This window comes from Micromonospora sp. KC606 (assembly GCF_004348675.1).
Taxonomy (GTDB): Bacteria; Actinomycetota; Actinomycetes; order Mycobacteriales; family Micromonosporaceae; genus Micromonospora.
In genome coordinates, this window is record NZ_SMKN01000013.1 from 1 (window position 1) to 57,060 (window position 57,060).

The following is a 57,060-nucleotide window of genomic DNA, read 5'->3' on the forward strand; positions in this document are numbered from 1 at the left end:
CCTCGCCCCTCGCCCCCGCCCTGTTGATCATGAGCTGGCGGGGGATCTGCCCGTCTCCTGGACCACCAACTCTCTGGTCAGGGAATCGGGCGGACGGGATCGTCCTGGGGGCGTCGGTCAGAGCCAGGGCTGGACGAGGGCGGGCAACATGGCGAGGGCGACGAACCGGGTCGACCGGCCCACCAGGCAGGCCGCGGCGAACGCGGCCACCGGCGTCTTCGCCGCGGCGACACAGAACGTGATCAGCAGTAGCGGTGGCAGTCCGACGCAGGCACTGAGCAGCACCACCGGTACGGTGAGGGCCGGCCGCTGCGCGGTGACCGCGATTCTCCGAGTCCACTGGCCCAGCCGTCGCGACAGTCCGCCCCGCGCCAGGCGCTCCTCCCCCGTCGCCACGTCGCCGCCCCGGCGGCGGTCCAGCCACCGTCGCAGCGCCGGGTTGTGCAGCGAGCCCCGGGCGGCCAGCAGAATCAGCACCTTGCCGATGGTCTGCCCGACGGCGGCGGTGAGGGCGACCGGCAGCGCCGCGCTGCCGAGGGCGCCCGCCCCGACCACGTACGGCTCGATCGGCAGCGCCGGCACGAACGCCGAGGCCAGCGAAAGCCCCAGCGTGGCGAGAAGCTGGCCGGTCACGGGCTAACGAGCGACGGGTCACGGAGCTGCGGCTCGACGAACGGTGGGCCCAACGGCCGGCGGGTGAGACGGTGGACCACGACGACTGAGTACACCTTGACCACCAGGATCAGCGTGACGACGGCCACGGCGTACCAGTAGGCGCCGGGGATCAGCGCGGTCAGGGCGAGGGCCGCGGTGTTGACCACCTTCGCCGGCGGCCACCAGTTCCACCGGTAGACGCCCCGGTGCACCAGGTGGAAGTAGTTGGGGCTGAGGATCGGCCAGCGCAGGAACGCCAGGCTCAGGTGGCAGTCGAGGACGAGGAACTGCACGAGGAAGACCACGCAGGGCAGGGCAAGTTCGGGACGCAGCACCAGCAGCGCGGCGATGCAGAGACTGCACGACGCGCGGTCGGCGACGATGTCGAGCACCGCGCCGAAACGGGTCTCCTGGCGTAGCAGCCGGGCGACCAGCCCGTCGAGCACGTCACCCAGCCAGTAGGCGGCGTACGCGGCGATCAGCAGCGCGGCGCTGGCCTGGGTCAACGCCAGCACGGCGAGGACGACCGCGGCGACGGCCCGGACGAGCGTGATGGCGTTCGGCGCGTTCAGCGCGTCACCGTCGAGGGTGCCCGACATGCCGGCGCGACGGTCGTCCGCCGGTCTTCCCGTGGACAAGGCCGGCTTACCCGGTCGTCGGCGGCGGGGACCGGTCGTCGCCGGCCGGTCGGCGGCGATATACGGATCTGTGCCCGTTGCTCATGTCGCGCCCCGCTAACTGGCCGCGCCGAGGGGAACGTGACCCACCGTAGCCACGGCCGTCCCCATTATAGAGCGACCGCGCGACACGGAACATCACCCGCGCTGGGACGGGTCGCCATCATGCGCACCGGCCGCGCCACCCGCCCGTTCCGGCGTCGGGCCGCCATCCGGGTACGGGTTCCGGCGACGCCGGCGCCTGCCGGTCTTTCGGTGTGGGGTCAGGCGTGCGGCGCACTGACGTTCAGTAGGGCACGGCGGCGGTCCGGCAGCCCCCGCACGGCGGTGATCCTGGACGCCCAGCAAGGGCTCCGCAGTAGGTACTTGTCGAATCATCGGGGTGCGGCGGGCCGCCGGGCAGCGGCCCGCCGCATCAGGCGACGAAGACGCAGAACGGATGGCCGGCCGGGTCGGCGTACACCCGGAGCGGCTCATCGGGATCGTCGATACGGTCGCGCAGCAGCCGACCGCCGAGGCGCAGGACGCGTTCGTGCTGCACCCGGAGCTCCTCGACCGACGCGACGGTCAGGTCCAGGTGCAGTTGCTGCGGCACCTGGCCCTGCGGCCACGTCACCTCCGGGAGTCGGTCGACCTGCTGGAAGGCCAACTGGCGGACGCCGTCCGGAGTCCTCAGCACCAGCCAGTCGCGGCCACGCTCGTCCACGGCACCCGCCTGCGGCGGCTCGTCACCGGGACGGTAGACCAGGCTCAGCAGCGACCGGTAGAACTCCGCCAGGGATCGGGCGTCGGCACAGTCCAGCACCACCTGACACAACCTGGGCACGCTCTCGGCGCCGTCCACATCGATCACCTCCGCGGGCCATTCTGCCGGGGCGGCTCGCCGCGCGCAGGGGAGCGGTTCCACCATCATCGCTTCCTAGCGCCATCATCGCTTCCTAGCGCTATCATCCTCGCATGGCGATTGATTGTCATCCGGGCCTGACTCCGGCCGTGGCACTGTTCCGGTCCCTCGGTGACCCGGCCCGGCTGGCGATTCTGCGGCGACTGGCGTCCGGCGAGGCACGGGTGGTGGACCTGACCGGTGAGTTGGGGCTGGCGCAGTCGACGGTGTCGAAGCACCTGGCGTGCCTGCGTGACTGCGGGCTAATCGACTTCCGGGTCGAGGGTCGTCAGTCGTTCTACGCCCTCACCCGGCCGGAGTTGCTGGACCTGCTGCGCTCGGCGGAGCAGGTCCTCGCCGCCACGGGCGAGGCGGTCGCCCTCTGCCCGGTCTACGGGCACCCGGCCGGGTCCACGATGGAGGTGGGCGGATGAGCCCGACCCCGCAGCGCCGCGCGTTGCTGTCTCGGCGCAGCCTGTGGCTGGCGTACGCCACCGCCGGCTACAACCTGCTGGAGGGCCTGGTCGCGATCGCCGCCGGCGCGGCGGCCTCCTCCACGGCCCTGATCGGCTTCGGGCTGGACTCCTTCGTCGAGGTGTCCAGCGCCGCCGTGCTGATCTGGCAGTTCCGCGCCCGGGTGCCCGAGGATCGGGAGCGGCTGGCACTGCGCCTGATCGGCGCCTCCTTCTTCGCCCTGGCCGCCTGGGTGACCGTCGACGCCGGGCGCTCGCTGCTGGCGGGCGGGGACGCCGAGTCCAGCCGGGTCGGCATCGGCCTGGCTGTCGCGTCGTTGATCGTGATGCCGCTGCTCGTCTGGGCCAAGCGGCGCACCGGCCGGGAACTCGGCTCGGCGACCGTCATGGCCGACTCGACCCAGACCATGCTGTGCACCTACCTGTCCGCGGTGCTCCTCGTCGGCCTGGTCCTCAACGCCACCTGGGGATGGTCGTGGGCGGACCCGGTCGCCGCGCTCGTCATCGCCGGGGTCGCGGTCCGGGAGGGCCTGGCAGCCTGGCGCGGCGAGCACTGCGACGACTGCGCGCCCGTCCCGGCGGGCGACGCCACCGCCGACGCGATCTCGGGCTGCGCGGACGGCTGCTGCGCCGACCGGAGCGCGTGACCGGGGGTGCAGGTGCACCGGTTGATCGCCGAGGGCACCGTCGAGGACCGCATCGCCGCGCTGCTCGCCGGCGAGCGGGAACTCGCCAAGGGGGCGGGTCCCGACGTCCTCCCGGCGGTCTGACTTGCGAGAACAACGGGCCGCCGTGCCTTGTCAGCGATACGTCGACCGGCGGGAGGGCGTCGCCGACCCCGCCGATCGGCGGGGTCGCTGTGGCCTGATGGGAACCCGAAGGCGGATCAGGTGGCCCAGGGTCCACGTATCTCGCCGGACCCGCGCGCGATCAGCCGGGTCGGCACCACGTGGGTGGTGGGCTCCCACACCTCGCCGTCGAGCCGACGGAAGATCAGAGACGCGGCGACGCGGCCCATGGCCGACGGGTCCTGGGCGATCACGGTCACCGCCGGTTCGAGCAGGTCGGCCAGGGGGAAGTCGTCGAACCCGACGAGTGCGACGTCGTGGTGCCGGCCGAGTCGTTGCAGCGCCCGCAGCACGCCGATGGTGACCAGGTTCTGGGCGACGAACAGGGCGGTGGGGGGTGCCGCACCAGCCAGCAGCCGCTCCACGGCATGCTCCGCCTCGGCCATGGTGTGCAGGTCGTGCACGGCGCTGGACGGCCGGATGCCGTGGTCGCTGAGCGCCTCCTTGAAGCCCTGGAACCGTAGCCGGGCGGTGGCGATCGTCCGCAGGTCGCCGAGGTACGCGATGTCGCGGTGCCCGTGTGCGACGAGATGGTGCACGGCCGCCGCGGCGCCCTCGACATTGTCGGCCAGGACGGCGTCGACGTGCAGGCCGACCGGTGGCCGGTCGACGAACACGACCGGGGTGCCGGCGTTGACCTCGTCGCTGAGGTGGCCGTGGCGGTCACTCGCGGGCACCACCACGAGCGCGTCCGCCTGCCGGATCGTGAACGCGCGCAGCAGCGCCCTCTCCCGTTCCGCGTCCTCGTCCACGCTGCCGGCGAAGATCAGCACATCGCGGTCCCGTGCCGCGTCCTCCAGCGACCTGAGCAGCGCGGCGGAGAACGGGTTGCCGACGTCCTCCAGCACGGCCCCGATGGCCGCGGTCCGCCCGCTGGAGCGACGCAGGCTGCTGGCGGTGAAGTTGGGCCGGTAGTTGAGCTGTGCGACGGCCCGCTCCACCGCGCTCACCTTGGCGGAGGACACCCCCGGCTCGCCGTTGATGACCCGGGACGCGGTCTTCGGGCTCACCCCCGCGAGGAGCGCGACATCGCGCAGTGTCGGTCGGCTCCGGGCCTGCCGTGGCGCGACCGGTGAAACGGCGCCCTGCATGCTGCTCCTCTGCGGATTCAGGGTTCACGGACCCGCCGGGCGCACCGCGTACGGGCCCCCGGCCAGGTCCCCGGGGCTGTCAGATTACCGCCGGCCGGCGCGGCGATCGTTCGGTGAGCGGGCCGGCCCTCACCACGGCGCCCGTGGCCCGACGTCGGCGGTTCATCGACAGGTTCATCCGCGAGGCCCCCGTACGACCGGGGCAGCGCGCCCCCGGCGCATCGCCGGATACTGCCGCTTTTCTGATATCGATGTCAAGATTGCAAGCTCGTTACGCCACCGTTATGTAGCTCGTCAGCAGACCTCTTGACACCCCTCGGGAGCGCGGACGAGACTCCTCAGACAACGTTGTCAAACACGTCCCGCACCAGCGGCGGTCGATAGAGGAGTGAGCATGTTTCCACGCGTAGGCCGTACCCGCGCCGCGGCGCTGTTGGCGATCGCGGTCGTCGGCAGCACAGTCATCAGCGCCTGCGGCGGCGACACCGGCGAAGCGGGCGCGTCCGGCGACAAGGCCGTGTCCGTCTCCCTGATCACCAAGAACTCCACCAACCCCTTCTTCGTCAGCATGCAGGAGGGCGCGAAGAAGGCCGCCCAGGCGGAGAACGTCAAGCTGACCGTGTCCGCGGGCAAGGAGGACGGCGACGAGGCGAGCCAGGTCCAGGCGATCGAGGACGCCATCGCCCGGGGCGACAAGGGCATCCTCATCACCCCGAACGGCCCCGGCGTCAACGCCGCGATCAAGAAGGCCCGCGACGCCGGGCTCTACGTGATCGCGCTGGACACCCCGCCGGACCCGGCCGACACGGTGGACATCACCTTCGCCACCGACAACTTCAAGGCCGGTGAGCTGATCGGCAAGTGGACCGCCGCCCAACTCGGCGGCAAGCCCGCCACCATCGCCCTGCTGGACCTGTTCAACGACAAGGTCGTGTCCGTCGACTACAACCGGGACCAGGGCTTCCTGACCGGGATGGGCATCGACACGGCGGACAAGAAGAAGAACGGCGACGAGGCGAAGACCGGCAACTACTCCGGCGGCAGCTACGCCATCGCCTGCAACGAACCCACCAACGGCGCCGAGGACGGCGGCCGGACCGCGATGGAGAACTGCCTCAGCAAGAACCCGAACATCAACGTCGTCTACACCATCAACGAACCCGCCGCGGTCGGCGCGCACAAGGCCCTGCAGGCGGCGGGCAAGGCCCAGGGCGTCCTGGTGGTCTCCGTCGACGGCGGCTGCGACGGCGTACGCCAGGTCAAGGACGGCGTGATCGGTGCCACCTCCCAGCAGTACCCGCTGAAGATGGCCGAGCTCGGCGTCCAGAGCATCGCCAAGATCGCCAGGGGTGGCGAGAAGCCGCAGGTCACCAGCGGTCTCGACTTCTTCGACACCGGCGTCAACCTGGTCACCGACAAGCCCGCCCCCGGGGTCGACAGCATCGACAGCGCCGCCGGCGCGCAGAGCTGCTGGGGCTGATCCCCGCGATCGGCTCGGGCCTTCCGCGGACACTCTCCGGTAGGCCCGAGCCGGTCGACCCCCTTCCCTTTACACCCCCGACCTCCGGCAGGGAGCCGCCGTGACCGCCACCGTGCATCCGCCCACCACCGCCGCGGAGCAGTTCGCGCACCGTCCCCGCTCACCGCTGCAACGCGTCCAGCACCTGCTGCACGCCCACCCCGCGATCAGCCCGTTCCTCGTCCTCGTCCTGGCCTTCGCCGTCTTCTCGGTGGTCAATCCCCGCTTCGCCTCGCCCAACTCCCTCTCGCTCGTCCTGCAGCAGGTCGCGGTGGTGGGCGCGCTCGCGATCGGACAGACGCTGATCATCCTCACCGCCGGCATCGACCTGTCGGTCGGCGCGGTGGCCATCCTGGCGATGATGGTGTCCGCCCAGACCGCCCACCAGCAGGGCGTACCCGGGCTCCTGGCGGTCGCGTTGGGCATCGCCGTGGGCACGGCCGCCGGCGCGCTCAACGGGCTGCTCGTGACGAGGCTCAAACTGCCGCCGTTCATCGTCACGCTGGGCACCCTGAGCGTGTTCACCGCCCTCGGGCTGCTCTACTCGGCCGGGCGCAGCGTTCAGGCCGGCGACCTGCCGGCCCTGTTGAGCTGGACCGGCGAGTCCTTCCCGGTGGGCCCGTTCCGCATCACCCGGGGTGTCGTCCTCGTGGTGATCCTCTACCTCGTCGTCGGATTCGCGCTGGCCAAGACCGCCTGGGGGCGGCACGTGTACGCCGTCGGCGACGACCCGGAGGCCTCCCGCCTCGCCGGGATCCGGGTCACCCGGGTGCTGCTCAGCGTCTACACCGTCGCCGGACTGATCTACGGCATCACCGCGTGGATCATCATCGGGCGGGCCGGCGCCGCCAGCCCCAACGCCATCACCGACGCCAACCTGGAGAGCATCACCGCCGTCGTCATCGGCGGCACGAGCCTGTTCGGCGGTCGTGGCGCCGTCCTCGGCACCGCCCTCGGCGCGCTCATCGTCGGATTCTTCCGCAGCGGGTTGTCGCTGGCGGGCGTCGACGACCAGTACCGGGTGCTGGCGATCGGGCTCCTGGTCATCCTCGCCGTGGCCATGGACCAGTGGATCAGGAAGGTGAAGCCGTGACCGCCACGACAGCGCAGTCCGCAACATCGTCGACGCCGGGCCGCGACAGCCGCACCCCGGTGCTGTCCGCCCGCGGCCTGGTCAAGAGCTTCGGCAGGGTGATCGGGCTCGACGGCGTGGATCTGGACCTGTACCCCGGCGAGGTGCTCGCCATCATCGGCGACAACGGCGCCGGCAAGTCCACTCTGATCAAGTGCCTCACCGGGGCGCTGGCCCCCGACTCCGGGCAGATCCTCCTCGACGGCCGCCCGGTGCAGTTCAAGCGGCCCCAGGACGCCCGCGACGTCGGTATCGAGACCGTCTACCAGAGCCTGGCCGTCGCGCCGGCGCTGGACATCGCCGGCAACCTCTTCCTCGGCCGGGAACGCCGCCGGCCCGGCCTGCTGGGCTCGGTCTTCCGGATGCTGGACCACAAGGGCATGCGACGCTCGGCGGCCGAGGCCCTCACCAGTCTCGGCATCGGCACCCTGCAGAACATGTCCCAGGCCGTCGAGACGCTCTCCGGTGGTCAACGGCAGGCGGTCGCGGTGGCCCGCGCCGCCGCCTTCGGCAGCAAGGTCATCGTCCTGGACGAACCGACGGCGGCCCTCGGCGTGAAGGAGTCCAACCAGGTCCTCCGCATGATCGAGGAGGTCCGGTCACGCGGCCTGCCCGTCATCCTCATCAGCCACAACATGCCACACGTCTTCGAGGTCGCCGACCGCATCCACATCCAGCGGCTGGGCCGGGGCGCGGGCGTCATCACCCCGAGATCCCACACCATGCCCGAGGCGGTCGCCATCATGACCGGCGCCACCACCCTGGCCGAGACACCGGGGTCCGTCGGCGCGCGGACCGAGCAGAACCCGTCGGGCGACGCCGGACCCCCGACGCCACCGCACCCCGAAGGGCACCCTTCGTGATCATCGTGGTGGGCGAGACCCTCGTTGACCTGATCGAGGATGGTGCGGGCCGGCCCGTCGCCCATCCGGGGGGCAGCCCGGCGAACGTCGCCGTGGCGCTGGCCCGGCTCGGCCTGTCGACCGGCCTGCTCACCCAGCTCGGCGACGACCCGCACGGAGAGCTGTTGCGGGCGCACCTGAGGGACAACGGCGTACGGCTGGCGCCGGGCTCGCTGCTCGACGGGGCACCCACCAGCGTGGCCCGGACGACGTTCGACGGCGACGGCCAGCCACGCTACGCGTTCGAGGTCACGTGGCGCGCGTTTGACGCCGCGCACCTCGCGATGCCGACGGCTGCGCCGGACTGCCTGCACACCGGCTCCCTGGCCAGCGTCCTCGCCCCGGGCGCGGACGACGTGCTGGCGCTGGTGCGCGCCGCCCGGTCGGCGACGATGGTCAGTTACGACCCGAACTGCCGGCCCGCCCTGATGGGTGACCCACGGCTGACCGCGCGTCGGATCGAGACGCTCGTCCGGCAGAGCGACATCGTCAAGGTCAGCGTCGAGGATCTCGCCTGGCTGTACCCGGAGGACTCGTACGAGCAGGTGGCCCGCCGGTGGACGGACGCCGGCGCCCGCCTGGTCGCGGTCACGTTGGGCGGCCAGGGGGCGTGGGCCCGGTCGCACGTCGCCGAGGCCCGGGTCGACGGCGTCGCGGTCGATGTGGTCGACACCGTCGGCGCCGGAGACGCGTTCATGGCCGGCCTGCTCACCGGCCTGGGTGACCGGGGCCTGCTCGGCGCCGGCCACCGCGGGGCGCTCGGCGCCGCAGACGCCGACGTCCTGCGACCGGTACTGGCCCATGCCGCCCGGATCGCGGCACTGACCTGCGCTCGCCGGGGCGCGGACCCACCGACGCGGGCCGAGGTGGCGGCGATGGGCTGGTCGGCCCCCGCGTCGGCGTAGCCGGCGAAGCGACCAGCCCATACGGGGCGCACCGCGCGAGCGGTCAGGGGCGCAGCCGGACGGCGGCGAGCGCGGCGGTCAGCGGGATCGCGGCGAGGACCAGCCAGGGCACCGTCCCGCCGAGCTGTTCGTCGGCGCGGTCGAGGAGCAGGCCGGTCAGGGCGCTGCCGACCAGGACCAGCGTGCCGGAGATGGTGGACAGGGCGCCGGTGTGGAGGCCGAGGTGGCGTGCTCCGGCGAGATCCGGCAGGAGGGCTCGGGCCGCCGGCACGACGAGCATCTGGCCCACGGTGAGCAGCACGACCAGCCCGGTGGCGGGCAGCAGGCCGCCCGGTCCGGGTAGCTCGACGGGGCGGGCGGCGGCGACCACGGCGAACCCGGCGGCGATGATCGCCAAACCGGCGACGAGGCTGGTACGCAGGTCGAGGTGGCGGGTGACCCACCCGGTGACCGGCAGTTGGGCCGTGATCACCAGGAGGGAGGAGAGGGCGAACATCCAGGCCAGTGCGGTGGCCGAACCGCTGGCGCGGACGATCTCCTCGGGCAGGGCCAGGTAGAGCTGGTTGTAGGAGACCAGGTAGCCGCTGTAGGCCAGGGCGAGCAACAGGAAACTCCGGTTGCGGCAGAGTGCTCGTATCCCTGACCGGGTTCCCCCGCCGGCCCGCCGGCCCGCCGCGACCCGCCCGGTGCCGGCCGGCGCGGCGACGATGTCCGCGGCGGTAGACGACACCGCGGCGGCGGGTCGGCTCGGCATGAGCCGGGCGTGTCCGGCGAGGATGGCGACGAACACGGCGGCACCGCCGAGACAGGCGACGCGGAAGTCGACCAGGAGCAGCAGTGCGCCGAGCAACGGCCCGGTGAACGCGCCGATCTGCCCGGCGACGGAGAAGATCGCCAGCACCCGGGTCCGGGGAGCGTGCCCGGCGCTCTCGTGGACGACGGCCTGGCGAGCCACCTCGGATTCCACCGCGGGCGAGAACAGCGCGGCGGCGAAGCCGATGAGCAGCACCGAGGCGAGCACCGACCAGATCCCGCCGGCAGCGGCGAGGCCGACGAATCCGGCGATGCGCAGGGTGCAGCCGGCGAGCACGACCGGTCTTGGTCCGAGCCGGTCGGTGAGCGCGCCGCCGATCACGAACAGCCCTTGCTGACTGAAGGTGCGCAACCCGAGGACGAGCCCGACCAGCCAGCCGGCGAGGCCGATCTGGTCGGCGAGGTGGCTGCTCAGATACGGCAGGACGGCGAAGAACCCGACGTTGAAGGCGAGCTGCGTGCCGATGAGCAGCCGCAGCAGCGGCGGCATGTCGCGCAGTTCGGCCAGCAGCCGCGGCCGGCCGGGTCGAGCGGGGACGCCACGGGTGACCCGCTGCTCCGGTGGACAGGATCGGTCTTGGCGCAGCACGGGTGGGCTGGTCATCGCTGCCCTGCCGGCATCGCCGGGGTGAAGGTGGCCAGGTGGCTCGCCGGGTCGACGGCCGGGCGAGGGGGCGCCGCGCGTACTCGCCGCTGGCCTGCGGCTACGTCCTCGGCGGTCGCCGCGCGGATCAGGTAGCCGGCGATCGCGGGGCGCGCCTTCTGGATCAACGTCACGCCGTCGATCTAATCGCCAGGATGGCGTTATTGCAAATCGCAGGCAATAAGGCCGACGAGCCAGGCCCGGTAGCCACACCACGAGACGGCTGACCCAGGCTGACCTGTGAGAGCCAAAAAAATCGGCCAGCGATGTCGAGAACCGGTGCCTGGCTCCGTCCCCGCGGTGGAACGTGACCACAATGGGTCACACCAGCACGGAGGAGAAACATCATGGCGAAGTACCTGCTGCTGAAGCACTACCGAGGGGCTCCGGCTGCGGTCAATGACGTGCCGATGGAGCGGTGGACGCCGGAGGAGATCTCGGCGCACGTGCGGTACATGGGTGACTTCGCGGCCCGACTCGAGGCCACCGGCGAGTTCGTCGACGGTCAGGCGCTCGCCCCGGAGGGGACGTTCGTCCGGTACGACGGCGAGGGGCGTCCGCCGGTCACCGACGGCCCGTTCGCCGAAACCAAGGACCTCATCGCCGGCTGGATGGTGATCGACGTGGACAGCTACGAGCGCGCCGTCGAGCTGGCCGGGGAGCTGTCGGCCGCTCCTGGGGCGGGCGGGAAGCCGATCCACGAGTGGCTCGAGCTGCGCCCGTTCCTGACCGCGCCGCCCACCATCACGGAGTGACCTGATGTACGAGGCCCTGCTCCGGAGCCTCACGCCGAGGGTGCTCGGCATCCTCGTCCGCCGCGGAGCCGACTTCGCGGCGGCCGAGGACGCCGTACAGGACGCGCTGGTCGAGGCGGTCCGCGTCTGGCCGGCCGACCCGCCCCGGAACCCGAAGGGCTGGCTGGTCACCGTGGCCTGGCGCAAGTTTCTCGACGCGACCCGCGCGGACGCCGCCCGCCGCCGCCGTGAGGACCTCGTCGACGAGGAGCCGCCGCCCGGGCCCGTGCCCGCGGTCGACGACACGCTCCAGCTCTACTTCCTGTGCGCCCACCCGTTGTTGACACCGTCGTCCGCGGTCGCGCTCACGCTGCGCGCCGTCGGCGGTCTGACCACCCGTCAGATCGCCCAGGCATACCTGGTGCCCGAGGCGACCATGGCGCAGCGCGTCAGCCGGGCCAAGCGCACCGTCTCCGGCGTGCGCTTCGACCAGCCCGGCGATGTCGCCACCGTGCTGCGCGTGCTCTACCTGGTCTTCAACGAGGGGTACTCCGGCGATGTCGACCTCGCCGCCGAGGCCATCCGGCTCACCCGGCAGCTCGCCGCCGCGATCGACCACCCCGAGGTGGCGGGGCTGCTCGCCCTCATGCTGCTGCACCACGCCCGGCGCGTCACCCGGACCGGGCCCGACGGCAGCCTGGTGCCGCTCGCCGAACAGGACCGCCGCCGATGGGACACCACGTCGATCACCGAGGCCGTCGAGATCCTCCAGGCAGCCCTCACCCAAGACCGGCTGGGCGAGTTCCAGGCCCAGGCCGCCATCGCGGCACTGCACGCCGACGCGCCCACCACCGAGGAGACCGACTGGGTGCAGATCGTCGAGTGGTACGACGAACTCACGCGCCTGACCGACAGCCCGGTCGTCCGACTCAACCGCGCGGTGGCCGTCGGCGAGGCCGACGGACCACGCGCCGGCCTGGCCGCGCTCGCGGCGCTGGACGACTCACTGCCCCGCCACGCCGCCGTGGCGGCATACCTCCACGAACGCGACGGCGACCTGCCGAAAGCGGCCCGCCTGTACGCCGAAGCAGCCCGAAAGGCCCCCAACCTCGCCGAACGTGACCACCTCACGCGCCAGGCCGCCCGACTCAACGCCCGCCCGTGTCGCTGACGGGCCGCGTCAGCCTCTTCTGCCAGGCTCGACAACGAGGCGGCACTGGCTGAATGGGGCCGCGGCCTGGCCGCCGACATCCACCGTGGGCGGTGGTTGTCGGCGCCTAGCAGGTGCCGGCAACGCTGCGTGACGGCGACTCGCCCAGGAATGCGTACGCTCCCAACGCGGCAGCGAGAACGGCGTCCACCGCGATGACGAAGTTCCGGTCCATGCCGGTCGGCGCGAGCACGAGCCCGACCATCAGGGCGACCACGGCGGCCAGCAGCATCACGCCCCGCGCCGACCGTCGTACGGCCCAGGGGGTCTGCGGCGACAGCAGACCTGTGACGGCCAACAGCGCCCGGATCGCCCCGACGGCCCCGATGATCAGCCAGGGCACGGCCAAAGCGGCCACTCCCCGGCCCAGTCCGGCCACACCGGACCAGGTGAGCAATCCGAAGATCACCACCGCGAGGACGTGCAGGTAAAGGTCACGAGGGCCAGGAATCCTTGCTTGGCTCACCAGTCTTCTCAACCCCTATGCCATGCGGACCTTCAAGGGCTTGGCAGGTTCAGTCGGTGGAAGCATTCGCCTCGACGAGTTCGGTGTACATCGGAGACCTTCTTCCAGCCGTGGATCTTACGCGGTCGGTCGTTGACACGGAAGCCACCATCGCGAGGTATCTCGGGTTCCGAGGTGATCGAGACACCTTCGGGAGACTGCCCGCCGCTCGACCTCGACGGCGCCGCCGTCACCCTCGTCGCCGCCTCCGCTCTCGGCGCTAGCTACGGTCGTCTTCCCCTCCGGTGCGGGTTGTACTGGCACATGAGACAGGACAGCCCTGCAACTCGGCGGCTCGACGAGACGGCAGCGCGAGTAGTTGGGTAGTCCTCGGCGCGACCGAGACTCCGACACCGACCCTGTCGGCAGTAGCGTGGACACTCGACGGCGTCGCGCCGGTGCCCGGCACAGCGAGGAGGTCCGATGCGGCAACCGCCCGGGACGCCCGACGTTGGCGAGGTCGCCGCCGACCCGGGGTTCGAGCACGGCGACTGCCGGGACACCGCCCTCGGCACGCTGCTCAGACTCGCCGGCGTCGCGCACCCCGAAGACCTGCTCCTCGGCGAGCTGGCCTTCGAGGTTCCGGTGGACTGCAGCGTCGCCGACGGGCTCGCGCCGTCGTTCCGGAGCGGGGATCCGCTGCCCTCGGCCACCGGTCCGGCGGGCACCGGGATCGGCCTGGCGCAGCGACGGGCCGCCGGGCTGGCGCAGCTCTACCAGCAACTGCGCGACCGGGTGCGCGACGGGCGGGCCGTCGCCGTCACCATCGACCAGTACGGGTACGAGCCGGCCCCCTTTCACCGGAGCGCACACGTACCGCACGACCTGGTCGTCACCGCGGTCACCGGCGCTGGTTTCGACGTGCTGGACAGTTTTCCCCGGTCCCGGTTCGCCGGCCGGGTCGAGGCGGCCCAGTTCACGCGTTGGGTCGACTCGCCGCACCTGGGCGAGGCGCGGTACCGCACCGCGGAGGTGACCGTGTGCCCCGGCGCGGCCGGGGAGGCGGCCGGCTGGCTGGCCCGCAACTGGCGGGACCGGATCGGGCGCAACGTCGCGGCGATGCTGGACCCGTCGGGCCTGCGCGGGGTGGCCGGGATCGAGCTGGTGGCCGACCGGCTGGCGGAGTGGCTGGCCGGGCCGGACTTCCGATCCGACCCCGGCAGCCGCAGGGAGTTGCCGGTGAGCAGCTTCACCGACCTCGGCGCGGTACGCCGCGGGTACGCGCTCTGGCTGTCCCGGGTCGGTGCGCTCGGCTTCCCATCGCTGGCCGAGTGCGCCGACGGGGTCCGCGCGCTGTCCCGGCAGTGGGACGTCGCCGCGTCGCTCTGGCTCGCCGGCGGTCGATCCGGTTCGCCGGTCGATCCGGCCGCCGCCGATCTGGTCGCCAGGGGACTGCACCAGGTGCCGAAGCTGCTGCGGCTGATCGCCGCCGCCGAGCGGCGGATGGCCGAGCGGCTCGACAGCGCGGCCCGAACCGGCGACCACCGCCGATCCGGGCGCCATTGACCGGCTGACGGGTGAACGGCTAGTTTCTGGACTGGTCGAAAGGCTTCGATGTCCGTCCCCGGCGGACCACCGGGCGATGTCCGTCCCGGCGGACCACGGGGCGCGGTGTCCGGCCGGCGTGGCCACGCACCACCCCGTCGCGTCCGGCGGCCGGAGGGAGCGGGAAGGAGTCCGATGCCCACCAACCAGGCGTCGGTAGGCGAGGACGTCCCCGCGCCCGGAGCGGTCGGGGCAGCGCCGGTCGTCGCCCAGCTGGAGCGGGTGGTGGCCCGAGCCCCGGACGCCGCCGCGCTGGTCGAGGACGGCACGGTCACCGACTACCGGAATCTCTGGCGGGACGTCGGGGAGATCGCGCGCACCCTGGTTCGGGACGGTGTCCGGCCCGGCGAACCGGTCGGTGTCACGGTACGGCGCTCGGCCACCGGAATCGGCTCGCTGCTCGCGGTGCTGCGGGCCGGGGCGGCCTATGTGCCGCTGGATCCCGCCGATCCGCCAGAGCGCCTCCGTGACATCGTTCGGACGTGTGGCCTGCGGCGGATCCTGCTCGCCGCACCGCTCCTCCCGGCCGTCACCGCCGGCCTCCCGGTGCGCACGATCGAGCCCGCGCCGGCTCCCGCAGCCGCCCCGGGCCCTGGCCCGGGAGCCGATGTGGCGCTGGCCGAGCCACTGCCCGAGGTGTCCGGCAGCAGGTTGGCCTACATCATCCACACCTCCGGCTCCGCTGGCCCTGCCAAGGGGGTCCGGGTCGGACATCGGGCCCTGGCGACGGCGGCCACCGCGCTGACCGAGGCGTGGCGCATCACGCCCGGCGACCGGGTCCTCAGCTTCGCGGCGCTGACCTGGGACACCAGCGGCGAGGAGATCTACCCCTGCCTGATCGGCGGGGCGACCCTGGTCATCGACCGGCGGGCCACGGAAGGCACGGTGGCCGGGCTGCTCGCGGCGGTGGCGGCGAACGGGGTCACCGTGGTCGACCTGCCGACCTCCTTCTGGTACGAGGTGGTGGAGTTCCTTCGGCTGACCGGCCGGTCGTTGCCGCCGTCGCTGCGCCTGGTCGTGATCGGCGGCGAGGAGGTGGTTGCGGGCCCGGTCCGCACCTGGTGCGAGCTGGTGCCCGACCGGGTCCGGCTGGTCAACACCTACGGTCAGACCGAGACCGTGCTGGTCACCCACCAGGCCGAGTTGGGCGGCGCCGTCGGCCGTGAGCTGCCCGGCGGCGTGCCGGTGCCGATCGGCCGGCCACTGCCCCACGTGCGTCAGGTCCTGGTCCCCGCAGCCCCGGGTTCCCGGATCGCCGAGCTGTACGTCGGCGGGCCGTCGCTCAGCTTCGGTTACCAGGCCCGTCCGGCGGCCACCGCGCAGCGGTTCGGTCCGGGGCCCGGTGCCGGCGGCGAACGGATGTTCCGGACCGGCGACCTGGTGATGATTGGCCCGGACGAGCAGCTCGGCTATGTCGGCCGGGTCGACCGGCAGCTCAAGGTGCGTGGTCACCGGGTGGAGCCGGAGGCGGTGGAACGTGCCCTGCTGGGCCACCCGGCGCTGGTCGCCGCAGCGGTGCACGGGACCGGTTCGGCGGAGACCGGCCGGCAGTTGGCCGCCGCCGTCGTGCCCCGCGCCGACATGACCGTGACCGGGGCGGAGCTGGCCTCGTGGCTACGTGACCGACTGCCCGGTTACCTGGTCCCGACCCGTTGGTCGGTGCAGGCCGCCCTGCCGTTGCTGCCAAACGGCAAGGTTGACCACGCGACGCTCGCGGCGGCGGGACACGAAGGCACGTACGGCACGCCGGAAACCGGCGGCGATCCTTTCGTCGCCGAGGTCGCGGCGATCTTCAGCCGGGTGCTCGACCGGGCACACGGGCCGGACGACGACTTCTTCGACGCTGGCGGTGACTCGCTGCTCGCCGCCCGGCTCATCTCCCGCCTCTACCGCCGGTACGACATCGAACTCACCTTCGTCGACCTGTTCGAGTGGCGTACCCCGCGCGGCCTGGCCGACGTGCTGCGGCAGGGCGGCCGAACACCGGACGGCGAGCCCGCCGGCGGCGCAACGGAGCCGGCCGGTGGGTGAACGGAGCCGGCCGGTGGGTGAACCGACGGCGTCCCGGCACCTGGCGACGATCCTCGCCACCTGCGCCGACGTGCTCGGCCGACGCCCGGACCCGGAGGACAACTTCTTCGAGTTCGGCGGTGACTCGGCGACCGCCACCGATCTGTTCCTGCGGCTGGAGTCCCGGCTCGGCGTCGAACTCGACGTCTCGCTGTTCTTCGAGACGCGGGACTTCCGGGAGTTGGCCTCCCGGCTCGCGGAGTCCACCGGTGGACCGGTGGGCCGGTCCACGCCCGGTGCGACCGGATGACCCGGTCATCGGATCCGGCGCAGTCGCACCGCCAGCCGGGTCAGCGGCACCGGACGGGCGAAGTCGTCCGGTACGAGTCCGGACCAGCCCGCCGCAGCGAGCCGGGCGAGGACCGCCGGCACCAGCAGCAGCCGGCCGCCGGTCTCCAGGTAGCACCGGTCCGGGTCGACGGAATCGAGCCCGTGGAGCTGTGCCACCGCAGCGCGCAGCGCCCGCCCCGCAGCCGGCGGAGCGGCGGCCAGGTCCCCGTCGGGGCCGTCCGCCGGGCCCGGATCCTCGCCGGGGCCGAGGTCCACCAGCACCGGATCGCCGATGGCGGTGCCGAGCCGGGCCGCCACCTGGTCCAGGGTCAGATCGGGGCCGTCGAGGTAGGCCCGCAGGATCAGTTCCGGACCGGTCACCAGCGCCCGCATGTGCCCCGGATCCAAGACCATGCTGTTGAAGCTGGCGAGGATCCACATCGCACCGGGTTCGACGGTGCACATCAGGTACGCGTCGAAGCCGATCCTGTCCGGGGTCGTCTCACCGCGGCCCATCGCCAGCTCCAGCTCACCGGCCCTGGTCAGCAGGTCGGTCAGCTCCCGGTCGCCGCGTCGCTGCAACTCGGTCAGCTCCGGGCTGTGGTCGAAGTTGACGGTCGTCCCGACCGCGAAGGCGACGCCACGCCGGCGTTCCTCGGCGGCCAGGATCTCGCGCAGCGCGAGCTGTCCCAGCCGGTACCGGCTCTGCACCTGGAACGTCCGCAGCCGCAGCCGTTCGATCAGCGCGCCCAGCGACGGGCGGTCCGAGACGTCGACCGTGGTGGGGAGGATGCAGTGGTAGCAACCGACCACGTCACGCTCCCGGGAGGTGCGCCCGACGAAGTGGTTGCGCACGACGGTCGCCGGGGCTCGGGACATGATCGCCAGCAACGCGTGCACCAGCGCCGAGTAGACCACCGCGGGGCTGGTCCGGTGCCGGCGGGCGGCGAGCACCAGGGCCGGCGGGAGTGCGGTGGAGCGGTAGCTCGCGCCGTACCGCTGGAAGACGCCCGGGCGGAGCGGGACGAACAGCCGGGCGGGAATCCGGCGTACCTCCTCCCGCCAGAACCGCTCGGCGGTCGTGCGGCTCAGCAGCAGCTCGCCGGACTCCTCGTCCAGCGCCGAGTCGGCCGGCTGGTGACTGCCGGGTCGGTGGTCGCCGGCCGTGGCTCGGCACGCCGCGGCCAGGTCGGCCAGCACGATCCGTTCGCTGTGCCCGTCGAATACCGCGTGGCTGACAACCATCAGCAACTCCACCGCGAGATCGCCCGATCGGATCACACCGAAGCGGACCAGCTCGGTGTCGGCGTCGACGAACGGTGGCTCGGTCAGCGACCGGCGGAACGCCTCCCGGGCGGCGTCGGAATCCTCGTCGCAGAGCCGGACCACCGGGTCACCGGGGGCGTGGACGACCTGCACCGGCACCCCGGCACCGTCGAGACGGAACGCGGTTCGCAGCGCCTCGTGCCGGACGAGCAGCCCACGCAGCACCGCCACCGCCCGGTCGTGCGGGATCGGGGGATCGGGCCGGTACGCGACGGTGATGCTGTTGCAGGTCCCGGTGAGCAGCTTCCACCACTCGAACTGCTGCGCGCCGCCGAGCGGTGCCCGTCGGACCTCCGTACGCCCGCCCATCGCACGATGATGTCACGGTCGGCCAGCAGGAGCCGATGATGATCACCGCCACGCCCGACATGGACGGTCCGGACAGGACGGCAGCGGGTGCGCGCCCGCCGGCGGCCACTCCGGATGGCTCCGGGACCTGGGTCGGGCCGCCGCTGCCGCCGGACGAGCTGGCGGCGACGCTGCTGCCGCCCGGGCGCGCCCGGGGACTTCCCGCCGCGGCGTACACCAGCGACCGGGTCTTCACCTGGGAACAGGACCGCTTCTGGCGTCGGGACTGGGTCTGCCTCGGCCGCGTGGGGATGCTCGCCGAGTCGGGCGTCCAGGCGGGCCTGGACGTGGCCGGCGCGGGTGTCCTCGCGGTGCGGGACGCGACCGGCGGGCTGCGTACCTTCCGCAACGCCTGCCGGCACCGGGGGCACGAACTGGTCGCCCGCGGCTGCGCGGTGCGTCGCTCGACCATCTGGTGCGCGTACCACGCCTGGGTCTACCGGTTGGACGGCTCGCTGCGCAACGCTCCCCGGTTCGACCCGCCGCCGGACACGGATCTGGACCTGCTGCCGGTCCGCTCGGCGCAGTGGCAGGGCTGGCTCTTCGTCGATCTCTCCGGCGACGCGCCGCCGCTGGCGGACGTGATCGGCGACCTCGACGCCGCGCTCGCCGCGTACCGGCCCGGAGAGCTGCGGGTGGTGGCCGCCGAGGAGTACGACGTGGCGGCCAACTGGAAACTGATCGTCGAGAACTACCTCGAGTGCTACCACTGCCCGAGCACCCATCCGGAGCTGAGCCGGGTGCAGCGGACCGAGGGCGGCGAGAGCTTCGCCGCGACCGGTCGCTGGCTCGGCGGGCACCTGGACCTGCGTAACTCGGCCACCTCGATGTCGCTGGACGGCACCGGACCGGACTGGACCTTCCCGGGGCTGGACGAGGACCAGGCCCGCCAGGTCCGCTACCACCTGCTGCCACCCAACCTCTTCGTCACCGCGACCCACGACTACCTGGTCACGCACCGACTGGTCCCGGTCGCTGCGGATCGGACCCGGGTCGAGTGCGAGTGGCTCTTCCCGGCGGAACTGGTGGTCGCGCACGTCGATCCCGGCTACGCGGTGGAGTTTTGGCGCACCACCAACCGGCAGGACTGGGCGGCCTGCGAGTCGGTGCAGCGGGGAGTGTCCGGCGGTGGCTACCGGCCCGGGCCGCTCGCCCCACACGAGGACCTGCTGCACGCCTTCCTGGTCCGGCTCGCCACGGCGTACCGGTCCGGCGGCGGGCTGACATCGGCCGGCCCGGCCGCCCCCACGGAGCCGGCCCGGTGACCGGTGTCCGGTCGCCCGGCGCCTCCCCGCCGGAGCAGGCCGAGGCGGACGTGGTGGTCATCGGCGCGGGCCTGGCCGGTCTGGCCGCCGCCACCGAGCTGGAGGCGGCCGGGCGTCGGGTCCAGGTGGTCGAGGCGCTCGGCCGGGTGGGCGGCCGGACCGCGAGCCATCACCGGTACGGGCAGGCGCTGGATGCCGGCGGAGGCTATGTCGGCGTCCGCCACGTACGGGTACGCGAGTTGGCTGGACGGTTCGGTCTGGTGCTGACCCCGACCGCGGCGCCCGGGGCGAACCTCTTCGATCTCGGTGCCGGCCCGGTCCGGTCGGACGCCCGCCGGCCGGCGTTCAACGCGCTCGCCGTCGGCGACGCGCTGGACCGGCTGGACGATCTCGCCGCCGGCGTGCCGCCCGTCGACCCGGGCGCCGCTGCGGACGCCGCCGGGTTGGACCGACTCACCGTCGCGGCGTGGGCGCGACGGGAGTTCGCACATCCGGACGCCCGGCTCCTGATCGACCTGCTGGTCCGGCAGATGCTCGCCGCCGATCCCGCCGAGGTCGGCATGCTGCACCTGCTCTTCTACCTGGCCTCCGGCGGCGGGGTGCACTATCTGACGGCGTTCTCCGGTGGCGCCCAGCAGGACCGGTTCGCCGGCGGCGCGCACCAGCTGGCCGAGCGGATGGCGGCGGCGCTGGCCCGGCCGGTCCGGCTCGGGAGCCCGGTCACCGACCTGCACGCCGAGCACCCGGCCAGCGGTGACACCCGAATGGCCAGGGGTGCGATCCGCATCGTCGGCCCCCAGCTCACCATCCGCTGCGCGCGGGTGGTCGTGGCGGTGCCCCCGGGGCCGGCAGGCCGGATCCGGCTGCGCCTGCCGGGTGTCCGGCGACCGCCGGGGCCGACGCGGACCCGGGGCGCCACGGTCAAGCTGCATGTGATCTACGCCCGTCCGTTCTGGGCGGATGCCGGCCTGTCCGGCTGGGTGACGGCCGGGGCCGGTCCGCTGCGGTACGTCGTGGACGACTCGGCCGGCCGGGACGGCCTCGGCGTGCTGGTCGGCTTCGTCACCGGCCCGGACGCCCGCGTGTTCGGCGGCCTGTCCCGGGCCGCTCGCCGGGCGGCGGTGCTGGACCGGCTCGCCCACTGGTTCGGGCCGGCGGCCCGGCAGCCGCTCGCCCTGCTGGAGTGGGACTGGCAGGCCGAGCCGACGGTCGAGGGCTGCTACGCGGCCGTGCCCGAGCCCGGCTGGTGGACCGCGGCGGGTCCACCGTGGCCGGCGGCCGGTCGGGCCACGTCGGGCGCGCCGGGCGGACCGGTCTTCTGGGCGGGGACCGAACGCTGCGCCGAGTTCTACGGCCATCTGGAAGGTGCGGTCCGGTCCGGGCAGGAAGCGGCTCGGCGGCTCCTCGCCGCCGATCGGGTGGGCCGGTGAGCCCGGTCGGGCCGTCGACGGCTGCCGGGGCGACCGGCGACGGGCTGCGGTTCGGCCTGCTGCTGCCGAACGCGGGCTACTACGCCGATCCCGCCCGGCTGCTGCAACTCGCCCGGGCCGCCGAGGGATCCGGTTGGGACGGCGTGTTCCTCTGGGACCACCTGCTGCTCGACCGGGCCACCCGGCTGCCGCTGGCCGATTCCTGGACCGCCGTCACCGCGATCCTGGCCGGCACCCGGCGAATCCGGGGCGGGCCCCTGGTCACCCCGCTCGCCCAGCGGCAGCCGTGGAAGGTCGCCCGCGAGACCGCCACCCTCGACCACGTCTCGGGCGGCCGGCTGGTGTTCGGCGTGGGCCTCGGCGCCAGCGGTGACACGGACTTCGCCGCCTTCGGCCTCGACCCGGACGTGGCCGCGCGGGCCCGGCGGGTGGACGAGTCGCTGGCGGTGCTGGACCGGCTGTGGAGCGGCCGGGAAGTCAGCCACCGGGGCGACCAGGTACGCCTGGACCGGGTCACGTTCCTGCCGCCGCCGGTACAGCGGCCCCGGATCCCGGTCTGGGTCGCCGCCACCTGGCCGGCCAGCCATCCGGGGCCGCTGGCCCGGGCGGCGCGCTGGGACGGCGTGGTGCCGATGGTGCGCGAACCCCGCGGCGGGCTGCGGGGACCGGATCAGGCGGAGCTCGTCGCCATCCTGGCGGCGACCCCACCCCGGGCGACCGGATGGACGGTGGCGGTCCCAGGTCGGCTTCCGCCGGACGACCCGCCGCGCGCCCGGGACCTGATCGCCGGGTACCGGGCCGCTGGCGCCACCTGGTGGCTGGAGTCCTTCGATCCGTGGCGCCGCGATCCCCGGCAGGCATGGTCGTGGGCCGCCCAGGGACCGCCGCGGCCATGACGGCGGCGATTCGGCGGCGGCCGACCCGGGCAGGTCACCGACCGCTCCGCACACCACCTGGCCCAGGTGACCGACGGTCCGGTCCGGCGAACGACAGGGAGGACCGGTGGCGATCCTGACCGACGCCCGGCTGCTGGCCGGTGCGCTGCGCGCGGCCCGGGTGCCGCTGACGGTCGCGTTGGCGCTGCTGCTCGTCCTCGGTGCACTGCTGCCGCCGGCCGGCGCGGTGGCTATGGCACAACTGGTGGGCCGGATCCAGACCGCGGTACCCACCGGCGCGCCGCTGTCGGCGACGGCGCTGCCGCTGCTCGTGTTCGTCCTGGTGCTGCTGCTCGGACACGTCGTGGACACCGTGGTGGCACCGTTGGCGTTCCTGACCACGGCCCGCGTCGACGGCGCACACCGAGCCCGGGTAGCCGGCCTGACCACCGCCTGCTCGACCATCGCTCCGCTGGAGGACCCGCAGGTCCGGGCACTGATCCGGGCGGCGCGGGCCGACCCGGAGAACTGGACCGAACAGACCCCCGGCGCCGGTGCCGTCGCCGGCCTGCGGCTGGCCGGCAACCTGATCGGGGTGGCCGGCGGCTGCCTGGTGCTGGCCCGGTACGCCGGCTGGCTGGTGCCGGCGCTGCTGCTTCCCGCTCTGCTGAACGGGGCGCTCCGGCAGCGGGACGCCGCCCGGGGCATCGCGGTCTGGCGGGCCGGCACCGTCGACGGAGCCCGTGGCCAGCGGTGGAAGGACGTGGCGACCTCGCCGGCGGAGGGCAAGGACATCCGGATCTACGGGCTCGGCGCCTGGCTGACCGGCCGGATCCAGCGACACGCCCTGGCCATGGAGGGCCCTGTCTGGGCGTTGCTGGCCCGGAGGATCCCGCGCGAGGCCGGCCAGTTGCTGCTGGTCGGCGTGCCGCTGGTGGTTGGGTACGCGGTGGTCGCTGCCGGTGGGGCCGGCGCACCGGCGGGATCCGACCGGGTCGTCGCGGCCACGGCCGTGCTCGTCAGCGGCGTAGCCATCTTCCAGGCTCTCGGATGGACCGAGGAGCTGCGGGTGGCCGTCGCCGCGGCCGGCTGCCTGCGCGCCACGGTGGACCTGGCCGCCCGGCTGCCCACGTCGGAGCAGGCCGCAGCCCTCCGTCCGGCAGCGGACGCGAACGATGCCGGGCGGGTACGCCGGGCCCGACCGCCGCTGGTCCGCTTCGAGGGGGTCTCGTTCGCCTATCCGAGTGCTCGGCGGCCGGTCCTCGATCGCCTGGACCTGGAGATCCGGCCCGGCGAACTGCTCGCCGTGGTCGGCCTGAACGGCGCCGGCAAGTCGACGTTGATCAAGCTTCTGGCCGGCCTGTACGAACCGGACGAGGGCCGGGTCACCGCCGACGGCGTAAACATCGCGGTGCTCGGGGCGGCGGCCTGGCGGAGCCGGCTGGCGATCGTGTTCCAGGACTTCGTCCGCTACCACCTGCCGGCCCGGGACAACGTCGTGCTCGGTCGGGGCGACCACCCGCCGGAAGAGGCCACGCTCGCCGCCGCCGCCGCGGACGCCGGCCTGGAACCGGTGCTGGCCCGACTTCCGGCCGGCTGGGACACGCCGCTGGCCCGGACCGCCACCGGCGGGGTGGACCTCTCCGGCGGGCAGTGGCAGCAGGTCGTGCTGGCCCGAGCCCACTACGCCGTACGGATGGGTGCCGACCTGCTGGTCCTCGACGAGCCGACGGCGCACCTGGACGTCCGGACCGAGTTCGAGGTCTTCCGCCGGCTGGCCGGGAACCGGGGTCGGGCGAGCGTGGTGCTGATCTCGCACCGCCTCTCCACGGTCCGACACGCTGACCGGATCGTGCTGCTCGACGGGGGGCGGATCACCGAGAACGGCGATCACGACGAGCTGATCGCCCGCCGGGGCCGGTATGCCGAACTCTTCGCGATCCAGGCCCGCCGGTTCGCCACCGGCGGACGCGGATGACCGCCCCCCGGGCGACCGGTCATCCCGCGCCCGTCACCAGGCCCCTCCGGCCGAACCGTTACCTGCTCCTCTGGGCCGAACTGCTCGCGGTCTCCTGGCGTCGGGCCCCGCTGCTGACCGCCATGCAGTTCGTCATTCCGGCCGGCATGGCGGCCGCGGTCGTCGGCGGCGCCCTGGCTCTGCGGGTGACCGTGGACGCGGTGATCCGCGGTGACGCCGGCAGCGCGGTCACCGGCGCGGCGGGTGCCGGGCTGGCCGGAGCGGCCGGCATCGTGCTCGGTGCGCTGGACTCGCACACCGCCGGAATCCTCATCGGCAAGGTCGCCGCCCTCGACCTCGGCCCGCGCATCCACCGCGACATCACCACCCTCGACGGCCTGGAACACCTGGAACGCAGTGACTTCCAGGACAGGCTCACCCTGGTCCGCAACGCCGGCTGGGAGATCGTCCTGAGCCTCTGGTCCGCCAACGGTGTCCTGTTCGCGGTGCTGGAACTCACCGTCATGCTGCTGCTGCTCGGCACGGTGAACCCCTGGCTGCTGTGGCTGCTGGCCTTCGCCGCCGTACCGTTGTGGTTCGACCAGCGGGGGAACAACGCCATCATCCGCGCGGACCTCGCCGCCGCCGAGCCGATTCGCCGGCAGCGGCACCTGTTCGACCTGGCCACTGACCCGGCCGGCGGCAAGGACATCCGGATCGCGGGCGCGGGCACCGAGCTGGCCAACCGGCAGGCGGCCGCCTGGGACGAGGCGATGCGGCTGCGGCTGCGGGCCCAGCTCGTCGCTGCCGGATGGCGCCTGGCGGGCTGGCTGTTGTTCACGGCAGGTTTCGGTGCCGCGCTGGCACTGGTCGTGCACCAGGCCACCAGGGGTGCCGGCTCGGGCGGTGACCTGGTGCTTGCCATCACCGTCGCCGCCGCGCTGCGGCAGTCGGTCTACACCGGGGTCCGCTACACCACCAACGTGGCGAGCGCCGGGCGCGTGATCGATCCGTACCTGTGGCTCCGCGACTATGTGCGTGCGCAGCGCAACCAGGCCGGTGCGACCGTTCCGGCGCCGCCCCGGCTACGTCACGGGATCACGCTCGACCGGGTCGGCTTCCGGTATCCCGGCGCGACCGGGCCGGCCCTGGCCGACATCAGCGTGCACCTGCCGGCCGGATCCGTGGTCGCGTTGGTCGGCGAGTACGGGTCCGGCAAGACCACGCTGGTCAAGCTCCTCGGCAAGCTGTACCGGCCGGACACCGGGCGGATTCTCGTGGACGGTGTGCCGCTGGACGAACTGGAGACCGGGATTTGGCGGTCGCGGATCAGCGCGACGTTCCAGGACTTCGGTCGGTTCCCCACCCGCTTCGCCGAGAACGTCGGCGTCGGCGACCTGCCGCGGCTACCGGACCGGGAGCGCATCGCGGCGGCGGTCCGGGAGGTCGACGCCACCGGTCTGGTGGACCGGCTGCCGGACGGCCTGGACACCGAACTGGACGCCGCCTTCGGCGGTGTCGACCTGTCCGAGGGGCAGTGGCAGAAAACCGCCCTGGCCCGGGCCGCGATGCGCCCGGAGCCGCTGCTGGTCCTGCTCGACGAGCCGACCGCGTCCCTCGACGCCCCGAGCGAACAGGAGATCTTCGACCGGCAGATGGAGCGTTCCCGCCGCTCGGCGGCCGGCACGAATGCCGTCACGGTCATCGTCTCGCACCGGTTCTCCACCGTCACCGGCGCGGACCTCATCCTCACCCTGCACCGCGGGCGGCTCGTCGAGGCGGGCAGCCACCGGGAGCTGATGGGCATCCCCGATGGCCGGTATGCCGCGCTCTACCGCATCCAGGCGGAGGCGTACGACATGCGTCCGCCGGGCGACTGACCCGCGCGGGGAGCGTCCCGGGTTCGTCGTCCTCCGCTACGGCTGCCGAATCCCGAGCCGCGGTCGATCCTGGTGCGATGATTCGCTTCGCGTCACGACGGGAATTGTCCACCAGGCATCACGGAAATTGGAACCATTCCAAAAACACCAATCTGGCACTATATCTATGAACTCTCTATCTTCCCCATGACAACCGCTTCCGCCGGTGTCAGTATATTGAGATGGACGAAAGTTCAACCAACGGCTCATCTCGACTTCTCCTCATGGAGGACGACAACGAACTTGCCGAAATGTTGGTTGACCTGCTCGCCGCCGAGGGCTATCCCGTCGACCGCGTCGCCGACGGTCAGCGCGGCCTCCACTTCGGACTCACCCGGTCGTACCGGGTGATCGTCGTGGACCGCGGACTGCCCGGGATCGACGGCTTGGACGTGGTCGTACGGCTGCGCCAGCGGGCCGTCAACGCCCGCATCCTCATGTTGACCGCGCTCGGCGACACCGCCGACCTCGTCGACGGGCTCGACGCCGGGGCCGACGACTACCTCGCCAAGCCGTTCGAGGTGACGGAGCTGCTGGCCCGGATACGGGCATTGAGCAGGCGTTTCACCGACGACGCGTACACAATCCCGCTGGGGACCGCCCGGCTCGACACGGCGCTGCGTGGGGTCCAATTGCCCAGCGGGAGATTCGTGAGCCTGTCGGGTCGCGAGTTCGCGCTGATCCGCTCGCTCGCGGGGCGACCCCGAGTGGTGCACAGCCGCACCCAGTTGCGCCGCCAGGTCTTCGACGGGGCCGACTCCGATTCAATCGTGGATACCTATGTGCACTATCTCCGGCGCAAGCTGGGAACAGGCGTCGTGCGTACCGTGCACGGATTGGGTTACCAGATTGGTGCCCTATGACCGAAGCGGCCCAGGATCGCGATAGGCGTATTCTGCGCCGTGCCCGACTGTCGGTGGCGGCGAGTCTCACCGTCGGGATCAGCGGCATCATCCTGCTCGTCGGCGGCCTGGTCTTTCTGGCCGCCGGGCACCAACAGGAAAGGGCCGTCGAACGCCCCCTCGGCCACACCCTTCATCGGAGTGATCCCGGCGACATTGAGGTGCGTCAATCAGTCTTCGACGACCGCCGCCAGCGACAGGACCGACGGCGATGGGTGGCCGGACTGACCGGCGGCGGCCTGGTGACCCTGTTCGCCGCGGTGACCGTCAGCGTCCTGGTGGCCCGATGGGCGATCAATCCGGTGGCGAAGCTGCTGGACCGACGCTGCCGGTTCGTCACGGACGCGAGCCACGAACTGCGGGCCCCGCTGACCCGGTTGCACATGCGCAGCCAGCTCATGCTTCGCAGAGCGGACGACCTGCCCGAGCCCATCGCGACCGAACTGCGCCGCATGGTGGCCGGTACCCGCGAACTCGGCGAGGTCCTCGACGACGTGTTGCGTGGGGCCCGGCTGCGGTCGGAGGTGCCCGAACACGAACGGGTCGATCTGGCCCACGTCGCCGCCGAACTGCTGGCCGCCGAAGCGGGACGCCTGGCAGAGCGCGGGCTGGTCGCGGTCCTCCGCACGGAAGCGGACCAGCACCCGGTGCTCGGAGTCAGGCCCGCCCTGCGGCGGGTGCTCTCCGCGCTGGTCGACAACGCCATCGGCCACACCCCGCCGCGAGGCCGGATCACCATCCGGATCGCCGCGGTCAACGACGGCCGCACGGTGGAGTTGAGCGTCGGGGACACCGGCGTCGGCTTCGACCCGGCACGACATCGTGGGGTCTTCGACCGTTTCGCCCGAGGTGCCGGCCGCCAGGGACGGGGTTACGGCATCGGGCTGGCCCTGACCCGCGAGGTCGTCGAGAGCCACGGCGGCACGATCACCGCCGATGGCCGGCCGGGCCGGGGCGCGCGTTTCACCGTACGGCTGCCCGCCGCGCCGAATCGGGGCGACGGGTCCTGCGTGCGCGCCCTCTAAGAACCTTCTGAGGAATATCCGCAAGCATCGATATATGTGCGTGGTGGCCGCCACGCACCGTCGATCGGAGGACATGACACGATGCATCAGCAGCTGGTCGAGCGGACCCCGGCCTGGTCCACGCCCCTACTGGACCACCTCAGCGACCGCGACCGCCACCTGGTCCAGCACTACGGGCAGGGGTTGGCGACGGCGCTGCCGGAGACCCACATCCACCACGCCATCGAGCGCCACGCCGCCACCCACCCGGACACCGTCGCCGCCGAACACCTCGGCGACACGATCACCTACGGTGAGCTGGACCGGCAGGCGAACCGGCTCGCCGTCCACCTCGCCGATCTGGGCGTACGCCCCGGCGACAACGTCGCGGTGTTCGTCCGGCGCGGCATCCCCATGCTCGTCGGGATTCTGGCGGCACTGAAGGCCGGCGCGGCGTACGTACCTCAGGACGTCGGCCTCGCCCCGCCCACTCACCTCCGCCACGTCGTCCACGCCGCCTCGACCCGCGTCATCCTGACCGTCTCCACCGCCACCGACCGGATACCGGTACCGGCTGGACACCACCTCGTCGCCGTCGACACCGTGATGTCCCCACCACTCGGCCACTCCCCCGACCGGTTCGTCCCCGCCGAGCGGCCGACCCGCACCGGCGACAACTGCTACGTCCTCTTCACCTCCGGCACCACCGGACGACCCAACGGGGTCGTCGTCACCCACCGCAACGTCTGCAACATCCTGCTCACGGCACCGGGGGACCTCGGCATCCGGCCGGGCTGGCGGGTCGGGCAGATACTCAACGTGGCTTTCGACATGGCGGCGTGGGAGATCCTCGGCTGCCTCAGCCACGGCGCCACCCTCGTCATCCGGGGTCAGGACGTCGCCACCGTCGCCCAGCGCGTCGACGCGCTGATCGCCACCCCGACCATCCTCAGCGGACTCGACCCCGACCGGTGCGAGCAGCTGAAGGTGGTGGCGGTGGCCGGCGAGCCGTGCCCCCGCCCGCTGGCCGACCGGTGGGCCCGCCGCTGCGCCTTCTACAACGCGTGCGGTCCTACCGAGACCACCATCGTGAACACGATGCACCGCCACGACGTGAACGCCGCCCGGCTGACCATCGGCCGCCCGACCCCCAACAACACCGTCTACGTCCTCGACCCGGCCGGTCGGCCCTGCGCCATCGGCGAGGTCGGCGAGATGTGGGCCGGAGGTGACTGCGTCTCCGCCGGTTACCTGGGCAATCCCGCGTTGAACGCCGAACGCTACGCCCCCGACCCGTTCCTCGGCGGCGGACGACTGATGTTCCGTACCCGGGATCTCGGCCGCTGGACCCTGGACGGCCAACTGGAACACCTCGGTCGAACCGACGACCAGGTGAAGATCCGGGGATTCCGGGTCGAACTCGACTCCGTCTCGGCCGTTCTCGAGTCCATGCCCGGCTGCCGGCGGGCGGCCACCTTCAAGCTCGACGACCGCAGCCTCGTGTCGTTCGTCGCCCCCCGCCACATCGATCCCGAGACGGCGAAGCAGGCCGTCGCGTCCGCGTTGCCCTACTACTGCGTCCCGACGGCCATCTATCCGATGGCGGCACTACCCGAAACGAGCCGCGGAAAGATCGACAAGGCGGCGCTGCTGCGCCTCGCCACCTCCGAGCAGTGGGAGCAGGCGGCATGAGCGTCACCAGCCCAGTTGACACCCCGGCCACTCCCGCCGTCGGTGCCGTCCCCCACGCTCCTGACCGGCTTCGCGTCGTCCAGGTCACCCTGCCCCCGCCGACGTCGCTACCCCGACGCATCCTCAAACATCCCCGCCTGATGCACCACCACCGCCTCGTCGCCCTCGTCCTCACGGCGAACCTGGCGCTGCTCGGACACGCCCTCACCCACGGCCGCTGGTGGTCGACCGACCACACCAACCTCGAGGCCATCTCCAGCGCCGTCCTGGCCAACTTCGCCCTCGCCATCCTCATCCGTCAGCAGTACGTCATCAACCTGCTGTTCTGGCTCGCCACCCGGGCCCCCACCCGGTGGCCGCTGAGAATCCGCTGGGCCCTGGCGAAGGTGTACCACTTCGGAGGGCTGCACGTCGGCGGCGCGCTCGCCGGAACGCTGTGGTTCCTGTTCTTCGTCGCCTCCGCCACCACCGCCGCGCACCGGGGCGAACCCGTGCCCGTCAACCTCCTCGTGGTCTCCTACCTCCTGCTCGCGCTCCTGGGCGTCATCGTCACCACGGCACGACCGGCTTACCGGGCCCGACACCACGACCGGTTCGAACGGGTGCACCGCTTCGGCGGATGGACCGCGCTGGCCCTGTTCTGGACCCAGACGGTGCTCTACCTCCGGGCCGACCACGACCGGAGCCTGCTGACCGCACCGCAGATCTGGGTCCTCGCCCTGCTCACCGTCAGCGTCGCCCTGCCCTGGCTGCGCCTGCGCAGGGTGCCGGTGGAGATCATCCGACCCTCCAGCCACGTGGCGCTGGCCCGATTCGACCACGGCGCGACACCGTTCCCCGGATCCTCCACCGCGATCAGCCGCCGTCCACTCTGGGAGTGGCACTCCTTCGCCAATGTGCCCACCCCCGGCGAGACCGGCTTCCGGCTCACCATCTCCCGGGCCGGCGACTGGACCGGATCGTTCATCGACGACGCCCCCTCCCACGTCTGGGTGAAGGGCATCACCACCGCGGGGGTGGCCAACATCGAAACCCTCTTCACGAAGGTCGTCTACGTCGCCACCGGCAGCGGCATCGGCCCCGTGCTCCCACACCTCCTGGCCCGGAAGGTGCCCTCCCGGCTGGTCTGGGCCACCCGCAGCCCGAGGGTCACCTACGGCGAGGCGCTCATCGACGAGATCCTCGCCGACCAGCCCGACGCGATCGTCTGGGACACCGCCGAACACGGCAAGCCCGACATGATCCAACTCGCGTACGAAGCGTACGAGGCGTTTCGCGCCGAGGCGGTCATCTGCATCTCGAACAAGAAGCTGACCTGGCAGGTCGTCCACGGCCTGGAACGCCGGGGCATCCCGGCGTACGGCGCCATCTGGGATTCCTGAGCGGAAGGAACAGCCACATGAACCACATCAAGATCGAACAACGCCACCGGGTGGTGACCGTGCGGCTGCACCGGCCGGAGGTACTGAACGCCCTCAACACCGACCTGATGACGGAACTGGTCGACACGCTGCGCCCCCTCGATCGTGATCCCGACGTAGGCTGCTTCGTCATCACCGGCTCCGACCGGGCCTTCGCCGCCGGCGCGGACATCCGTGAGATGGCACCCAAGTCGTCGCTGGAGATGTTCACCGAGGACTTCTTCGCCGGCTGGGACGCCTTCGCCGCACTCCGTACCCCGAAGATCGCCGCAGTGGCCGGTCACGCGCTCGGCGGCGGTTGCGAACTGGCGATGATGTGTGACCTCATCTTCGCCGCCGACAACGCCCGGTTCGGCCAGCCGGAGATCACGCTCGGCGTCATCCCGGGTATCGGCGGAACCCAGCGACTGACGAGACTGGTCGGCAAGGCCAAGGCGATGGACATGATCCTCACCGGCCGGCTGATGGACGCCGATGAGGCGGAACGGGCCGGCCTGGTCGCCCGGGTGTTCCCCACCGACCGGTTGCTGCCCGAGACCACGGCAGTTGCCGAGACCATCGCCGCGCACAGCAAGCCGGCGGCGATGACGGCCCGCGAGGCGGTCGACCGGGCACTGGAGGTCAGCCTCCGGGAGGGGCTGCTCTTCGAACGACGAGCGTTCCACGCCCTGTTCGCCACCGAGGACCAGGCCGAGGGCATGCGCGCGTTCCTGGAGAAGCGGCCCGCCCGCTTCCGCGGCCGGTAGAGCGGGCCACCCCAGGCCAGGCGGGCCAGGATCGGATGGAGCGCGCCACTGGCCAGGCCGGCAGCAGCGCACAACGGGCTAGGTAGAGAAGCCAGAACGGCAGGCTGTCACCTCAGCTGATCGGAGTGACCCACTGCGGCCGGGACACCTCGCTCCTCGGCATCCTGCCGAGGGGTGCGGAAGCCGCTGTGGCGCACCGTGACGGTCAGCGGTGCGCCGCGGGTGACGCCGGCGGCGTTGGTCAGCTCCGCGACGTACGTGTGGGTGCCCGCCCGGCCGGCGAGCACCGTGGCCGCGTGCTGGGCGTTCGGGGTGCCCGGGCTCAGCTGCTGCGTGTCGACGAGCACCCCGTCCTCGAACAGCCGGTACTGGCCGGCGTTGGTGCCCCACCACATGTTCATCCTTACCGTGTAGTCGCCGTCACCGTCCCAGTTGTCGCTGCTGAGTTGCGGTGTGCCCGGGTTGGCGTCGGTGACGGTGACCGTCGCCTGCCTCGTGTCCGTGACGCCGGCCTGGTTGCGCAGCTCGCCGGTGTACACGTAGGTGCCGTTGGGTCGGCCGGTGATCGACACGGTGGCCTTCTGGGCGGCGGGGGTGGCGGCGGTGAGGTCGCGGCGGGCGATCTCGGCGCCGTTCTCGTAGAGCACGAAGACGCTCGCGTTCACGCCCCACCACAGGTTCATGACGATGTCGAACGACCCGTCGTGCAGCCCGTCGCCCCAGCCGCTGGTGCTCGACAGCACGCCCCGCCCCGGCACCCGCGTCGCACCGTCCTGGGGCAGCTGTGGCGCTGCCCGAGAGACCGTGACGGCGTAGCGTGCGGTGGCCGTGCCGTCCTCGGAGCTGACCTCGACGGCCACCTCGGTGTCGCCCACCGACAGCAGTACCGCCGCCGACGCGCTCCCGCTGGGTACGGGCTTGCCTGCGACCGTGACGGTGGAGCGCGGATTGGTGGCGGTCGGCGTGACGGTGACGGTCCGCGTCTCGTAGGGCAACGCGAGGTGGTACCGGAGCTGATCCGGGTCGAAGGCCGGCTCGACGGTGCCCGCGCTGGTGGCCAGCGCCGAAAGGCTGGCGTCCGCGGCGAGCGGATGCCGCCTCACCTCCAGGGGGTACGTCGCCTCGGTGCCGTCCTCGGCCACCACGACCACCGGTACGACCTTGCCGGTCGGTCCGAGCGCGACGGTGTGGGTGGCCTGCGGGCCGGGCGCCGGCTGACCGTCGATCGCCACGGAACGGGTGAACGGGCTGCGTGCTACCGCGGTCACCTCGATCTCGGCCACGCGCGCCGGGACCTCGAGCAGGTAACCGCCGCCAGGTTTCGCCTCCGGCTGCCCGTGGTCGGTGTTCAGGGTGGCCAGGCCGGCGTCGTCGGGCCGCAGGGCGACGCCCTGGGCAACCCGGACGTCGTCCAGGTGCACGCTGCCGTAGTTGGAGCTGTCGGCGTAGTAGTCGATCTGCGCGACGCCGTCCATCGAGTTACGGAACGCGGCGTCGTCCAGCAGCCGCCGACCGTCCAGGTACAGGTCGAACCGCTGGTTCACCGTGTCGACGACCGTGGCGACGTGATACCAGCGGCCCAGGTCGTACGCGCCCAGCGTGCGGGTCGCCGTGCCGGAGTAGGCGACGATGGTGTTCTTCGTGAAAGCGACGCTGATCGCGGTCTGGCCGCCGTTGCCGCGGATGTACGGCACACCCCACCAGTGGTTTCCGGAGGCATACGGCTGGTCGATCATGACGCGTGCCTCGACGGTGACGATGCCCGCCAGCGGTGGGTCGAACGTTCGGGCGACGCTCGTACGGCCGCTGTTGGTGGTGCGGGTGAGCCTCGCGCTCTTGTCCGCCGCCGACGGGTTCTCGACCACCTCGGCCCGCCCGCCCGCGGCGCTGACCGCCAGTCCCCCGCCGGCGGTGAGCGGTCCGGTGGTCAGGTCGTCGAAGTCGTGGACGGCCGGGTAGTCCGGCGTCGGACGGGTCAGCAGCAGCGCGCCGACCTCAGTGGTGGTCGCTGGCGTGACCTCGACGTCGGACCGGGCCGCCGTGGCGTAGCCACCCGCACCGGCCCGAACGGTGTAGCCGGATCCGATCGGCACCGCCTCGACCCGGAACTCGCCGTCGGGGCCGCTCGTCGCCGTACCCAGGCTCTGCTCGCCGTCGACGACGGTGACCACCGCGTCGGCCAGCGGCTGCGCGGCCTGGTCGAGCACCCGGCCGGCGATCGCGCCGACGACGCTGGTGGAGATCATCGGGATCGCCACGGTGGTGGTGTTGCCGGGCCGCACGTCGACGGTCACGGTCGCGGTGGTGTACCCGCCGCGGGTCGCGGTCACCGTGATCCGGTCAGCGAACGGCACACCCCGCACGGAGAAGCGGCCGTCGGTGCCCGTGGTCGCGGTCGCCGGCGCCCCGGCCACGGTCACCACGGCGCCGGTCACCGGAGCGCCGGCGGGTGTCCGGACGTCGCCGGTCACCGACTCGGTGCTCGCGCCGGGGGCGGTCGCGTACTCGAACGCGCCGCGGTCGGGTGCGCCGTTGTAGAGCGGGTCGCCGGCGTAGTCGCGCCCGCCGTTGTCCGCCACGTGGGTGCCGGTGTTGACCGCCGGTGAGCCGGAGCGCACCCGCAGCCCGTACGCCGACTCGAGGCGCGGGCCGGTCTCGGCGGTGCCGGAGGGGCCCGGGGCCGAATCGACGAACAGTGGGTCGCCGATGATCGCGGTGCTGTCGCCGGGCGGCACGGACAGCATCGCGCCGCCGTAGAGGTTGCCGCGGTACGAGATCGTCGGGCTGGTGGTCAGTGTCGCCCCGGCGCGGGTGGAGTAGAGCAGGTTGTTGTGGATGTCGTAGCCGGCCTGCAGCGAGCTGCCGTAGCCGTAGATGAGGTAGTTGCTGCGGTCGTTGTAGAGGGTGTTGTTGTAGATCTTCGCCCGGGCGGCCCGGTCGGAGTGGAGGTAGATCTGGTACCGGGTGTTGCCGCGGATCACGTTGTTGCGCACCACGACGTCGCCGAACACGAACTGGCACAGCAGCAGGCCATCGCCGTTGCCGTGCAGGTAGTTGTACTGCACGACCTGGCGGGTGGTGCCCTTGTCCGGGTCGATGCCGTTGGAGTCGGCGCCGCCCGCCTTCTGCTGCGTCTCGTGCACCTCGTTGAACTGGATGGTGACGTCGTCGGCGAAGTACGTCTCGATGCCGGAGGTGCCGGCCCGGTGGACCACGTTGTGCTCGATCACCGCGCCGCGCACGTTGGTGACGTACATGCCGTTGCACCCGTACGGCGTGCCCTCCTGGGTGATGAAGTTGTTGCGGATCCGTACGTTGGTGTGCGGGGCGAACTTCGGATCGGTCGCGTTCTGCCGCGTGCCCCAGCCGGTCGGCGTCGCTGTCGTCTGACCCGCCGCGTTCCTGCCGTCCCCGGTGTACTGCTTGACGACGATCCCGGCGAAGGACGTGTCGGCGACCGTCGAGTTCTGGATCAGCACGTCGTTGAGGACCGTCGGGGTGGCGGGTGGTGCGCTGATGTCCGGGACGGTCGTGTCGAACACGATGCCGCCGGTTTTCTTGGAGCCGTCCCAGCCGGTCTGGAAATGGATGCCGGGCGCGTTCCTCTCCACGCTGCCGCCGATCCAGTTGACCTCGCCGGACACGTCGTGCACGTCGACGCCGTCGACCACGAAACCATCCAGCGTCTGGCTGTTGTCGCCGCTGACGTGGATGCCGCGCAGGTCGCGCAGGTTCTCCCCGCTCGTGCCGCTGGCGTTGGACACGTCAAGATGCCGGATCGTCCAGTACTCCTGGTTGAAGAGTCGCACCGCGTCGCCGACGGTGCCGGCACCGTCGATGCGCGGCTTGTCGCCCGACCCGTACCGGTCGATCGTGATCGGCTTGCCGGCGAGGCCCGAGCCCTTGGGCCAGAGCTGGCCCTGCCAGCGGTCCCCGGCACGCAGCAGGATCCGGTCGCCGGGCTGGAACGTCGTCTGGTTGACCCTGGCCAGACTGCGCCAGGCATGCGCCTCGTCCAGCCCCGACGCGGCGTCGTCGCCGGCGCCGCTGACGTAGTACGTCACACCCACAGCCGGTGCCGCCGCAGCCGCCGGTGCTGCGGGATGGGCGGCCAGGGCCGTGGTGAGCAGCAGCAGCGCCCCTGCGGCGGCCAACTGTCGACGTCTGGTTGGTCGAGGGGACGGCATCGGCGAGCTCCTCGGGGTTAGAACCGACCAGCCGGGAAAACGTATTCCACACTGTGCACCGCCACGTCCGGCCCGTCAAGGCTCTCGATGGACAGCGAGATCTGAGTTCACCTGTCGTCTGTCGACGGCGACCATCCGGGCCACCGCCGGCCCCTCCCCGCAGGCGCCGGCCAGACGTCGCAGCCGGGCCTCGTCCAGGCGACACCGAGACCCACCAGGCCCGCGTACCGATCGACCGGTCGACGCTTCGGCCAACCGATCGAGGCACCGGCCGGGCGCCGGCTCGTAGCGTGCGCGTCGTGACGACAGAGACGGCGTTGTTTTTGAATCGGTTCCTGCAAAACCCGCGGCGCGTCGGCGCGGTGGCACCGAGTTCGTCGCGGCTCGCGTGGCGGGCCACGGCGCCGGTGCCGGACACCGGCCATCCGGTGGTGGTCGAGCTCGGGCCGGGCACCGGCGCGTTCACCGAGCTGATCCAGCGCCGGCTCGGCGGTCGAGGGAACCACCTGGCGCTGGAGGTCGACCCGGTGTTCACCGCGCTGCTGGAGCGCCGGTTTCCGCTGGTGGACGTGGTGGCGGCGGCAGCCGACGAGCTGCCGGACGTGCTCGCCACGTACGGGCTGCCACCGGCCGACGTGGTGGTGAGCGGGCTGCCCTGGACGGTGCTGCCCGCCGCGCTGGTGGACCGGACGATGGCGGCGATCGTCGCCGGCATGGCACCGCACGGCGCGTTCACCACGTTCGCGTACCTGCACGCGAGCTGGACCAGCCCCGCCCGGCGGCTGCGGAACCGGCTGACCGGCGTCTTCGAGGAAGTGGTGGCCGGCCGGACGGTGTGGGCGAACCTGCCACCGGCGCTGGTCTACCACGCGCGCCGGCCGCGGCGTCAGTCCGCCGGCTCCCGACGTGGGCGGAACTGCTCGTCGACGAGTCCGAGCCGGTGAGCGAGGATGCCGGCCTGCACCCGGTTTCGGGCACCGAGCTTCTCCAGCAGCGCCACGATGTGCGTCTTCACCGTCGTCACACCGACGTTCAGGTCTCGGGCGATCTCGGCGTTGGAGTGCCCGACGCCGACGAGGCTGAGCACGTCGCGCTCGCGGGCGGTGAGCGCGGCCAGGGCCGCGGCGTCGGGCTGCTCGTTGTCGCCGTCCCGGTCGGCCGCGTGGGATCGCCGGGCCCGGTCGACGACGCGGGCGAGCACGGACGGTGCGAGCAGCGGCTCGCTGCGCGCGGCCCGGCGCACCGCGTCGAGCATCTCGGCCGGCTCACCGTCTTTGACGAGATACCCCACCGCGCCGGCGCTCAGCGCGCCGTAGACACTGTCGTCGTCGGCGAACGTGGTGAGGATGAGCACGTTCGTCAACGGTGCCGCGGCCAGCAGCCGCCTGGTCGCCTCGATGCCGTCGACGCGTGGCATGCGGATGTCCATCAGCACGACGTCCGGGCGCAGCCGCTCGGCCAACCGCACCGCGTTGTGCCCGTCGGCCGCCTCCCCGACCACCTCGATGTCGGGTGCGGTGTCGAGCAGGACCCGGATGCCGGCCCGGACCAGGCCCTGGTCGTCGACGACGAGCGCACGGATCATTGCAACCCCTTTCCCGGCAGGTTCGCCTCGACCCGCCATCCCGACCGGGGCGTCGGGCCGGCGGTCAGCGTGCCATCGAGCACGGCGACCCGCTGCCGCATCCCGTCCAGCCCCTGACCGGATGCCGGAAGCGGTGTCGGTCCCGGCCCCGACGGCGGCGCGTTCTCGACCACCGCCCGCACCGCGCCGGTGCCGGAAACCGTGACGCCGACCGTGGTCTCGGCGCCCGGACCGGTGTGCTTGAGGACGTTGGTCAACGCCTCCTGCACGACCCGAACCACCGTGGTGCGCACCAGCAGGGAGGTGTCGGCCAGCCGCGGGTCGACCTCGGAGGTGACCGGCACGCCCGCCCGGCGCAACCGGTCGACCGCGTCGACGAGTGTCGCCTCCGGGTCGGTCACCAACGCCGACCCCTCGCCGGCGTCAACCGCGTCCGGGTCACGCAGCACCGCCAGCACGCCGCGCAGCTCGTCCAGCGCCTGACGCCCGGTCGTGGCCACGTCGACGAGCGCGGCGCGGGCCACCGCCGGGTCACCGCCGCTGTCCAGCGCGAGCGTGCCGACGCTGGCCCGCAGCGTCATCGCGCCCACGTGGTGCGCGATGATGTCGTGCAGATCCCGGGCGAGTCGGGCCCGCTCGGCCAGCCGCGCCGCATGGGTCTCGACTCTGCGGCGCGCCTCGGCCTCCGCCGCCCGCTCCTCGGCCACTCGCCGGGCCCGCTGCACGCCGGCCAGGTAGCGGCCGGCCACCACGGGCAGGGCCGTCACGCCGAGCAGCGTCGCCAACGGCGCGTCGATGTCGCTGCCGAACGACGCCTGCACCACCAGCGCGGCGTATGTCGCGACCGCACCGGCCAGCGTGACCGGCCAGCGCGCGCGGTGGCCGAGCACGCCGAGCGCGACGAGGAGGAACAGCAGCGCTGCGGCATTGGTGAAGGGCGAGAACCGGGTGGTCGTCACGAGCGCGACCGCCTCGGCGCCGACCGCGACCAGCGGCCACCTGGGTAGCGTACCGAGCAGCAGGCCACTCGCGACGGCCAGGACGATCGCGATGCATCGCTCCGCCGTCCCGATCGGCCAGTCGAACAGCGCGTTCACCACGGCGACCCCGGTACCGACCGTTGCGCACAGCAGCACCGGGCGCCACGTCGGGCGGGCTGGCCGGCGGGCTGTCACGTCCACACCGTGACGATACGAACCACCACCGGTCGACGGGTCTCGTTCGATCGGCCGGCGTGCCTCGATCCACCGGCCGGTCGGCCGCCGCACCGGCCGCGTCCGGGCCCGCTCGATCGAGGCCAGGCACCCTCCGGCCCGCCTACGGTGGAAAAATGGATCTGGGAACCTGGCTGGTGGAGCGGGGGTCGCAGCTGCCACCGCCGGCCGTCTACGCCGCCGGTGCGTTGTTGATCGCGGCCGAGGTCGGGGTGCTTCTCGGCGCGTTCGTGCCGGCCGCGTCGGTCATGCTGGCACTCGGCGCACTGTCGGCCACCGGCACGCTGGACCTGCCGGTGACGACCGCGGTAGCGGTGCTGGCCGCGCTGCTCGGTGACTCGGTCGGCTACTGGGAGGGCCGCATCGCCGGCCCCCGGCTGCGCACCGGTCGATTGGGCCGGCGCATCGGAAGCCGGCGCTGGCGGCGCGCCGAGCACCTGGTGCGGCGCGGCGGGATCGCCGTCACGATCGGCCGGTGCACCGCGTTCGTACGCACGCTCGTGCCGCGGGTGGCCGGTGTCGCTGGCATGCGCTACCGCCGGTTCCTCGTGTACGACGCGGTCGCCGTCACGGTGTGGGCACCCGGCACCATCCTGATCGGCTACGCCGCCGGTACCGTCGGATGACAGCACGGCGCACAGCACCGGCCGACACCACGACGCTGTTCCTGCTCGTCTCTGAACCGCCGCATCCGTAGGCGGACTCGGGCGTTGAAGCGGAGCTGGGAGCCGCGAGGGACACCCCACCTGCTGGGCTGGTTCATCCTGGCCGCCGCCGGTTCACCTGTCAGCTGGCGACGAGCACTTCGCGCAGCTGCTCACGCCACGGTGTGATGACCTGCCCTGATCACCTGGTCGAACTCACTGCGTCGGGCGTCGTAGGCGGGTTTCAGGAACGTCTCCGAGTCGGCTCCGACCGGCAGCCGCAGCGGCGGCGATTCCATCTGGCCGAGCCGCCAGACCACATCGGCGAAGAGTTCGGGGGAGTTGGTTTCCGCCTTGGTGTTCATGCCGCGCACCGCGCCGAGCATGCCGTCGCTGACCAGCGCGTAGTCCTCGATCCGGTGCTCCGGCAGCACCAAGTTGGCACTGTAGGCGGTGGCGAAGCCGCCCGGCTGCAAGATGGTCACCTTGACCCCGAGGTGCCCGGCCTCGGCGGCCAGCGACTCGGCCGCCCCCTCCACCGCCAACTTGCTCGCGGTGTACGCGGCGAGCCCCGGGAAGGGAACCATGCCGGCGACCGAGCTGACGAAGACGGCGTGCCCGCAGTGCTGCGCCCGCCACACCGGCAGGACCGCGCGGGTGAGGCGCCACGGCCCGAAGACGTTGGTGTCGAACTGCGCGGCGAGCTCTGCGTCGGAGACCTCCTCGAAGGTGCCGAACTGTCCGTAGGCCGCGTTGTTGACCAGGATGTCGACGCCACCGAAGGCGTCCACCGCCCGCTCGACGGCTGCCGCGCACTGCTCCGGATCCCTTACGTCCAGAGCGGCGGCCACCACGTTGCCTGGATGCCGCGTCACCAACCCGTCCAGGGTCTCCGGCCGCCGGGCCGTCGCCACCACCTGTTCGCCCTCGGCGGCGAGCCGGGCCGCGAGAGCCTCACCGAGTCCGCTCGAACACCCTGTGACCAACCAACGCTTCGCCATCGCCCCCGGCCCGCCCTGTCCACTGAGTTATCTGGCGGTTGCACACTGCCAGAGGTGGTGCGCGGGGCAAAGAAGCATCGACTGTCGTCAATCTGATTCGTCGGGTACCCGCCACGGCGAGGGCCGGAGCGACCGGGCCGGGGCGGATCGTCGGCGGTCGCGGTGTCGCTGCTGCGGATGTTGGCCGAACGGACCGGCGTGACCGGTGCGCTGTCGACGGCGTTGGGCGGGCGCAACTGGCGGCCGGCACACGAGCGGGGTCGGGTGCTGACCGATCGTGCCCATGAGGGCGAACGACTTCAGGTTCGACACACTGGTCCCACTTCTGTCCACCTTTCGGTTGATGCTGATGCTGGTTCTGATGCTGATGATGAAGTTCCGCAGCGTCACCGAGTCGGACCTACCAGACAAAACGCCACGGCTGGGGCACTCAGGTGAATTCGGCCACGCTGCCGGGCCTGCGGCGTTCACCTCGGCGTAAGCTCCGCAGCGGCCACGCGACCGCCCACCAAAGACGACCAGGGCGTGACCCTCCGTGAGACCGCGACAGCACGTCGATCAAGCCGGGAACGGCTCGAGAGGAAGGACAACGATGACCGATCTCGCCACCCGGACCTGGAACGGCATGACCATCCCCGCCGCCGGCGCCTACGTGCTGGATCAGGCCCACAAGCGGATCGGTTTCGTCGCCCGACACATGATGGTCAGCCCCGTACGCGGTGAGTTCCGCGAGGCGACGGCCCAACTCTACGTCGGCGAGGACCCACTGACCTCCTCGGTGACCGCAACCATCCAGGCGGCGAGCCTCAGCACCAACAACGCCGAACGGGATACCCACCTGGGCAGCCCCGACTTCCTCGACGTGGGGAAGTACCCGACGCTGGAGTACCGCAGCACAGGAATCAAGTGGCAGGAGGCCGACTCCATCTTCTTCTGGGCTCGCTTGCGCAGTCACCGGAGAGGTCGCAGCGCCCTCGACCACGTTCCCCCGCAGCCCTCCGCCTCCGGGCGGTTCGTCCTCACCGGGGAGTTGACGGTCAAGGACATCACCCGGCCGGTCGACCTCCAGGTGGAGTTCGGCGGCGCTCGCCGAGACCCCTTCGGACAGGACATCTTCGGTTTCAACGCCACGGCGGATATCAACCGTGAGGACTACGGCCTGGTCTGGAACGTGGCGCTGGAAAGCGGTGGGTTCCTCGTGGGAACGAGCGTACGGATCGAAATCGCCGGCGAAGCGATCCGCCAGTCCTGACCTCTCTCGGCAGGTCGGTCGGATCGGGTGTCATTCGAGGTCATCCGGCGTGCTGTCGTCGCTTCGGGTCGGGTTCGGTGGGCGGGGGTTGCTGTACTTCGCTGCTGTACTGCTCGTCGACGAGGAACCGCCCGAAGTGGGCTCGCATCCGTAGCCAGTGCTGGCGGTCGTCACAGGGGTGGAGTCGGCCGCTACGCTCCGCCAGAGCCGTCCGCTACCTCCGCGACCTGCAAACCCAACTCGCCCCACACCGGCGACTACCCGCCGTCCGGCACTTCACCGGCCGCGTCGACGCCACTCTCGGCCCACGACGCTGACCGTCACAGCTCTCCCCGGGCCTTACGCGCCACCAACTCCAGCACCGCGATCACCGTGCCGGCACCGACGATCTCACCCCGGGACACCAGCCCGTACGCCTCGTCGAGCGGAATCCAGGCGACCTGCTCAGCCTCGTTCACGTCCACAGGTGCGCCGATGTGCTCAGCCTGCCGGGCCAGGAACAGCATATTCTCGGCGTCCGCAGTGCCGACCCACGGTTGGAAGGACAGCAACGGCTCCACCGCCTGGGGCCGCCAGCCGGTCTCCTCCTCGACCTCCCGCACCGCACACGCCGCCGGCTGCTCCTCACCGTCGACGTAGCCACCGGGCAGCTCCCACACCCACCGGTCGAACACGAACCGATGCCGCCGCAGCAACAAAAGGCGCTCTCGATCGTCGAGTACGGCGACCATGGCCGACCGGGGAGCCCGGATCACGTACTGCTCGAAGCGAACCCCGTCCGGCAACTCCACCTCGGCGATGCTCAACCGCGCTCGGCGGGAGTCGTCCACCACCCGCTCGCCGTGGATGGTCCACCGGGTCAACTCCGTCGCCTGCTTCTCCACCACCCCGCCAGTATCCGCGCCAAACCCCTACAACTGCGCCGCAGGCGACACCCCTGGGCACACCGTCCGGGCCGTCGCCCAGACGAACACCCAACACCGACCCCCGTCGGGGGGATGCGGACGCAACCTGTCGCCTGCTGCCGACCGGTGGCAACCCTCGTCGACGAGCAGGTGCCGGCGCCCATCGCTTCGCGTTCGGGACCGGCCCGCACCGAGGCTCGCGCTGCCTTCCTGCTGCCTGTAGCCCACATCGCGACAACGTTGCGATCTATGAAATATCGGTCCCAGCCCTGTCGAAGGCGAAGACGACTTCCTCGTTGCCAGCTTCATGGCGAGCAAAGGACTACTGAGATGCTTACGCGCAGCGCAAGGCCCGCCTTGGATCCACCTGTCGCTTCTGGTTTGACAGGTCTGCGGGGGTGACCGTCCTGGGTGCGCTGCCCACTTCGCCGACGCCGTGGTCAGCAGCGCGCGGGTTGGAATGGCCAAGCCTGACCGGCGCATCTACGAGGTCGCCGGTGCCGTTCCGGAGCAGTGCCTGTTCGTGGATGACCGGCTGGAGAACGTGGAGGCGGCCAGGTCGCTCGGTATGAGCGGTGTCCACTACTGTCGGCGTACTGGTTGTTGTGCAGAGCCGCGTACGACTGATCTTGCAGAGCAAGCACCGGCCGAACCATTGAGGTTCCGCCTCCGCCGGTCGGGGCAGGGCGGGACTCAGGAAGGGAACACCAGGGCCACGTCGTTGGACGTGATCGGTGAGCTCACATCGCACCTAACTAACCGCATGCGGCCTGTCGGTGCATCCGGCCGGAGCCTGCGCAGGAAACACGCTTGGCGGATCACGGCGGCCGCTGCTAGTTTTCCTGAGGCCGTGCGAGAGACCGAGGAGGTGGTACCCGTGAATGTTCCGACATGGGTGCTCCCCTCTGGGGTCACGGTCGGGCGATAGGTCGTCCGGGAGCGCCGTTCGCGAGCACTCCCGAAAGGCACGACCATGCGATTCACTACTGAGCAGCGCCTCGATGACGGCGTCCTCGAACGCGAATTCACCCTCGGCGAGATCCCCGGCATCCTGTGGACGCCCGTATCCGCATCCGCACCGGTCCCGCTGATCCTGCTCGGCCACCCCCCGCTCGGACTGCGCAGGATGTACCCCCGTCTGGTGGCTCGGGCTCAGCACGCCGCGGCGGAGGGCTTCGCCGCGGCCACCATCGAGCTCCCCGGCAGCGGTCACCGGCCCCGTTCGGCCGCCGCCGAGCAGGCCCGCGCCGACCTGCGCCGGGCCATGGAGGCCGGCGAGCCGGTCACCGACGAGATCATCGACGCCCTCATCCTCCCGCTCCTCGACAAGGCGGTCCCGGAATCGCAGGCCGCCCTGGACGCCCTCCTGTCGCTGCCCGAGATCGGCGGCCCGGTCGGGTACTCGGGGGGACTGATCTCCGTCGGCATCCGGCTTGCGGTGGTCGAGCCCCGCATCGTGGCCGCCGGCTTCTTCGCCGGGAGTTTCGTGCCTCGCACCATGTTCGAGGAGGCCCGACAGGTCACGATTCCGCTGCATGTCCTGCTGCAGTGGGATGACGAAGGAAACGACCGGCAGGCGGCCCTGGACCTGTTCGACGCCTTCGGTTCCAAGGAGAAAACGCTGCACGCCAACATGGGCGGACACACCGGAGTCCCGCAGTTCGCAGGGGAGGACGCAGCCAGGTTCTTCGCCCGGCATCTGCGCTAGCCGCCGGCCGGGGCCCCGCCGCCAGGACAGCAGCAAGCGGTAGGCGGCACCGGCCGGCACGCCGCTCGTCGAGGCTCGGCACCGGCCCTCCTCGATGGCGGTGGCCAGCAGATGCACAACCGCCCCGACCGCGGCGGTACCGGCCATCGGCGGTACCGGCCGGTTGGGGCGGAGTTCTACTCTTGGCGACCGGCTTGACCTCTGCAAGATCAGCCGTACCTACTTCTGTATTCCAAGGAGTACCCCGACAACTACCAAACGGTGGCCGATCTCGCCGCGGCTCTGACATAGTGGCGGCTGGTTGCCTCCGCTTCCCGCTCCGACCCCGCAGCCGATCGTCGCCATCCCCGGTGATGCGCACAAGTTCCGCCCCAAGATGACCTCGTCCTCCGCTTTGAGCGAAGTGTGTAGCCGGGTCATCGTGAGTCGGCGAAGAAGGTTTGGAGGTGGCGATTGACCGGGTCTGGGCAGTCCAGCTGGGGGGCGTGGCCGCAGCCGTCCAGGATCACGAGCTGCTCGTTGGGGAGCAGTTCGGCGAAGCGGTGGGCGCGCTCGACAGGCTGGATGGTGTCCTGCTTCCCCCATAACACCAGGGTTGGGGTCTTGGTGGCAGGGAGCGCGTTTTCGGTCTGCGCCCAGTCCAGACGGCGTTCCAGCAGGTAGGTGGCCCGGATGTCATCGGCGCCCACCACTCGTCAAGTAGCTGCTCGGTGACGCGCCCCTTGTTGACCATCATACCCTCGGCCAGACTGCGAACGGTGGACTTGCCGGTGGACAGCTTGACGGCCAGCTCGCCAATGACGGGGATCTTCAGGGGTTCCCACGTCAAGGTGCCCGGCAGGTCCAGTCCGGTGGCATCCAGCAGGGCCAGCTTGGTGACGCGATCGGGGTGGCGCTGGGCGAAGGCCAGGGCCCAGCCACCGCTCCAGGAGTTGCCCGCCACGGCGGCCTGCCGCACGCCGAGGCCGTCCATGAAGGCTCCCACGGCAGAGACCATGGCATCCAGGTCGAAGGCGAAGCCGGAGTCCTACAGCTGGGTATAGCCCTGGCCGGGCAGGTCGACCACGTACACGGTGTGGTCGCGGGCCAGCACGTCGAGCTGATCCTTCCAGCCGATGACCGAGGTGCCGCCGGGTGAGAGCAGGATCACCGGCGTGCCGGCTCCGGCCTGGACGTAGTGGAAGCGGGCGATCGGGGTGTCGGCGTAGCGTGAGCCGACCTGGGCCAGGTACGGCGAGCGGAAGGCGCGGCCGTCCTCGGCCGGCTGCCAGCCGTACGCGCCGAACAGCATCGCGGCCACCAGCAGCGTAATCGCGGCCGCCAACCAGCGGGGCCAGCGCCGCTTGCGCACCGGCTGGGCGGTGGTGCTCGGAGGTGTGTTGTCGGCAAGGGGAACCATGGTGATCCTTTGGTGCGGTTGGGGAGGGGCTCATGAGTATGGATGGGCTGGCGCTGAGAACCGCGACAGACACGGCGGGTGATCCGGCTTACAGCGCCTGGGGGCACAGCGGCACCGTCGCACTCGACGATCCAGTTAATGAGTCGCTCCGCGGCCACCACGCGCACCCGGCTCGGTCGGCGCCGGTCGTGATCGTGGTAGTAGCCATGCAGGGATGAGGGCGAGCAGAGCGAAGCCGACTGTCCACCAGAAGGTTTCGCCGAAGGCGCCTTCCAGCACGGCGGGGGTGCTGTTGCCCTGGGTGACCCGTTGGAGGACGACGGCCAGGACGGCTGTGCCGAGCGAGCCGCCGACGCGCTGGACGACATTGGTCAGGCCGGTCGCGCCGGGGATCTGGTCGCGGCGCAGTCCTTGGTAGGCGCCGGCCATCATTGCCACGCCCGCGATGCCCAGTCCCATGCCGCGGATCAGCAGGGTGATGATCTGGATGAGGTCGCCAGTGCCGGACAGGGTGAACGGGATCGTCGCCGCGACGGTGACGGCCAGCCCGACCAGGACCAGGGGGCGCGCCCCGATGCGGTCGTTGAGCCGCCCGGCGACCAGCAGCGACAGGGCGGTGCCGATCCCCTGAGGGGCGAGCATGAGCCCGGTCGCGACGGTCGTCAGGCCGTGGACCTGCTGGTAGTACAGCGGCAGCAGGAACATCGGCCCGAAGATCGAGGCTCCGGACAGGAACGTCAGGGTGGTCACGAGCGTGTACGAGCGGTGGCGGAAGAGCCGGAGATCGAGGAGGGGGGCGGTCCTGGTCCGCAGGGCGTGCCAGGCGAACGACGCGACCAGTCCCACTCCGGCCATCAGGCTGATGACCGACACGGTGCTGCCGAAGCCCTTGCCTCCGGCACCGCCGATCTGCGCGAGGCCGTACACCAGGGCGGCCAGGCCGGGTGACAGCAGGACGAGGCCCAGGACGTCCAGCGGCGGTCGGCCCTGCGGCGGGCCAGAGGGCATCGCGCGCCGGGCGAGCAGCAAGGCCAGGCCGACCAACGGCACGTTGACGAAGAACACCCAGCGCCAGCCCGCGCCGTCGATGAGCACGCCGCCCAGGACCGGGCCGATGATCGGTGCGAGCTGGCCCGGGATCGCTACCAGCGCCATGACCCGCCCGAACCGCGACGGTCCGGCGGCCTGAGCCAGGATCGTCTGGGCCAGCGGCAGGATCATGCCGCCCGCCAGCCCCTGCAGCACCCGGAAGATGATCAGACTCTCGATCGACCAGGCCAGGCCGCACAGCACCGACGCGGCGAGGAAGAGCGACAGCGCCGTCAACCACATCGTCTTCGCGCCGAACCGCTGCACCGACCAGCCAGTGAGCGGGATCGCCATCGCCATGGCCAGCAGGTAGGCCGTCGCCACCCACTGCACCGTCGCCAGGGGCGCGTCGAAGTGCCGCCCGAGGCCGTCGATGGCGACGCTGAGGATCGTGGTGTTCAGCAACGAGGCCAGCGCGCCCACCACCACGATGCCGGCGAGCTTGAGCAGGGCTGAATTCAGGCGTTCGGGCGCGGCCACCGCAGTCATGGCCGCTGCTCCGGGCGCCGCGCGTACGTCGGGGCGTGCTCGGGGCGAGGACCGAACGCGAGCAGCTTCGAGGGGATCTTCTTGAACGGTGGGAGGTACCTGGCCAGGAAGACCAGCGGGCGCGGCGGTCTGGCGCCCTTGCCCGAGAAGGCGGGCACGAACATCACGCGGTGCAGCACCTGCTGATAGCGCTGAACGAGCACAGTCGGCCACCAACGGCGCTTTTGCACCTCGGCCAGATCGGCGGTGGAGAGGCTCCCAGCGCGCAACGGCTCGATCAGGATCGTGGCCGCGGCGACCGCATCCTGGATGGCCAGGTTGATACCCATGCCGCCGGCTGGTGACATGGCGTGAGCGGCGTCGCCGATGAGCAGCACACCCTCGGCGTACCAGCGCTCCAGCCGGTTGAGCTTCACATCGAGCAGGTGCAGCTCGTCCATGCTCCGAAGGTGGTCCACCCGGTCGGCGAACTGCGGCAGCAGCCCGGCGATCCGCTCGCGGAAGCGTTCCACTCCCTCGGCCCGAAGCTGCGGGTCGGCGCCCTTCCTGGTGAAATAGGCGATCTGGTAGTAGTCCTCCCGGGTGAAGCTGAGCGCGATCTGATCACCTTTGAACTGCCCGTTGAGCCGCGCGATCTCGCCGCGCTCCTCGGGATGGCGGGGCAGCCGGAACCACCAGGTGTCGAAGGGCACCGGGAACTCGCGGGCCGCCAGTCCCAGCTCATGGCGGATGGTCGAGTGCCGCCCGTCGCAGGCCACCGTCAAGTCGGCACGGAGCTCCAGATCGCCGCAGCGTACGCCGACGACCTTGCCGCCCTCCCTGAGCAGCCCGGTCACCGCCGTGTTCATCAGCAGGGTGAAGGCCGGCTCGCGTGCGGCTTCCTCGGCCAGGAAGTTCAGCAGATCCCACTGGGGCATCATCGCGACGTAGTTGTACGGCGCTGGCAGTCCGGCGATGTCGCTCAGTGTGATCCTGCTCCCGTCAGGCAGCGGGGCCTCAAGTTCGCCGAGGCGGCTCTGCGGCAGCTTGCGGAACTTCGCGCCCAGCCCGAGCTCGTCCATCAGCCGGATCGTCGAGGCGTGCACAGTGTCGCCGCGAAAGTCGCGCAGGAAGTCGCCGTGCTTCTCCAGCACAGTCACCTGGATGCCGCCTCTGGCCAGCAGGAGCCCCAACATCATTCCGGCCGGACCGCCGCCGACGATGACAACGTTCATCGGATGCTTTCCTTTCTGAGTCCGACGGCGAGTAGCCGCATTAAGGCCCGGCGAGCCGGACCGACGCGCCGCATCAGCGTGGCCATTCTGGGCACGTTCGCGACCTCTCCTCGCAGCGCGGGCTCGACCAGCCGCCGCTGCATCAGGAGCTGGAGCCGCTGCATTACCGCGACGGGCAGCTCGCGCCTTTTCTGTACGGCACGCAGCAGGTGCTCCGGCACCGGTCCGCCGCTCTTGAGCGCGTCGGAGAGGATGTTGGCGGCTGCGACCGCGTCCTGCACGGCGTAGTTGACGCCCACACCGCCCATCGGGGACATCGCATGAGCGGCGTCGCCGATCAGCAGCAGGCCTTTGCCGTACCACCTGATGGCCCTGTTGACCTGCACGTCGAGGAAGCTCACGTCCTCCTCGAAGGAACGCAGCAGCGCCACGCGATCGGTGAGCTCCGGTACGGCCCGCGCCACGCCGTCACGGAAGGCCTCGATGCCGTCGGCGATCAGCTTCTCGCGCCGGTTCTTGTCGAAGACGTAGGCGAGCTGGATGTATGTGCGCCGGTCGAATCCGACGATCCACTTGTAGGGCGCGACCCGGTAGTAAAACTCCTCCACGTCCGGGTCACGCCGGGGTAGACGGAACCAGGCCACGTCGAAGGGCGCGCCGATGGTGCGCACGGGCAGTCCGGCCTTGGCCCTCAGCAGGGAGTCGCGGCCGTCGCAGGCCACCGTGAGGTCGGCGCGCAGTTCGTGCTCACCGTCCGGGTCGCGGTAGCGCACGCCGCCCTCCGGCAGCAGATCGACCACTTGGGAGCGCATGTTCAGCGTGAAACTCGGGTACCGCTGGGCCTCCTCGGCGATGAGGTTGAGGAAGTCCCACTGCGGCGCGATAGCGACGAACGGGTAGCGCAGCCCCAGCTCGGTCAACGAGCCGACCTGCAGGTCCTTGCCGAAGCCGACGTTCTGGAACTTCCCGTAGGGGATCTTGTGGAAGCGGTCGTGCAGGCCGAGCTGGTCAAGAAGCTCCATGGTCGCCGGGTGAATGGTGTCGCCGCGGAAGTCGCGCAGGAAGTCCTCATGCTTTTCCAGCACGGTCACCTCGACACCCTTGCGGGCCAACAGCAGGCCGAGCATCAGCCCTGCCGGGCCGCCGCCCGAGATCGCCACGCTCATCTCGGGACCTCCTGGATGTGCTCGGGGCGGAAGCCGAAGGCGAGGAAACGTCCGGCCAGATAGCGGGGGATGGCCGTGCGCTGGATCAGGAAACGGGCCAGGGCGGGCAGCTGGCCGTCCTTGCGCTTGTCGTCGAACGCCTGGCGCTGCAGGATCCCCTGCACCCGCTGAGTGAGCACGGCGGGCCATTCCCGGCGACGCTCGACCGCGGCCAGATCACTGTCGTCGAGGGTGCCGTCCAGCAGCGGGCGGGTCAGGATGTTGGCGGCGGCGATGGCGTCCTGGACGGCCAGGTTGATGCCCACCCCGCCGACCGGTGACATGGCGTGCGCGGCGTCGCCGATGCACAGCAACCCGGGCTGGTGCCAGGTCTTCAGCCGGTTGACCCGGACCTCCAGGAAACCCATCACTTCGAAGGAGGCCAGCTCGCCGGTGCGGTCGGCGAACATCGGGGCCACCTGCGCCACGTCCCGGCGGAAAGCCTCGATGCCCTTGGCCTTCCAGCCGTCGAAGCCACTCTTGCCGATGAGGTAGCCGCATTGCCAGAACTCGCCACGGTCGATGGCGACCATGCCCCGGCCGCGGGCGAGCTGGAAGACCAGATTCTCCTGGTCACCGGCGTGTCTGGTCATGCGGAACCAGATCACGTCGATGGGCGCGCCGAGCTCGTGAACCTGCATTCCGGCCGCTTGCCGTACCGCAGAATTCCGGCCGTCGGCCCCGACGACCAGATCCGCGTGGAACTCGCGGCCGTCGTCGCAACGGACCCCCACCACCTTGCCGACTCGGCGGATGACGTCGCGTACCGGGGTGCTCATGTGGAGGGTGAAATTCGGGAACCGCTGGGCTTCCTCGGCGAGCAGGTTGAGGAAGTCCCACTGCGGCACGAAGGCGATGTAGGGAAATTTCACCTTCATCCCGGCGAACGCCTCGATGGGCGCCAGCCCGCCGCCCAGCGGCACGTTGAGTGTAGTGACCTTGCGATGCCGGAGTTGATGGAAGCGCTCCGCCAAACCCAGCTCGTCCAGCGCTTCCAGGGTGGAGGGATGCACAGTGTCGCCCCGGAAGTCGCGCAGGAAGTCCTCATGCTTCTCCAGCACGGCCACCTCGACCCCGGCGCGGGCCAGCAGCAGGCCGAGCATCATCCCGGCCGGCCCACCTCCGGCTATCACCACGTTCATGCGCCCTCCTTCGGCTGCGGGAGCAGCGCCTGCGCGGCGGCCCAGGCCCTGGGCATGCCGAACTCGGCCACACCACGGAGCAGGTCGCGCAGGGTCTCGTCGGTGGCCCCGGCCGACCTGGCCAGCTCGGCGTGCAGGCGCAGGGACTCGCCGAGCGTCTGGTAGAAGACGTCCACGACCAGGCAGGCGAGCGCGCGCTCGCGGACGCTGAGGTGCGGGCGGGCCCAGCGCTGGGCGAGCTGGTCCTCGGTGAAGGCGGCCAGGCCCGAGTCCACGTCCTCCAGGGCGCGTACGGCTCGCCCAAGCGGCCCGGTCAGCGGTGCGGGTTCGACGGGCTTGTCGTCCTGGGCCTGGGGCAGTCCGAGCTCGGTCAAGCGTTGGAAGGCGGTGACCACGATCGGATAGCCCACGTAGGGCGCCAGGTGCCGGTAGAGCTCCCTGACGGCCCCCGGCTCGACGCCATTGGCCAGAGCCATCTGCACGTGCATCGCCAGGGGCAGGTCCAGATGCGGGTGGCACAGGTCGGCGGTCAGGCAGACGAAGGCCTTCTCGCGCGTCGTCAGGTGGGTCAGGCCCCAGAGGTTGTAGCCCGCGCCGACGGCGAGCTGGGCGAAGACGGGGTCGAGCGCGACGAGGGCGTCGGCGCCGGCGAGCTGGGTCATAGTGTGCTCCGTTCAGGACAGGCCCAGCGCGCGCAGCCGCAGGGCATCGAGGGTGTACTGGGGGACGATCCGGCCGAGCGTGCTCATCAGCCGCGACTTCTTGCCGACCGGGTAGCGGGAGCGGGGCTTGCGCGCGGTCAGGGCGTGCAGGACGGCTCGGGCGACAACGTCGGGGCGGGAGCCCGAGCGCTCCTCCTTGAGGCCCGCGCTCGTCATGGTCCGGTACGCGGCGCCGTAGAGCCGGCGGCCCTCGGGCCCGATCGATTCCAGCCGGGGCACTACCTCGCCTTCGAGCTTGTCGACGGCGTCGCTGTGAATCGAGCCGGGCTCGATGAGCACGGCGTGGATCCCCCAGGGTTTGACCTCCATGCGCAGCGCGTCGTTGAGCGAGCGGATGGCGTGCTTGGAGGAACACAGCGGGCCGCCGAACGGCAGCGTGATCCAGCTGCCCACGGAGCCGACCGTGACCACCCGTCCCCGCGAGGCGCGCAGCATCGGCAGCATCGCCTGCGTCACGGCCACCTGGCCGAAGACGTTGACCTCGTACTGCCAGCGCAGCGCGTCGAGCGGAACGAACTCCAGCGGCCCGGTGACCCCGATGCCGGCGTTGTTCACCAGGGCGTCGAGCCGCCCGAGGCGCTCTGCTGCGGCGGCGATCTGACCGGCGTCGGTGACATCGAGCTTTATCGGGGTGACCGAGCGGCCGAGCGCCTCTCCGTCGGCGTCCTTGCGCACGCCGGCGAAGACGGTGAACCCTTCACGCGCCAGCAGCAGTGCGGTGGCGCGGCCTATTCCGGTGGACGCACCGGTCACCAGGACGGTTTTCGACATGCGGAATCCTTCCGTTCGCGGGGGTCGGGTGGTGTTTCGGAGTCCGGGGTGGCCGGTCAGGCCGTCGGGTTCATCGCTGCGGGTCGCGTGTGCTCCGCGGCCTTCAGTTCGCGGTTCTCGCGGATCAGGAAGTAGATGAGCAGGCCGCTCATGATCAGGTGGCCGCCAGCGGTGTACAGACCGGGAAAGTAGCCGCCCTTGATGATCGGGAAGACGAAGTGCGCGATCCCGTTGAGCAGACCGGCGCCGAGGGCGTACCACCACAGGAAGAAGTTCGCGACGCGGATCTGGTAGAGCGCGCCGGCGCCGGCGAAGAAGTAGAGAGCGCCGAACCCGAAGACGAAGACGAGCAGGAACTCGTTCTCCGGCCAGTCGCGTGGTGAGTTGAACAGTTCGACGATCTCGTGGGGGAAGCCGCCGGTGTACTCCTCGGCCATGTGGATGAGCTGGAAGCCGACCGCGCACAGGTAGACGGCGATCACTTTTCTGGACTTCACTGGGCGGGTGTAGCTGAAGGCGATCCAGCCGCTCCAGCCGAGCACGCTCGCCGCGACGAGCACCATGGCGCCCTGAAGGGGGAGGGTGAGCAGTGCCCAGGTGCAGAAGGCCACGGCCAGGATCGCCATGACGGTTGCCGAGTAGGGTTCAGGTCGTTTGGTCATGGCCCGGACCATATGAAGAGCTCAATGATCGTCGCCTCTGTCACCTGACTGATGTGCCGGAGTACAGCACCAGTCAGGTGACTGCGGCGATCGGTGAGGGTCGCTCGCTAGCGTCTGCAGCATGAAGTTGATCAACGGTCGTGCCGCGCCTCCTCCTCACGTCATGCATCGTCGTCCTCCTTGTCGTGCTGTCTGCGGCCGCTCCGGCCCGTGCGCACGTCGTGGAGGCCGGAGCCGATCTGCGGGTGACGCAGACCTTCGCGGCGGGCGAGGTCACGCTTGTCGTCGCCGGGGTATCACGCGTCCCCGCGCCGCTGCGGGTGAGTGCGCAGGCCCTGCACCCAACGGGGCTGGAGTTGGAGCTGGACCTTCGCTCGCTGACCGATGGGAGCCAGTCAACGGGTTCAGTACGGGTCGGGCAGGATCCCGCCGCTCTTCGGGCCAGCCATCGGTGTGCTGGCCGGCCGGATGTCCCGGACCGTCGTGGGCGGTGCGAGTGCGGCCGCTGCGGTCGCGGTCGTGGTGATGCTGTTGGCGCCGTACCTGCCCGCTGCCCGGCCGGAGGGCGCCGCGCCCATGACCGAGCAAGGGCGGCCGTACGCGCAGGGGAGGTTCTCGACGCTGCCTGCCCGGCCCGCCACGGGTACCGAGTTCACGCTGATCCTGAGGCTCGCGGACGGCGGGACCGGGCGGCCGGTGGACGACCTCGCCGTTCACCACGAGGCTCCGGCGCATCTCGTTGTCAGCAGCGAGGACGGAGCGGTCTTCCGGCACGTGCACCCGTTGCGGACGGCGCCGGGCGTGCTGGCGGTACGGCTGCGCGTACCCCGGCCGGGCCGCTACCTCGCTTACGCCGAGATCGAGCGTCAGGAGTCGGGCGGGCAGCGCGTCTCCGGCGCCTTCGAGGTTTCCGGTGCGGCCGAGCCGGAGTCCCCGCTCGATGAGACTGTCGTCCCCTCGCTCACGCCGATCGCGCCGACCGCCGGGAGCCCGGTGACCATCGAGATCACCCCGGAGGGGCCGATCCAGACCTGGCTCGGCATGCCCGGTCACCTGATCGTCCGGAGCGAGGACGGCGTCCACCTGGCGCACGCGCACGGGACTGCGGCTGGCGGCTCGGTGCTGAGCTTCACGCTCACTCTCCCGGAACCGGGCCGCTACCTGGCGTGGGCCCAGTACGCCACGGGCGGTCGGCTGGTAACCCGCTCCTTCGCCGTGGCGGAGGACCGATGAGGCGCGCGCGGATCCTGGTGGCCACTGCCTGCTCGTGACCAATGGGCTGGTCGTCGTTCACAGCGAGCTGGGCGGGCGGCGGCCCGGAGGGCGTGAAGGTCGCCGGCACGCGGTACACCGTCACCGTGCTGCCTGCCGATCCCGTCGAGGTATGGGTGACCTCGGGCAGGGTAGAAGCGGTCACCCTGGCGGCGGTCATGCCGAGCATGGGCCACGCCCGGCCGCCGGTCGGCACCGTCCAGGCGGATGTCGGCCGCTTCGTCGCCGAGGAGGACATGTTCGCCATGGATGGCGTGTGGGAGCTGTCGATCACGCTCTCCGGCGCGCAGGGTCGGGAGGTGATCACCTTCAGCGCGGTGATCAGTACGTAGTTCCGTCGTGTGACGGAGGCGATCCGGGAGGGAACCAGGCTAGCGTCGACGACGTCTACGGCAGGGTGTGACTCACCCTGGCCAGTTCGGCGCGGGAGGTGACGCCCAGCTTGGGAAACGCCTTGTAGAGGTGGGAGGCAACGGTCCGCGGGCTCAGAAAGAGCTGCGCGCCGATGTCACGGTTGGACGCGCCCGTGACGGCCAGCCGTACCACCTGAAGCTCCTGCGGGGTAAGGGTGGCCAGGCGACCCGCCGCAGGGGAGCGGTCCGGCAGGGAGAACCCGGCGGCGCGCAGCTCGGCGGCCGCGCGGGCCGACCAGGGTGCCGCGCCGATCCGGTCGAAGGCCTCCATGGCGGCCTGGAGCTGCACGCGCGCCTCGGCGCGACCCTTGTGCCGGCGCAGCCACTCCCCATAGACCAGTCGGGTATGTGCCTCTTCGAAGGGCTGACCGCCTTGGGCGTGCAGGAGCAGCGCCCGCTCATACAGTCCGCCGGCCGCGTCCTGCGGGGCCAGCAGCGCTCGGACCCGATGGAGGACGGCGAGCGGTGTGGCCCGGCCGGTGGCCTCTGCCCATTCCGCGTAGGTCCTCAGCCGATCCTGCGCACGTTGTGGATCTCCCACACGTACGGCGGCCTCGATGTAGTCCGGCCAGGAGTACCGCCAGAGGAAGGCGTGCCGTGCGGGACCCGTCATCGCCCGGTCGACCCGGTCCAGCACGGTTTCGTAGCGGCCCAGCCCGAAGTCGAGCATCACCCGCGCGCACTCGGCCCAGCAAGCTCCTGGCATCCAGTGGCGGTGGTTGGCGTCGCGGATCGCTTGCTCCGCCATGACAATGCACTCCTGCTCCGCGCCGGCGACCGCGGACAGCCAAGCGTGTACGCCGGAGAGGTAGCCGCGCCACATCGGCTGACCGATGTCGGCGGCCAGCACCATGCCCTCGGCCGCCGTGGCGCGCGCCGCGGGGTGCCTGCCGTCCAGCAGTTGGGCGATGGCCAGCAGCGTCATCGTCTGAGGCATGCGTCCCAGCCGTCCCTGCGCCCGGCAGTGCTCGACGAGCGCGGCCGCGCCCTTGAGCATGCCGACCTGGTCGGCGCGGGCGAGGGCCTGGAAGAGAACGATTAAGCGCAGATCGGAGGGCATGTGATCGGCCTGGCCCAGCAGGCGGTAGGCGTGCGTGGTCACCGGCTCACCCGCCAGGATCTGGCGGAAGGCGCTGTTGATCGTGCGTACGACGGCGGGCAGCCCCTCGCCCTCCGGGCTGAGTTCCTCGGTACGGCGGGCCAGCGTCACCTGGTCAAGGTGGGTGGCACTGGCCCAGGTGTAGTAGCCGGCCAGGCCGAGCAACGACAGCCTGGTGGATAGATCGTCGGCCACCTCGACCCCCTCGTGCAGCAGACGGACGGCCTCCAGCGGCCGACCGGCCTCGACCTCCAGCTTCGCGCGTACCTGGGCGAGCTCGGCCCGGACGCTCCCCTTCAGCGTCGTGGTCTCGGCCAGGTGTCGCGCCTTGTCCACCAGTTCGCCCGCGCGCAGCCACAGGCCAGCCTCGGCCGCGGCCTCGGCAGCCGCCGTCCACCGGCGGGCGGCTTCGGCAGGGTCGGCGGACAGTTCCGCCGCCCGCGCGTAGGCCGCCGACACCGCCGTCTGCCCGCCGCGCAGCCGGGCGCGCAAGGCCAGGCTCTCCAGTTGCCCGGCCACCTGCTCGTCGGGATGCAGGGTGACGGCAGCCAGGTGCCAGGCTCGCCGGTCGTCATCGACCGCCTCGGCCAGCGCCCGGTGCGCGGCCATCCGGGCGGCGATGTCGCAGGCCAGCAGCACCGCGGTACGCACCAGCGGATGATGGAAGACGACGCCCGCCGCGGACACCCGGACCAGGCCGGCGTGCTCGGCTTCGGCGAGGTCCACCAGGGAGGCGCCGAGCCGGCCGGCGGCCCGTGCCAACACGTCCACCTCGTCGTGGTGATCGAGCGCCGCCACCAGCAAACAGGAGCGGGTGGCCTCCGGAAGCGCCGCGATCCGGTCGCGGAAGCCGAGCAGCACCCGGTCTATCACCGGGTCTGCCGTACCGAGCGAGAAGGACAGCGGGGCGAGGGCACCCTTGCGCTGCGCGGGGGCGAGCATGCGGGGCAGTTCGATCAGGGCGAGCGGGTTGCCCCCAGCCTCGGCGACGAGCTGGTCTCGTACGGCGGGCGGCAGGTCCGCCGAGTGGTCGGCCAGAAGCCTCCGGGCGGCCTCGACCGCCAGCTTTCCCGGCCGAAGTTCCGGTAGCCCCCTGGTGGGAAAGCCTTCTCGCGCGGCGAGCAGGACCATGACGGGCTCGGCATGCAGGCGGCGCGCGGCGAACAGCAGCGCGTCGGCCGACTCGCCGTCCAGCCACTGCGCGTCGTCGACCAGGCAGAGCACGGGCGTCTCGGCCGACAGTTCCGCGAGGAGGCTGAGGGTGGCCAGCCCGACGAGGAAGCGGTCTGCCCGCGTGGCGTCGCCGAGGCCCAGCGCGCCGCGTAACG

At 71.5% G+C, this 57,060-nt stretch carries 51 protein-coding genes (1 of these 51 only partly in view); 28 read left to right on the forward strand and 23 right to left on the reverse strand.

The window, feature by feature from the left end; genetic code table 11:
- Positions 1 to 117: 117 nt before the first annotated feature.
- The 3 genes from E1193_RS05210 to E1193_RS05220 all read right to left on the reverse strand — a co-directional run bounded on the left by E1193_RS05210 (position 118) and on the right by E1193_RS05220 (position 2,241).
- Entirely contained in the window at positions 118 to 633 is a 516-nt protein-coding gene (locus tag E1193_RS05210; RefSeq protein ID WP_132180772.1) for a hypothetical protein, read from the reverse strand.
- Entirely contained in the window at positions 630 to 1,253 is a 624-nt protein-coding gene (locus E1193_RS05215; protein ID WP_132180774.1) for a CDP-alcohol phosphatidyltransferase family protein, read from the reverse strand. The genes E1193_RS05210 and E1193_RS05215 overlap by 4 nt, the downstream gene beginning before the upstream one ends.
- Positions 1,254 to 1,746: 493 nt before the next feature.
- Complete coding sequence (locus E1193_RS05220) at positions 1,747 to 2,241, reverse strand: VOC family protein (RefSeq protein ID WP_165945643.1); 495 nt, start codon at positions 2,239 to 2,241, stop codon at positions 1,747 to 1,749.
- 47 nt (positions 2,242 to 2,288) lie between these two features.
- Here E1193_RS05220 and E1193_RS05225 point away from each other — a divergent pair, with 47 nt between their 5' ends.
- Together E1193_RS05225 and E1193_RS05230 are read left to right on the forward strand one after the other, a co-directional pair.
- Positions 2,289 to 2,648 (forward strand): metalloregulator ArsR/SmtB family transcription factor, encoded by a 360-nt coding sequence (locus E1193_RS05225; protein WP_132180776.1) that lies wholly within the window; start codon positions 2,289 to 2,291, stop codon positions 2,646 to 2,648.
- Entirely contained in the window at positions 2,645 to 3,334 is a 690-nt protein-coding gene (locus E1193_RS05230; RefSeq protein WP_132180778.1) for a cation transporter, read from the forward strand. Before E1193_RS05225 ends, E1193_RS05230 begins: the two co-directional genes overlap by 4 nt.
- Before the next feature lie 239 nt (positions 3,335 to 3,573).
- On the opposite strand, the gene E1193_RS05235 is transcribed toward E1193_RS05230, so the two are convergent.
- Entirely contained in the window at positions 3,574 to 4,626 is a 1,053-nt protein-coding gene (locus tag E1193_RS05235) for a LacI family DNA-binding transcriptional regulator (protein WP_132180780.1), read from the reverse strand.
- 394 nt (positions 4,627 to 5,020) lie between these two features.
- Between E1193_RS05235 and E1193_RS05240 the strand changes: the two genes are divergently transcribed.
- The 4 genes from E1193_RS05240 to E1193_RS05255 all read left to right on the forward strand — a co-directional run bounded on the left by E1193_RS05240 (position 5,021) and on the right by E1193_RS05255 (position 9,084).
- Entirely contained in the window at positions 5,021 to 6,106 is a 1,086-nt protein-coding gene (locus tag E1193_RS05240) for a substrate-binding domain-containing protein (protein ID WP_132180782.1), read from the forward strand.
- Between the two features lie 100 nt (positions 6,107 to 6,206).
- Positions 6,207 to 7,238, forward strand: coding sequence for an ABC transporter permease (locus tag E1193_RS05245; RefSeq protein WP_132180784.1), 1,032 nt, complete (start codon positions 6,207 to 6,209; stop codon positions 7,236 to 7,238).
- Positions 7,235 to 8,140 (forward strand): ATP-binding cassette domain-containing protein, encoded by a 906-nt coding sequence (locus E1193_RS05250; protein WP_132180786.1) that lies wholly within the window; start codon positions 7,235 to 7,237, stop codon positions 8,138 to 8,140. The genes E1193_RS05245 and E1193_RS05250 overlap by 4 nt, the downstream gene beginning before the upstream one ends.
- Positions 8,137 to 9,084 carry a carbohydrate kinase gene (locus E1193_RS05255; RefSeq protein WP_132180788.1) on the forward strand — a complete coding sequence of 316 codons (948 nt, stop codon included), beginning with the start codon at positions 8,137 to 8,139 and terminating at the stop codon, positions 9,082 to 9,084. Before E1193_RS05250 ends, E1193_RS05255 begins: the two co-directional genes overlap by 4 nt.
- A gap of 43 nt (positions 9,085 to 9,127) precedes the next feature.
- Here E1193_RS05255 and E1193_RS05260 read toward each other — a convergent pair whose 3' ends face one another.
- The gene (locus E1193_RS05260; protein ID WP_132180790.1) at positions 9,128 to 10,501 is read right to left on the reverse strand and encodes an MFS transporter; all 1,374 of its coding nucleotides are present in this window, start codon (positions 10,499 to 10,501) and stop codon (positions 9,128 to 9,130) included.
- On the reverse strand, positions 10,498 to 10,674 hold the full coding sequence (locus E1193_RS31730; protein WP_165945644.1) for a hypothetical protein: 177 nt from the start codon (positions 10,672 to 10,674) through the stop codon (positions 10,498 to 10,500). Before E1193_RS31730 ends, E1193_RS05260 begins: the two co-directional genes overlap by 4 nt.
- A 213-nt stretch (positions 10,675 to 10,887) precedes the next feature.
- Here E1193_RS31730 and E1193_RS05265 point away from each other — a divergent pair, with 213 nt between their 5' ends.
- Together E1193_RS05265 and E1193_RS05270 are read left to right on the forward strand one after the other, a co-directional pair.
- Positions 10,888 to 11,295 (forward strand): YciI family protein, encoded by a 408-nt coding sequence (locus E1193_RS05265; RefSeq protein ID WP_132180792.1) that lies wholly within the window; start codon positions 10,888 to 10,890, stop codon positions 11,293 to 11,295.
- Between the two features lie 4 nt (positions 11,296 to 11,299).
- Entirely contained in the window at positions 11,300 to 12,445 is a 1,146-nt protein-coding gene (locus tag E1193_RS05270; protein ID WP_132180794.1) for a DUF6596 domain-containing protein, read from the forward strand.
- 106 nt (positions 12,446 to 12,551) lie between these two features.
- On the opposite strand, the gene E1193_RS05275 is transcribed toward E1193_RS05270, so the two are convergent.
- Entirely contained in the window at positions 12,552 to 12,950 is a 399-nt protein-coding gene (locus E1193_RS05275; RefSeq protein ID WP_132180796.1) for a hypothetical protein, read from the reverse strand.
- Positions 12,951 to 13,412: 462 nt separating this feature from the next.
- Between E1193_RS05275 and E1193_RS05280 the strand changes: the two genes are divergently transcribed.
- From E1193_RS05280 to E1193_RS05290, 3 genes are all read left to right on the forward strand, one after another.
- Entirely contained in the window at positions 13,413 to 14,495 is a 1,083-nt protein-coding gene (locus E1193_RS05280) for a hypothetical protein (protein WP_132180798.1), read from the forward strand.
- A gap of 174 nt (positions 14,496 to 14,669) precedes the next feature.
- A complete protein-coding gene (locus E1193_RS05285) occupies positions 14,670 to 16,565 on the forward strand; it encodes a non-ribosomal peptide synthetase (protein ID WP_132180800.1) in 1,896 nt (631 codons plus the stop codon).
- A 13-nt stretch (positions 16,566 to 16,578) separates the two neighbouring features.
- Entirely contained in the window at positions 16,579 to 16,854 is a 276-nt protein-coding gene (locus E1193_RS05290; RefSeq protein ID WP_165945645.1) for an acyl carrier protein, read from the forward strand.
- Between the two features lie 5 nt (positions 16,855 to 16,859).
- Here the strand turns inward: E1193_RS05290 and E1193_RS05295 are convergent, their stop codons facing one another.
- Positions 16,860 to 18,509, reverse strand: coding sequence for a condensation domain-containing protein (locus tag E1193_RS05295; RefSeq protein ID WP_132180804.1), 1,650 nt, complete (start codon positions 18,507 to 18,509; stop codon positions 16,860 to 16,862).
- A 38-nt stretch (positions 18,510 to 18,547) separates the two neighbouring features.
- Between E1193_RS05295 and E1193_RS05300 the strand changes: the two genes are divergently transcribed.
- From E1193_RS05300 to E1193_RS05345, 10 genes are all read left to right on the forward strand, one after another.
- Positions 18,548 to 19,813, forward strand: coding sequence for an aromatic ring-hydroxylating dioxygenase subunit alpha (locus tag E1193_RS05300; RefSeq protein WP_243707297.1), 1,266 nt, complete (start codon positions 18,548 to 18,550; stop codon positions 19,811 to 19,813).
- On the forward strand, positions 19,810 to 21,243 hold the full coding sequence (locus E1193_RS05305) for an FAD-dependent oxidoreductase (protein ID WP_165945646.1): 1,434 nt from the start codon (positions 19,810 to 19,812) through the stop codon (positions 21,241 to 21,243). Before E1193_RS05300 ends, E1193_RS05305 begins: the two co-directional genes overlap by 4 nt.
- The gene (locus E1193_RS05310; RefSeq protein ID WP_132180808.1) at positions 21,240 to 22,139 is read left to right on the forward strand and encodes an LLM class flavin-dependent oxidoreductase; all 900 of its coding nucleotides are present in this window, start codon (positions 21,240 to 21,242) and stop codon (positions 22,137 to 22,139) included. The genes E1193_RS05305 and E1193_RS05310 overlap by 4 nt, the downstream gene beginning before the upstream one ends.
- Before the next feature lie 106 nt (positions 22,140 to 22,245).
- Positions 22,246 to 24,096 carry an ABC transporter ATP-binding protein gene (locus E1193_RS05315; RefSeq protein ID WP_132180810.1) on the forward strand — a complete coding sequence of 617 codons (1,851 nt, stop codon included), beginning with the start codon at positions 22,246 to 22,248 and terminating at the stop codon, positions 24,094 to 24,096.
- A complete protein-coding gene (locus E1193_RS05320; protein WP_132180812.1) occupies positions 24,093 to 25,955 on the forward strand; it encodes an ABC transporter ATP-binding protein in 1,863 nt (620 codons plus the stop codon). The genes E1193_RS05315 and E1193_RS05320 overlap by 4 nt, the downstream gene beginning before the upstream one ends.
- 263 nt (positions 25,956 to 26,218) lie before the next feature.
- Positions 26,219 to 26,857, forward strand: coding sequence for a response regulator transcription factor (locus E1193_RS05325; protein WP_243707298.1), 639 nt, complete (start codon positions 26,219 to 26,221; stop codon positions 26,855 to 26,857).
- A gap of 53 nt (positions 26,858 to 26,910) precedes the next feature.
- Positions 26,911 to 27,921, forward strand: coding sequence for a HAMP domain-containing sensor histidine kinase (locus E1193_RS05330; protein WP_165945647.1), 1,011 nt, complete (start codon positions 26,911 to 26,913; stop codon positions 27,919 to 27,921).
- 81 nt (positions 27,922 to 28,002) lie between these two features.
- Positions 28,003 to 29,592: an amino acid adenylation domain-containing protein gene (locus tag E1193_RS05335; RefSeq protein WP_132180818.1), complete on the forward strand. Its 1,590-nt coding sequence runs from the start codon at positions 28,003 to 28,005 to the stop codon at positions 29,590 to 29,592.
- Positions 29,589 to 30,974, forward strand: a complete 1,386-nt coding sequence (locus E1193_RS05340) for a hypothetical protein (protein WP_207922575.1) — start codon at positions 29,589 to 29,591, stop codon at positions 30,972 to 30,974. The genes E1193_RS05335 and E1193_RS05340 overlap by 4 nt, the downstream gene beginning before the upstream one ends.
- 17 nt (positions 30,975 to 30,991) lie before the next feature.
- A complete protein-coding gene (locus E1193_RS05345; protein WP_132180820.1) occupies positions 30,992 to 31,759 on the forward strand; it encodes an enoyl-CoA hydratase in 768 nt (255 codons plus the stop codon).
- A gap of 107 nt (positions 31,760 to 31,866) precedes the next feature.
- On the opposite strand, the gene E1193_RS05350 is transcribed toward E1193_RS05345, so the two are convergent.
- Entirely contained in the window at positions 31,867 to 35,946 is a 4,080-nt protein-coding gene (locus E1193_RS05350; protein WP_132180822.1) for a cadherin-like beta sandwich domain-containing protein, read from the reverse strand.
- Between the two features lie 299 nt (positions 35,947 to 36,245).
- Here E1193_RS05350 and E1193_RS05355 point away from each other — a divergent pair, with 299 nt between their 5' ends.
- Positions 36,246 to 36,890 (forward strand): SAM-dependent methyltransferase, encoded by a 645-nt coding sequence (locus E1193_RS05355; RefSeq protein WP_243707299.1) that lies wholly within the window; start codon positions 36,246 to 36,248, stop codon positions 36,888 to 36,890.
- Here the strand turns inward: E1193_RS05355 and E1193_RS05360 are convergent.
- Complete coding sequence (locus tag E1193_RS05360) at positions 36,833 to 37,531, reverse strand: response regulator transcription factor (RefSeq protein WP_132180824.1); 699 nt, start codon at positions 37,529 to 37,531, stop codon at positions 36,833 to 36,835. The two genes, E1193_RS05355 and E1193_RS05360, sit on opposite strands and share 58 nt — an antisense overlap.
- Positions 37,528 to 38,712 carry a histidine kinase gene (locus E1193_RS33660; RefSeq protein ID WP_165945648.1) on the reverse strand — a complete coding sequence of 395 codons (1,185 nt, stop codon included), beginning with the start codon at positions 38,710 to 38,712 and terminating at the stop codon, positions 37,528 to 37,530. The genes E1193_RS05360 and E1193_RS33660 overlap by 4 nt, the downstream gene beginning before the upstream one ends.
- A 149-nt stretch (positions 38,713 to 38,861) precedes the next feature.
- On the opposite strand from E1193_RS33660, the gene E1193_RS05370 reads away from it, so the two are divergent.
- Positions 38,862 to 39,371, forward strand: a complete 510-nt coding sequence (locus E1193_RS05370; protein WP_132180828.1) for a DedA family protein — start codon at positions 38,862 to 38,864, stop codon at positions 39,369 to 39,371.
- 191 nt (positions 39,372 to 39,562) lie between these two features.
- On the opposite strand, the gene E1193_RS05375 is transcribed toward E1193_RS05370, so the two are convergent.
- A complete protein-coding gene (locus E1193_RS05375; protein WP_132180830.1) occupies positions 39,563 to 40,390 on the reverse strand; it encodes an SDR family oxidoreductase in 828 nt (275 codons plus the stop codon).
- Between the two features lie 343 nt (positions 40,391 to 40,733).
- Between E1193_RS05375 and E1193_RS31735 the strand changes: the two genes are divergently transcribed.
- Together E1193_RS31735 and E1193_RS05380 are read left to right on the forward strand one after the other, a co-directional pair.
- Positions 40,734 to 40,871, forward strand: a complete 138-nt coding sequence (locus E1193_RS31735; protein WP_165945649.1) for a hypothetical protein — start codon at positions 40,734 to 40,736, stop codon at positions 40,869 to 40,871.
- A gap of 111 nt (positions 40,872 to 40,982) precedes the next feature.
- Complete coding sequence (locus E1193_RS05380) at positions 40,983 to 41,642, forward strand: YceI family protein (protein ID WP_132180832.1); 660 nt, start codon at positions 40,983 to 40,985, stop codon at positions 41,640 to 41,642.
- Positions 41,643 to 41,962: 320 nt separating this feature from the next.
- Here the strand turns inward: E1193_RS05380 and E1193_RS05390 are convergent, their stop codons facing one another.
- The gene (locus E1193_RS05390; RefSeq protein ID WP_132180836.1) at positions 41,963 to 42,529 is read right to left on the reverse strand and encodes an NUDIX hydrolase; all 567 of its coding nucleotides are present in this window, start codon (positions 42,527 to 42,529) and stop codon (positions 41,963 to 41,965) included.
- A gap of 991 nt (positions 42,530 to 43,520) precedes the next feature.
- Between E1193_RS05390 and E1193_RS05405 the strand changes: the two genes are divergently transcribed.
- A complete protein-coding gene (locus tag E1193_RS05405; RefSeq protein WP_132180838.1) occupies positions 43,521 to 44,255 on the forward strand; it encodes an alpha/beta hydrolase in 735 nt (244 codons plus the stop codon).
- Between the two features lie 416 nt (positions 44,256 to 44,671).
- Here E1193_RS05405 and E1193_RS05410 read toward each other — a convergent pair whose 3' ends face one another.
- The 9 genes from E1193_RS05410 to E1193_RS05455 all read right to left on the reverse strand — a co-directional run bounded on the left by E1193_RS05410 (position 44,672) and on the right by E1193_RS05455 (position 52,948).
- Positions 44,672 to 44,944, reverse strand: a complete 273-nt coding sequence (locus E1193_RS05410) for an alpha/beta hydrolase (protein WP_243707300.1) — start codon at positions 44,942 to 44,944, stop codon at positions 44,672 to 44,674.
- 338 nt (positions 44,945 to 45,282) lie between these two features.
- Positions 45,283 to 45,654: a hypothetical protein gene (locus E1193_RS05420; protein WP_132180844.1), complete on the reverse strand. Its 372-nt coding sequence runs from the start codon at positions 45,652 to 45,654 to the stop codon at positions 45,283 to 45,285.
- Positions 45,655 to 45,789: 135 nt separating this feature from the next.
- Entirely contained in the window at positions 45,790 to 47,232 is a 1,443-nt protein-coding gene (locus E1193_RS05425; RefSeq protein WP_132180846.1) for an MDR family MFS transporter, read from the reverse strand.
- Positions 47,229 to 48,446: an FAD-dependent oxidoreductase gene (locus E1193_RS05430; RefSeq protein ID WP_132180848.1), complete on the reverse strand. Its 1,218-nt coding sequence runs from the start codon at positions 48,444 to 48,446 to the stop codon at positions 47,229 to 47,231. The genes E1193_RS05425 and E1193_RS05430 overlap by 4 nt, the downstream gene beginning before the upstream one ends.
- Entirely contained in the window at positions 48,443 to 49,612 is a 1,170-nt protein-coding gene (locus tag E1193_RS05435) for an FAD-dependent oxidoreductase (protein WP_132180850.1), read from the reverse strand. Before E1193_RS05435 ends, E1193_RS05430 begins: the two co-directional genes overlap by 4 nt.
- Entirely contained in the window at positions 49,609 to 50,793 is a 1,185-nt protein-coding gene (locus E1193_RS05440; RefSeq protein ID WP_132180852.1) for an FAD-dependent oxidoreductase, read from the reverse strand. Before E1193_RS05440 ends, E1193_RS05435 begins: the two co-directional genes overlap by 4 nt.
- Entirely contained in the window at positions 50,790 to 51,455 is a 666-nt protein-coding gene (locus E1193_RS05445; protein ID WP_132180854.1) for a carboxymuconolactone decarboxylase family protein, read from the reverse strand. The genes E1193_RS05440 and E1193_RS05445 overlap by 4 nt, the downstream gene beginning before the upstream one ends.
- Positions 51,456 to 51,467: 12 nt before the next feature.
- Complete coding sequence (locus E1193_RS05450) at positions 51,468 to 52,286, reverse strand: SDR family oxidoreductase (protein WP_132180856.1); 819 nt, start codon at positions 52,284 to 52,286, stop codon at positions 51,468 to 51,470.
- Between the two features lie 56 nt (positions 52,287 to 52,342).
- Positions 52,343 to 52,948, reverse strand: a complete 606-nt coding sequence (locus tag E1193_RS05455; protein WP_165945651.1) for an HXXEE domain-containing protein — start codon at positions 52,946 to 52,948, stop codon at positions 52,343 to 52,345.
- A 384-nt stretch (positions 52,949 to 53,332) separates the two neighbouring features.
- On the opposite strand from E1193_RS05455, the gene E1193_RS05460 reads away from it, so the two are divergent.
- Together E1193_RS05460 and E1193_RS05465 are read left to right on the forward strand one after the other, a co-directional pair.
- Positions 53,333 to 54,181: a hypothetical protein gene (locus E1193_RS05460; protein WP_132180860.1), complete on the forward strand. Its 849-nt coding sequence runs from the start codon at positions 53,333 to 53,335 to the stop codon at positions 54,179 to 54,181.
- Between the two features lie 92 nt (positions 54,182 to 54,273).
- Positions 54,274 to 54,552 carry a hypothetical protein gene (locus tag E1193_RS05465; RefSeq protein WP_132180862.1) on the forward strand — a complete coding sequence of 93 codons (279 nt, stop codon included), beginning with the start codon at positions 54,274 to 54,276 and terminating at the stop codon, positions 54,550 to 54,552.
- 55 nt (positions 54,553 to 54,607) lie between these two features.
- Here E1193_RS05465 and E1193_RS05470 read toward each other — a convergent pair whose 3' ends face one another.
- Positions 54,608 to 57,060: the 3' portion of a helix-turn-helix transcriptional regulator gene (locus E1193_RS05470; RefSeq protein ID WP_132180864.1), read on the reverse strand. It continues 256 nt past the right edge of the window; the window shows 2,453 of its 2,709 coding nt (coding positions 257-2,709); its start codon lies off the right edge, out of view; its stop codon occupies positions 54,608 to 54,610.

What these genes read in the sequence shown, in the direction of transcription:
- E1193_RS05215 (WP_132180774.1), bottom strand. Translation starts at nt 1,253, where the DNA reads ATGTCGGGCACCCTCGACGGTGACGCGCTGAACGCGCCGAACGCCATC.
- E1193_RS05220 (WP_165945643.1), bottom strand. Translation starts at nt 2,241, where the DNA reads ATGGTGGAACCGCTCCCCTGCGCGCGGCGAGCCGCCCCGGCAGAATGG.
- E1193_RS05225 (WP_132180776.1), top strand. Translation starts at nt 2,289, where the DNA reads ATGGCGATTGATTGTCATCCGGGCCTGACTCCGGCCGTGGCACTGTTC.
- E1193_RS05230 (WP_132180778.1), top strand. Translation starts at nt 2,645, where the DNA reads ATGAGCCCGACCCCGCAGCGCCGCGCGTTGCTGTCTCGGCGCAGCCTG.
- E1193_RS05235 (WP_132180780.1), bottom strand. Translation starts at nt 4,626, where the DNA reads ATGCAGGGCGCCGTTTCACCGGTCGCGCCACGGCAGGCCCGGAGCCGA.
- E1193_RS05240 (WP_132180782.1), top strand. Translation starts at nt 5,021, where the DNA reads ATGTTTCCACGCGTAGGCCGTACCCGCGCCGCGGCGCTGTTGGCGATC.
- E1193_RS05260 (WP_132180790.1), bottom strand. Translation starts at nt 10,501, where the DNA reads ATGACCAGCCCACCCGTGCTGCGCCAAGACCGATCCTGTCCACCGGAG.
- E1193_RS05265 (WP_132180792.1), top strand. Translation starts at nt 10,888, where the DNA reads ATGGCGAAGTACCTGCTGCTGAAGCACTACCGAGGGGCTCCGGCTGCG.
- E1193_RS05270 (WP_132180794.1), top strand. Translation starts at nt 11,300, where the DNA reads ATGTACGAGGCCCTGCTCCGGAGCCTCACGCCGAGGGTGCTCGGCATC.
- E1193_RS05280 (WP_132180798.1), top strand. Translation starts at nt 13,413, where the DNA reads ATGCGGCAACCGCCCGGGACGCCCGACGTTGGCGAGGTCGCCGCCGAC.
- E1193_RS05285 (WP_132180800.1), top strand. Translation starts at nt 14,670, where the DNA reads ATGCCCACCAACCAGGCGTCGGTAGGCGAGGACGTCCCCGCGCCCGGA.
- E1193_RS05295 (WP_132180804.1), bottom strand. Translation starts at nt 18,509, where the DNA reads ATGGGCGGGCGTACGGAGGTCCGACGGGCACCGCTCGGCGGCGCGCAG.
- E1193_RS05300 (WP_243707297.1), top strand. Translation starts at nt 18,548, where the DNA reads ATGATCACCGCCACGCCCGACATGGACGGTCCGGACAGGACGGCAGCG.
- E1193_RS05320 (WP_132180812.1), top strand. Translation starts at nt 24,093, where the DNA reads ATGACCGCCCCCCGGGCGACCGGTCATCCCGCGCCCGTCACCAGGCCC.
- E1193_RS05325 (WP_243707298.1), top strand. Translation starts at nt 26,219, where the DNA reads ATGGAGGACGACAACGAACTTGCCGAAATGTTGGTTGACCTGCTCGCC.
- E1193_RS05335 (WP_132180818.1), top strand. Translation starts at nt 28,003, where the DNA reads ATGCATCAGCAGCTGGTCGAGCGGACCCCGGCCTGGTCCACGCCCCTA.
- E1193_RS05340 (WP_207922575.1), top strand. Translation starts at nt 29,589, where the DNA reads ATGAGCGTCACCAGCCCAGTTGACACCCCGGCCACTCCCGCCGTCGGT.
- E1193_RS05345 (WP_132180820.1), top strand. Translation starts at nt 30,992, where the DNA reads ATGAACCACATCAAGATCGAACAACGCCACCGGGTGGTGACCGTGCGG.
- E1193_RS05350 (WP_132180822.1), bottom strand. Translation starts at nt 35,946, where the DNA reads ATGCCGTCCCCTCGACCAACCAGACGTCGACAGTTGGCCGCCGCAGGG.
- E1193_RS05360 (WP_132180824.1), bottom strand. Translation starts at nt 37,531, where the DNA reads ATGATCCGTGCGCTCGTCGTCGACGACCAGGGCCTGGTCCGGGCCGGC.
- E1193_RS05370 (WP_132180828.1), top strand. Translation starts at nt 38,862, where the DNA reads ATGGATCTGGGAACCTGGCTGGTGGAGCGGGGGTCGCAGCTGCCACCG.
- E1193_RS05375 (WP_132180830.1), bottom strand. Translation starts at nt 40,390, where the DNA reads ATGGCGAAGCGTTGGTTGGTCACAGGGTGTTCGAGCGGACTCGGTGAG.
- E1193_RS31735 (WP_165945649.1), top strand. Translation starts at nt 40,734, where the DNA reads ATGCTGATGCTGGTTCTGATGCTGATGATGAAGTTCCGCAGCGTCACC.
- E1193_RS05380 (WP_132180832.1), top strand. Translation starts at nt 40,983, where the DNA reads ATGACCGATCTCGCCACCCGGACCTGGAACGGCATGACCATCCCCGCC.
- E1193_RS05405 (WP_132180838.1), top strand. Translation starts at nt 43,521, where the DNA reads ATGCGATTCACTACTGAGCAGCGCCTCGATGACGGCGTCCTCGAACGC.
- E1193_RS05420 (WP_132180844.1), bottom strand. Translation starts at nt 45,654, where the DNA reads ATGGTTCCCCTTGCCGACAACACACCTCCGAGCACCACCGCCCAGCCG.
- E1193_RS05425 (WP_132180846.1), bottom strand. Translation starts at nt 47,232, where the DNA reads ATGACTGCGGTGGCCGCGCCCGAACGCCTGAATTCAGCCCTGCTCAAG.
- E1193_RS05430 (WP_132180848.1), bottom strand. Translation starts at nt 48,446, where the DNA reads ATGAACGTTGTCATCGTCGGCGGCGGTCCGGCCGGAATGATGTTGGGG.
- E1193_RS05435 (WP_132180850.1), bottom strand. Translation starts at nt 49,612, where the DNA reads ATGAGCGTGGCGATCTCGGGCGGCGGCCCGGCAGGGCTGATGCTCGGC.
- E1193_RS05440 (WP_132180852.1), bottom strand. Translation starts at nt 50,793, where the DNA reads ATGAACGTGGTGATAGCCGGAGGTGGGCCGGCCGGGATGATGCTCGGC.
- E1193_RS05445 (WP_132180854.1), bottom strand. Translation starts at nt 51,455, where the DNA reads ATGACCCAGCTCGCCGGCGCCGACGCCCTCGTCGCGCTCGACCCCGTC.
- E1193_RS05450 (WP_132180856.1), bottom strand. Translation starts at nt 52,286, where the DNA reads ATGTCGAAAACCGTCCTGGTGACCGGTGCGTCCACCGGAATAGGCCGC.
- E1193_RS05455 (WP_165945651.1), bottom strand. Translation starts at nt 52,948, where the DNA reads ATGACCAAACGACCTGAACCCTACTCGGCAACCGTCATGGCGATCCTG.
- E1193_RS05460 (WP_132180860.1), top strand. Translation starts at nt 53,333, where the DNA reads ATGGGAGCCAGTCAACGGGTTCAGTACGGGTCGGGCAGGATCCCGCCG.